Raw genomic sequence first — 57671 nt, 5'->3', positions numbered from 1 at the left:
TCGCCGGACTCCAGCACGTTCACGCGCTTGAGCATCTGGCGGACGATGACCTCGATGTGCTTGTCGTGGATGGACACACCCTGCGAGCGGTACACCTGCTGGACTTCCTCCACCAGGTGCAGCTGCACGGCGCGCGGGCCGAGGATGCGGAGCACCTCGTTGGGGTTGCGGGCACCGGCGATCAGCTGGTGGCCGACATCGATGTGCTGCCCCTCGGAGACCGCGAGCCGCGACCGCATCGAGACCGGGTAGGCGATCTCGTCCGAGCCGTCGTCCGGCGTGATCACGATCTTGCGGGTCTTGTCGGTCTCGTCGATCCGGACCCGGCCGGTGACCTCGCTGATCGGAGCCACACCCTTGGGGATGCGGGCCTCGAACAGCTCCTGCACACGCGGCAGACCGTGGGTGATGTCGGCGCCCGCCACACCACCGGTGTGGAAGGTCCGCATGGTCAGCTGGGTGCCGGGCTCGCCGATCGACTGGGCGGCGATGATGCCGACCGCCTCGCCGACGTCGACGAGCTTGCCGGTGGCCAGCGACCGCCCGTAGCAGGTGGCGCAGACCCCGATCTTGGCCTCGCAGACCAGCGTGCTGCGGGTCCGCACGGTCGCGATGCCGGCCTCGACCAGCGCCGTCACCGTCTGGTCGTTGATGTCGGTGCCCGCCGTGGCGATCAGCTTGCCGTCGACCTCCACGTCCTCGGCCAGGATCCGGCCGTGGATGTTGCTCTCCGCGTTCTCGGCCTTGACCAGGTTCCCGGCGTGGTCGCGCTCGGCGGTGTGCAGCGGGACCGCGCGGTCGGTGCCGCAGTCGATCTCGCGGACGATGACGTCCTGGGCCACGTCGACGAGTCGACGGGTCAGGTAGCCGGAGTCGGCGGTCCGCAGCGCGGTGTCCGCCAGACCCTTCCGCTGGCCGTGGGTGGAGATGAAGTATTCCAGCACCGACAGGCCCTCCCGGAAGGAGGACTTGATCGGCCGCGGGATCGTCTCACCCTTGGTGTTGGACACCAGGCCGCGGATACCGGCGATCTGCCGGACCTGCATCAGGTTTCCACGCGCGCCGGACTGCACCATCATCCAGATCGGGTTCGTCTTGGCGAACGCGTTCTGCATGTCCTCGGTGACGTCGCTGGTGGCGTGGGTCCAGATCTCGATGAGCTCCTGGCGGCGCTCCTCGTCGGTGATCAGACCGCGGTCGTACTCCCGCTGGACCTTGTCGGCCCGCTTCTCGTACGACTCCATGATCGCCGCCTTGTTCGGCGGGGCGATGACGTCGTCGATCGAGATGGTGACCCCGGCCCGGGTGGCCCAGTGGAAGCCCGCGTCCTTGAGCGCGTCCAGAGCGTTGGCGACCTCGACCTTGGGGTAGGTCTCGGCCAGCTCGTTGACGATCGCGGACAGCTGCTTCTTGCCGACCTGGTAGTTCACGAACGGGTAGTTCGCGGGCAGCGTCTGGTTGAACAGGCAGCGGCCGAGCGTCGTCTCCAGCCGCAGCGGGTCGCCGACCTCCCAGCCGTCGGGCGCCTCCCAGCCACGCGGCGGGGCGACGTCCTTCAGCCTGACCTGGATCTTGGCCTGCAGGTCCAGCTCGCGCCGGTCGTAGGCCATGAGCGCCTCGGAGACCGAGCCGAACACGCGCCCCTCACCGACGGCGTCGTCGCCCTGGGTGGTGAGCGAGTAGAGCCCGATGACCATGTCCTGGGTGGGCATCGTCACCGGCTTGCCGTCGGCCGGCTTGAGGATGTTGTTGGTCGAGAGCATCAGGATGCGCGCCTCGGCCTGGGCCTCGGCCGACAGCGGCAGGTGCACGGCCATCTGGTCGCCGTCGAAGTCCGCGTTGAACGCGGTGCAGACGAGCGGGTGGATCTGGATGGCCTTGCCCTCGACCAGCTGCGGCTCGAAGGCCTGGATGCCCAGGCGGTGCAGCGTCGGCGCCCGGTTGAGCAGCACCGGGTGCTCGGTGATGACCTCTTCCAGCACGTCCCACACGACCGGGCGGGCCCGCTCGACCATGCGCTTGGCGGACTTGATGTTCTGCGCGTGGTTGAGGTCCACCAGACGCTTCATCACGAACGGCTTGAACAGCTCCAGCGCCATCTGCTTGGGCAGGCCGCACTGGTGCAGCTTCAGCTGCGGGCCGACCACGATGACCGAACGGCCGGAGTAGTCGACACGCTTGCCCAGCAGGTTCTGCCGGAACCGGCCCTGCTTGCCCTTCAGCATGTCGCTGAGGGACTTGAGCGGGCGGTTGCCGGGCCCGGTGACCGGGCGGCCGCGGCGGCCGTTGTCGAACAGCGCGTCGACGGCCTCCTGCAGCATGCGCTTCTCGTTGTTCACGATGATCTCGGGCGCGCCGAGGTCGAGCAGCCGCTTGAGGCGGTTGTTGCGGTTGATGACCCGGCGGTACAGGTCGTTCAGGTCGGAGGTCGCGAACCGGCCACCGTCCAGCTGCACCATCGGGCGCAGGTCCGGCGGGATGACCGGGATGCAGTCCAGAACCATGCCGGCGGGCGAGTTCCTGGTGTTCAGGAACGCCGCCACGACCTTGAGCCGCTTGAGCGCGCGGGCCTTCTTCTGCCCCTTGCCGCTGCGGATCGTCTCGCGCAGGTTCTCCGCCTCCTGGTCGAGGTCGAAGCTCTGCAGCCGCTCCTGGATCGCCTGCGCGCCCATGCCGCCCTTGAAGTAGCGGCCGAACCGGTCGCGCATCTCGCGGTACAGCATCTCGTCGCCCTCAAGGTCCTGGACCTTGAGGTTCTTGAAGCGGCTCCAGACCTCGTCCAGGCGGTCCAGCTCGCGCTGGGCCCTGTCCCGGAGCTGGCGCATCTCGCGGTCGGCGCCCTCGCGCACCTTGCGGCGCGCGTCGCCCTTGGCCCCGGCGGCCTCCAGCTCGGCCAGGTCGCCTTCCAGCTTCTTCTGCCTGGCCTCGATGTCGGCGTCGCGCCGCTGCTCGACGTGCTGCCGCTCGACGGAGATCTTCGCCTCCAGCGAGGGCAGGTCGCGGTCGCGCATCTCCGCGTCCACCTGCGTGATCATGTACGCCGCGAAGTAGATGACCTTCTCCAGGTCCTTCGGGGCGAGGTCCAGCAGGTAGCCCAGACGCGACGGGACACCCTTGAAGTACCAGATGTGGGTGACCGGCGCGGCCAGCTCGATGTGGCCCATGCGCTCACGCCGCACCTTGGCCCGGGTCACCTCGACGCCGCAGCGCTCACAGATGATGCCCTTGAACCGGACACGCTTGTACTTGCCGCAGTAGCACTCCCAGTCCCGGGTCGGACCGAAGATCTTCTCGCAGAAGAGTCCGTCCTTCTCGGGCTTGAGGGTCCGGTAGTTGATGGTCTCCGGCTTCTTGACCTCGCCGTGCGACCACTGACGGATGTCGTCCGCGGTCGCCAGGCCGATCCTGAGCTCGTCGAAGAAGTTGACGTCCAGCATGTGCTATCTCCCCCTCAGACTTCTTCCACGCTGCTCGGCTCGCGCCGGGACAGATCGATACCGAGCTCCTCCGCGGCGCGGAAGACGTCCTCGTCGGTGTCGCGCATCTCGATGGACATGCCGTCGCTGGAGAGCACCTCGACGTTCAGGCACAGCGACTGCATTTCCTTGATGAGGACCTTGAAGGACTCCGGGATGCCCGGCTCGGGGATGTTCTCGCCCTTGACGATGGCCTCGTAGACCTTCACGCGGCCCAGCACGTCGTCGGACTTGATGGTCAGCAGCTCCTGCAGCGCGTAGGCGGCGCCGTAGGCCTCCAGCGCCCACACCTCCATCTCGCCGAACCGCTGCCCGCCGAACTGCGCCTTACCACCCAGCGGCTGCTGGGTGATCATCGAGTACGGACCGGTCGACCGGGCGTGGATCTTGTCGTCGACCAGGTGCAGCAGCTTCAGGATGTAGATGTAACCGACCGAGACCGGGTGCGGGAACGGCTCGCCGGAGCGGCCGTCGAACAGCCGGGCCTTGCCGTTCTCCCCGACCATGCGCGAGCCGTCCCTGTTCTTCAGGGTGTTGCTCAGCAGGCCGACGATCTCCTCCTCCTGGGCGCCGTCGAACACCGGCGTGGCGACCTTGGTGAACGGGTTGACCTCGCCGAGGCCCTTGTCGCGCAGGCGCTCGGCCCACGCGTCCTCGATCCCGGAGACGTCCCATCCTCGGGCGGCGATCCACCCCAGATGGGTCTCCAGGACCTGGCCGACGTTCATCCGGCCGGGCACGCCCAGCGGGTTGAGCACGATGTCGACCGCGGTGCCGTCCTCCAGGAACGGCATGTCCTCCACCGGCAGGATCTTGGAGATGACGCCCTTGTTGCCGTGCCGGCCCGCCAGCTTGTCACCGTCGGTGATCTTGCGCTTCTGCGCCACATACACCCGGACCAGCTCGTTCACACCCGGAGGAAGCTCATCGCCCTCCTCTCGGCTGAACACACGGACGCCGATGACCTTGCCGGACTCACCGTGCGGCACCTTCAGCGAGGTGTCGCGCACCTCACGCGCCTTCTCCCCGAAGATCGCGCGCAGCAGCCGCTCCTCCGGAGTCAGCTCGGTCTCACCCTTGGGCGTGACCTTGCCGACCAGGATGTCGCCGGTGACGACCTCGGCGCCGATGCGGATGATGCCGCGCTCGTCCAGGTCGGCCAGGACCTCCTCGGAGACGTTCGGGATGTCCCGGGTGATCTCCTCAGGCCCCAGCTTGGTGTCGCGGGCGTCGACCTCGTGCTCCTCGATGTGGATCGAGGACAGGACGTCGTCCTGGACCAGCCGCTGGGAGAGGATGATCGCGTCTTCGTAGTTGTGGCCTTCCCATGGCATGAACGCCACGAGCAGGTTCTTGCCGAGCGCCATCTCCCCGGTGTCGGTGCACGGCCCGTCGGCGATGACCTGGTTGACCTCGACCCGGTCGCCCTCGGCCACGATCGGCTTCTGGTTGAAGCAGGTGCCCTGGTTGGACCGCTTGAACTTGGCCACCCGGTAGGTGGTCCTGGTGCCGTCGTCGTTCATGACGGTCACGTAGTCGGCCGAGACCTCCTCGACCACGCCCGCCTTCTCGGCGTTGATCACGTCACCGGCGTCGGTGGCGGCGCGGTACTCCATGCCGGTGCCGACCAGCGGGGCCTCGCTCTTGAGCAGGGGCACCGACTGGCGCTGCATGTTGGAGCCCATCAGGGCGCGGTTGGCGTCGTCGTGCTCCAGGAACGGGATCATGGCGGTCGCCACCGACACCATCTGGCGCGGCGAGACGTCCATGTAGTCGACCTCGCTCGGGTGCACGGCCTCGAACTCGCCGCCCTTGCGGCGAGCCAGCACGCGCTCCTCGGCGAAGGCGCCGTCGGAGTGCAGCGTCGTGTTGGCCTGGGCCACCACGTGCCGGTCCTCCTGGTCGGCGGTGAGGTAGTCGACCTGCGCCGACACCTTGCCGTCGATCACCTTCCGGTACGGCGTCTCGACGAACCCGAAGGAGTTGATCCGGCCGAAGGAGGCCAGCGAACCGATCAGGCCGATGTTCGGGCCTTCCGGCGTCTCGATCGGGCACATCCGGCCGTAGTGGGACGGGTGCACGTCTCGGACCTCGAACCCGGCGCGCTCCCGGGACAGACCGCCGGGGCCGAGGGCCGACAGGCGCCGCTTGTGGGTCAGACCGGCCAGCGGGTTGGTCTGGTCCATGAACTGCGACAGCTGCGAGGTGCCGAAGAACTCCTTGATCGACGCCACCACGGGGCGGATGTTGATCAGGGTCTGCGGCGTGATGGCCTCGACGTCCTGGGTGGTCATGCGCTCCCGGACGACACGCTCCATCCGGGCCAGGCCCAGCCGGACCTGGTTCTGGATGAGCTCGCCCACGGTGCGCAGGCGGCGGTTGCCGAAGTGGTCGATGTCATCGGTCTCGATGATCACCGAACCGTCGGGGCCCATGGTCTCCTCGCCGGCGTGCAGCCGGACGATGTACTCGATGGTGGAGACGATGTCCTCGTCGGTGAGCGTGCCCTGAGTGATCTCAGAGTCCACTCCCAGCTTCTTATTGATCTTGTATCGGCCGACCTTGGCCAGGTCATACCGCTTGGGGTTGAAGTACAGGTTCTCCAGCAGCGTCTGCGCGGACTCCTTGGTCGGAGGCTCGCCCGGACGCAGCTTGCGGTAGATGTCCAGCAGCGCGTCGTCCTGGCCGGAGGTGTGATCCTTCTCCAGGGTGGCGCGCATCGACTCGTACTGACCGAAACGCTCAAGAATCTGGTCGGTCGTCCAGCCGAGCGCCTTGAGCAGGACCGTGACGGCCTGCTTGCGCTTGCGGTCGATACGGACGCCGACGCTGTCGCGCTTGTCGATCTCGAACTCGAGCCAGGCGCCGCGGGACGGGATCACCCGGCAGCCGTACAGGTCCTTGTCGGAGGTCTTGTCGACGCTGCGGTCGAAGTAGACACCCGGGGACCGCACCAGCTGGGAGACCACGACACGCTCGGTGCCGTTGATGATGAAGGTGCCCTTCGACGTCATGAGCGGGAAGTCGCCCATGAAGACCGTCTGGCTCTTGATCTCACCGGTGGTGTTGTTGATGAACTCCGCGGTCACGAACATCGGCGCGGAGTAGGTCATGTCCTTGTCCTTGCACTCGTCGACCGAGTACTTGGGCGGCTCGAACCGGTGGTCCCGGAACGACAGGGACATGGTTCCGGAGAAGTCCTCGATGGGACTGATCTCCTCAAAAATCTCTTCGAGGCCCGACTGGGCGGGTACGTCCTTCCGTCCGGCCAGCCTGGCCGCCTCGACCCGAGCCTTCCACTTCTCGTTACCGAGCAACCAGTCGAAGGACTCGGTCTGAAGAGCTAGAAGATCAGGAACTTCGAGTGGCTCCTGAATACGTGCGAAAGACACGGTACGGGGACCGGCGGGTACGGCGGAGGCGTTGCGCGAGGCTGCCAACAGATGTCCTTCCGAGGGCTCGCGGACTGACTACACGCACGCCAGACGACCATGCAGCAAGGTTACTGAGAGAAGCGGTCGTCAAAGGGCAGCGCAAAGGGGCAGTGTAGCCGATGGGCATACACCTGTCCACTCCGCTCTCGCTCTGCGCTCCACGTTGCTGGCAGCATCACCCGTCTGCGCCGAAACGTCAAGCCCGAGAGCCGACATTTCAGCTAACCAATGGCCAGCACGCTGGGTTTTTCCCTTCCGCGCCACATTCGAAAGCCGCAAGACCCTGTCGATACCCTCGACCGGGGGCAGCTAACGCTCTGTCACGCGGAGGACCGAACGTTGACCGACGGTCGACCTCTGCCGTGCATAGGGCATCCCCGGACAGGGGGGAGCCAAACCCAACCTTGACTAACAATTGAATAACGCGGCTCATCGGATGGGCGTGTTGCCCAAGAGGGTCGAAAGGTCCGAAACCAGCCAACGATCATCAATCCGTACCATGACCAGGCGCGCTCTGTTCTGGACCACCTGCCGGAGAGGGCTTCCGGCGCTGGTTTCGGACGAGGATGTGGTCACGTTGAGGAAGACCAGTACGCGGACCTCGTCCGGGGTCGCCGACTCCACGGCGGCGTCGGCGACTACTGCCTGTTGCACCGTTTTCTGCCGGGTCGCGGCGGGCTCGAGGGAGGCCGCGAGGCGCTCGTAGCGGGCCACGAGATCACCGGTGGCGTGCCCCTTGGCGCGGGCCAGATCTTCCTTGATCGTGCGGTAGTCGTAGGACAACATGTCGGCCGCGTAGGTGACGGCCGCGTTCGACGCCTCCTGGCCCGCCCGCCGGCTCTCCTCAAGCCGCCGCGCGTCCAGGAACACCCAGAGGGCCGCGACACCCGTCACGACCGCCAGGAGGGCCAGGAACGCGGTCAGCCGGAGTTTCATCGCGATCGGCCGGAGTTTCATCGCACCAGCTCCGCCTTGGACACCAGCCACTTGCCCGACTCCTTGACCAGGGTCATCCGCCAGCGGGTGAACCGCTCCTCCGCCGGGTCGTCCCGGTCCGCCCAGTCGATCACCGCGTCGGCCACCACCAGCGCCTGGGCGCTCGTGCCGGTGAAGGAGGTCAGCCCCGCACTGCGGAGCACGCCGGTCTGCTGGGACTTATTGGCCAGCGTGGCCCGCCGGAGCGTGGTCTCGTAGTCGGCCTTGGCCTCGCCGGTGGAAGTGGCCAGGATGCGGTTGAGGGTGGAGTCGAGCGTGCGGTGGTCCAGAGACAGCAGGTTGATCGCGTGAGTGGCGGCGATCTGGATGGCGGCCTGCCGATCGGCGGCCACGGCCAGCTCCTCGGCCCTGCTCTGCCAGGCCAGCCACCCCAGCCCCGCGAACCCAACACTGAGCAGAGCCAGGGCAACGTTCAGCCGGACCGGCGCCCGGCGCACGTCACGCACGCCAACCTCCACAGGAAGTCAGCTCTGGCGATAGACCTCTTCGCCGAACGAACGACCGCCACCGACCTCCGCTAGAAGTCAGCCGCGTTGATAGACCTCTACGTCGAACGGACGACCGGCATAGGCCTCCGCAGGAGATCAGCTCTGGCGATAGACCTCTTCGCCGAACGAACGACCGCCACCGACCTCCGCAGGAAGTCAGCCGCGTTGATAGACCTCTTCGCCGAACGAACGACCGCCACCGACCTCCGCTGGAAGTCAGCCGCGTTGATAGACCTCTGCGTCGAACGGACGACCGGCATAGGCCTCCGCAGGAGATCAGCTGCGGGGGGATCGGCGGCGGCTCGCCGGGGTCGTGGCCGGGCAGCGCCTTGGCCGCCAGCTCGGCGGCGTCCTCCGATATCCCGATTTCCACGCCCACACTGGGCACGGTATAGGAATGCGAAAGGAGCGGCCCACCGAAGTGAACCGCTCCTTCTTGACTAGCGCGACAAGCGTTACTTGACGGTGACGCCGGCGCCGGCGCCCTCCAGGGCGGCCTTGGCCTTCTCCGCCTGCTCCTTGCTGACCTTGCCGTCGAAGACAGACTTGGGAGCGCCGTCCACGAGGTCCTTGGCCTCCTTGAGGCCCAGGCTGGTGAGGGCCCGGATCTCCTTGATGACCTGGATCTTCTTGTCGCCGGCCGACTCGAGGATGACCTCGAACTCGTCCTGCTCCTCGACCTCTTCCACCGCGGCGGCGGGGCCGGCGGCGGCGGCAACGGCGACCGGGGCGGCGGCCTTGACGTCGAAGGTGTCCTCAAAGAGCTTCACGAAGTCGGACAGCTCAAGGAGGGTCATCTCCTTGAAGGTGTCGAGCAGCTCTTCGGTGCTGAGCTTCGCCATGGTGTTCCTCCAGTGATCTAGCTACGTTTTCAAAGGGACCGCGGTCTGCGCTTCCCCCCGCTTTCGCGGACCTTCCTGATTACTCGCCGGCCTCTTCGCGCTTGGCGCGCAGGGCTTCGGCCAGTCGAGCCATCTGCGTGGGCAGCGCGGCGAAGGTGGCGGCAGCCTGGGACTGCTTGGCCTTCAGGGCGCCGGCCAGCTTCGCGAGGAGCACCTCGCGGGACTCAAGGTCAGCCAGCTTGGAGATCTCGGCCGGGGTCATCGCCTTGCCGTCGACGACACCGCCCTTGATCACCAGAAGGGGGTTGGCCTTGGCGAATTCACGCAGACCCTTGGCCGCCTCCACCACGTCGCCCTTGACGAAGGCGATCGCGGTCGGGCCGGTGAGCAGCCCGTCCAGGGCGGTGATCCCGGCGTTGTTCGCCGCGATCTTGGTCAGCGTGTTCTTCGCCACGGCGAACTTCGCATTCCCACCGAGAGAGACGCGCAGCTGCTTGAGCTGGGCGACGGTGAGACCGCGGTATTCGGTCAGAACAGCGGCGCTGGAGCTGTCGAACTCGCTCGTGAGCTCGGCGACCGCGCCGGTCTTCTCCGACTTCGCCATGGGCCCTCCTTCCAGATGTGCCACCGGCGAAGGCGTGAAAACGAACAAGCCCCGGCGCAGGGCGCACGGGGCTCACAGTTAAGCGAAGCTCACATCCACACCTGCGCGGGCCGTCCACTCACGTGGATCCTTCGGTCAACGGGCTTGTAGGCACCCGAAGACGACCGGCGGTCTTTGGCATGGACCAGAGTACGTGTCAATCCCCCAATTACCAAATCAGTGAGCCCGCCGAACGTGGGTCATTCGGTGACAGGGGCGTTCTTTGGCATTTCGCCGACCTGGTCGGCCGGTGGGGCGGCGATTGAGAGTTGTTCGTTGAAGGAGGTGAAGACCAGGGCGGCGGTGAAGGTGGCGCCCTCGGCGTCGCCGTTCAGCTGGATTTTGCGGGGTAGGCCCTGGTCGTCGATCCAGGCGTCGAACTTCATGTCCTTGACCGTGGACAGCTGGCCGCTCAGCGCGTCCTGCGATTCCTTGGGCAGCAGCTTGACCGCCTCGGCCACCGGGAAGGTGCCCGCGTAGTGCGTGGTCTGCACGTTGCCGACGGTCTCGTTGCCGACCGCCTTGACGTCCTTGGAGGCGGTGAGCAGGGCCACGCTGGACTTCAGGTCGATCTGCTGGGCCTGGCTGAGGAACTGCCGCACGCTGGCGTCGTCGCCGACCTCGCTGAGGCCCACCTTGACCCACGGCTTGGTGGTGCCCGTCAGCTGCTTGAGCACGTCCAGCTTCAGGTATGCGGTCTCGTCGACCAGGATGGCGCGCACGCCGCCGGGCAGTGGCTGGCCCGCGAAGCTCACCTGGCTGAGGTTGATGTCGGAGGCGAGCGTGGGCTTCTGCTGCAGCAGCATGGTGCCGCGCACGTTGCCCGTGGAACCCTTCGGGTCACTGAAGTCGACCACGATGTCGGCGGCGTAGGACGTGACATCCTCGGCCTTCTGGGCGGTCTGCGCTAAGGCGTCGGCCGCCGAAAGCTGGACCTCCCCGAGGGGCTGAGCCGTCGTCGTGCCACACCCGGCCGCGGCGATCAGCGCGGCGGCCACCAGAAGTCGGCGCATTATGGTTCGTCCTTTCGTCGCCCAGAGCCTACGTTCGCGGGAAGATCGACGCGTCGCCGGCGCGATATCCGCACACTTTCTCAACACAAGATGGCTCCCACACAAACGAAGACCCCCACCCGGCTACCCGGATGGGGGTCGTTCAGACCTGAAACGATCAGGCGTCGAGCTCGGCGGTCATGCCCCGCGTCGCGTTCGGGTCGACCGGGATGCCGGGGCCCATGGACGTGGCGAAGGTGACCTTCTTCAGGTAGCGGCCCTTGGCGGCGGACGGCTTGAGCCGCAGCACCTCGTCCAGGGCGGCGGCGTAGTTCTCCACCAGCTGGCGCTCCTCGAAGGAGGCCTTGCCGATGATGAAGTGCAGGTTCGCGTGCCGGTCCACCCGGAACTCGATCTTGCCGCCCTTGATGTCGGTGACGGCCTTGCCGACGGCCGGGGTGACGGTGCCGGTCTTCGGGTTGGGCATCAGGCCACGCGGACCGAGCACCCGGCCCAGGCGGCCGACCTTGCCCATCAGGTCCGGCGTGGCCACGACGGCGTCGAAGTCGAGGCGGCCCTTGGCCACCTCGTCGATGAGCTCGTCGGCGCCCACGATGTCGGCGCCAGCGGCGCGGGCCTCCTCGGCACGGTCACCGGTCGCGAAGACCAGGACCCGGGCGGTCTTGCCGGTGCCGTGCGGGAGGTTGACGGTGCCGCGGACCATCTGGTCGGCCTTGCGCGGGTCGACGCCCAGCCGCAGGGCCACCTCGACGGTGGCGTCGAACTTGGTGGTGGCGGTCTTCTTGGCCACCCGGACGCCGTCCAGCGGCGACAGGACGGCCTCGCGGTCGATCTGCACCGCCGCGTTCTTCCAGTTCTTGCTGCGCTTCACTTTCTTCTCCTAATGGAGTTCGTGGTACGGGCCGCGCGAGGCCCTTCCACTGGGTTGCGAAAAGTCTTACTCGGCGACCGTGATGCCCATGGACCGGGCGGTGCCGGCGATGATGCGCTCGGCCATCTCGATGTCGTTGGCGTTCAGGTCGGGCATCTTCGTCTCGGCGATCTGCCGCAGCTGCTCCTTGGTGAGGTGACCCACCTTGGTCTTCAGCGGGTTGGCGGAGCCGCCCTTGAGGCCGAGCGCCTTCTTGATCAGTTCAGGCGCCGGGGGCGTCTTCGTGATGAAGGTGAAGCTGCGGTCTTCGAAGATGGTGATCTCGACGGGGATGATGTTGCCCCGCTGGGCTTCCGTCGCCGCGTTGTACTGCTTGACGAATTCCATGATGTTCACGCCGTGCGGACCGAGCGCGGTGCCGACGGGCGGCGCGGGCGTGGCCTGGCCAGCGGGAAGCTGGACCTTCACCAACGCCGCGATTTTCTTCTTGGGAGGCATGACTCTCTCCGGGTCCTCAATGATTTCCGTGGTGCCCCGGCGTTACCTGCCTGAGGGCAGCCTGGGGCGTCCCCGCGTGGCGGGGAGAACTAGACGAGTCTACTTGACCGAAGCAGAGACCCGGGACAGGGACAGATGCCTGGCGTCAGATCTTCGAGACCTGGTTGAACGAGAGCTCCACCGGGGTCTCCCGGCCGAAGATCGACACCAGCACCTTGAGCTTCTGCGACTCGGGGCTGATCTCGCTGACCGAGGCGGGCAGCGTGGCGAACGGGCCGTCCATGACGGTGACCGACTCGCCGATCTCGAACTCGACCGTGGAGGCCGTGGCCTTCGCGGAGGCCTTCTTGACCTCTTCGGTCGGCTCAGGCGCGAGCAGCTTGGCCACCTCGTCGAGGTTGAGCGGGCTCGGCTTGTTGGACAGGCCCACGAAGCCGGTCACGCCGGGCGTGTTCCGCACGGCGGCCCAGGACTCGTCGGTCAGGTCCATCCGGACCAGCACGTAGCCGGGGAGCACCCGCTCCTTGATCGGCGTCTTCTTGCCACCCTTGAACTCGGTGACCGTGTGGGTCGGCACCTCGACCTGGAAGATGAAATCCTCCATGTTGAGGGAGCCGGTGCGGCTCTCGATGTTCTGCTTCACCCGGTTCTCGTAGCCCGCGTACGAATGGATCACATACCACTCGCCGAACTGGCCGCGGAGCTGGCGCTTGAACTCTTCGATCGGGTCGACATCGGGAAGCACATCACCGTCTTCGTCAACAGCGGAGACAGCCTCGGCTTCAGCGTCGCCGGTGGCCTCCTCGACCTCCGACTCGACCTCTTCTGCCTCTTCCGTCGTCTCGGCTTCCCACTCGTCGTGCTCGTCGTGGGAGCCGTCGACCGGCAGCGGGGACTCGGACACGGTGACTATTCCTCTTTCCTCGATGAACTGGACATGCGCGATCAGGAACCGAAGACCGCGAGCACGCCCTTCGTCAGCAGGAAGTCGAGCAGAGACACGATTCCCACCATGATCAGACAGAACCCCAGCACCACGATGGTGTAGTTGATCAGGTCTTTCCGGGTGGGCCAAATGACCTTACGCAGCTCGCTGACGGCCTGCCGATAGAAAAGGGCGGGAGAGGTGCGTTTCTTCTTCTCGCCGCTCGGCTTGCCTGGCTGTGCCGCGGCCTCGCCGCGCGTGTCGATCGCCACAGTCCTCACCTGATCCGTCGTGTCCATCGCAACTGGCGGCTCTTACGCCCTCATAGTGCGCGGACCGCACTCCGCAGGGCACGAGGGACTCGAACCCCCAACCGCCGGTTTTGGAGACCGGTGCGCTACCAATTGCGCTAGTGCCCTAAGCCGTGCACCACCCTACCCGACTGTTTCGGCGTTGTGGCCCACTAGACGGTGAAGTGTACGTGGGAATGGCTGCTTCGTCGAACCAGTTGGCAGCCGCACCTTCACCGCAGCTCAAAGCTACCGTGCGGGGTTGTCCGGATGATGGAATTGCGGAGGAGACACGGGGCGTGTTCTGAAAACATGGAGTCATGACCCGAATCTCCGCGCGTGTCGCCGCTATCACCGAATCCGCCACCCTGGCCGTGGACGCCAAAGCCAAGGCGATGCGGGCGGCCGGCCGCCCGGTGATCGGGTTCGGCGCCGGCGAGCCCGATTTCCCGACGCCCGACTACATCATCGAGGCCGCGGTCGAGGCGTGCCGCAATCCGCGCTTCCACAAGTACACCCCGGCGGGCGGCCTGCCCGAGCTCAAGCAGGCCATCGCCGAGAAGACCAAGCGCGACTCGGGCTTCGCCGTGGACGCCGCGCACGTGCTGGTCACCAACGGCGGCAAGCAGGCCGTGTACGAAGCCTTCGCCACCCTGCTGAACCCGGGCGACGAGGTGCTCGTGGTCGCGCCGTACTGGACCACCTATCCGGAGGCGATCAAGCTGGCCGGGGGTGTGCAGGTGGACGTGCTCACCGATGAGAGCACCGGCTACCTGGCCTCGGTGGAGCAGCTGGAGGCGGGCCTGACCGAGCGCACGACGACGCTGCTGCTGGTCTCGCCGTCCAACCCGACCGGCGCGGTCTACTCCCCCGCCCAGATCGGCGAGATCGGCCGCTGGGCGCTGGAGAAGGGCCTCTGGGTGGTCACCGACGAGATCTACGAACATCTCGTGTACGGCTCCGCCAAGTTCACCAGCGTGGCGACCGCCGTGCCCGAGTTGCGGGACAAAGTCGTCGTGGTGAACGGGGTCGCGAAGACGTACGCGATGACGGGTTGGCGGGTCGGCTGGCTGATCGGCCCGGCCGACGTGGTGAAGGCGGCCACCAACCTGCAGTCGCATGCCACCTCGAACGTGTCGAACGTGGCCCAGGCGGCGGCGCTGGCGGCCGTCAGCGGGGATCTGACCGCGGTGACCGCGATGCGGGAGGCGTTCGACCGGCGGCGGCAGGCGATGGTGCGGCTGCTCAACGAGATTCCGGGCGTGGTGTGCCCTGAACCTTTCGGGGCGTTCTACGCCTACCCCTCGGTCAAGGAGCTGCTGGGCAAGGAGCTGCGGGGGCAGCGGCCCGCGACGACGGCGGAGCTGGCGGAGCTGATCCTGGAAGAGGCGGAAGTCGCCCTGGTTCCGGGTGAGGCCTTCGGGACACCTGGCTACTTCCGCCTCTCCTATGCGCTCGGTGACGAGGACCTCGCCGAGGGCATCAGCCGGTTGGCCAAACTGTTCGCCGAGGCGCGCTAGCCCGCCAGGGTGAGCCCTTCGGCGACCTTGATGAGCTCGGCCTCGAGCGTGGCCGCGTCCAGCTTCTCGGCCACGCTCGGTTCCAGGACGACGAGCACGCCGTGCGTGTCGTCGAGGACTCGGGCGATCATGTTGCCGTCGTTCAGGTAGGTGTTCTCGGCGACCTTCTTGCCGTCCAGCCTGCCGTCCTGGTCCAGGGTCGTGGCGCCGTCCTTGTACACGCCAACCCATACGCCGCACTCGCCCGGGGTGTCACAGCCCTGGGGCAGGTAGCCGACGCTGACGCCTTCGACCACGAAGGGGGTGGTGACCGGCTCGGGCGTCACAGGGGCGGGCAGGATGTCGGTGGCCTCGGGGGTGGGGGTGGCCGCCACGCTGACGGGCGGGCCGGAGGTCAGGCTCATCGTCACCGGGACGGCCACGGCGGCCGTGGCGGTGACCAGGGCGGCGCCCGCCGTCCTGAGTCTGATGGTGGCGCGGCGGCTGCGGCGGCGCACCGACCGGCCCATCATGGGGCTGGCGTGCACGTTCGCGACATGTTGTGCCATCGCTTCCTTCAGTGCGTGTTCGGTGTTCATACCGGCACTCCTTCCACAAGACGCTCTCTGATCCGGGCGAGCCCTCTGGCCGCCTGGCTTTTCACGGTTCCGATCGCGCAGCCCAGGGCGGCGGCGGTCTCGGCTTCCGACATGTCCTCCCAGTAGCGGAGGACGATCACCGCCCGCATCCGGGCGGGCAGCTTCCGCAGTTCGGCCATGAGCGCGTCGCGCAGGCCGTGGTCGACCGCGTCCACGGCGGTCTCGGGCGGGCGGGCGAAGGTGATCTCCTGGATCACCCGGTTGCGCCGGGCCCGGCTGATCGCCGCGTTGACCACCACCCGCCGGGCGTACGCCTCCGGGTTGTCGTGCCGGATGCGACCCCAGTGCCGGTAGACCCGCTCCAGCGCGCCCTGGACCAGATCTTCGGCGTCATGCGGCGACGCCCCGCAGACCAGGACGGCGGTGCGGAGCAGCGCGGTGCTGCGCGCGGCCAGGAACTCGTCGAAGGCCGCTTCGTCTTCCTCGGTCATGAGCTCCCCTTTCGACCCTCCACAACGCGTGAAGCCCGCCCGAGGTTGAGCGCTGTTACGGCAGGATAAGGAGATGTCGCGCCCGCTCCTGGCCCTCCCGAAGGCCCACCTCCATCTGCACTTCACCGGTTCCATGCGGCACAGCACGCTGATCGAGCTGGCCATCGACCACGGTGTGCACCTGCCGGACGCGCTGGTCCAGGACTGGCCGCCGCAGCTGCGCGCCACCGACGAGCGCGGCTGGTTCCGGTTCCAGCGGCTCTACGACATCGCCCGTTCGGTGCTGCGCCGCCCCGAGGACGTCTACCGGCTGCTCAGGGAGGCCGCCGAGGACGAGCGGGCGGAAGGCTCGCGCTGGCTGGAGATCCAGGTGGACCCCTCGGGTTACGCCCAGCGGTTCGGCGGGCTGACCCCGACGCTGGAGCTGATGCTGGACGCGGCGGAACGCGCCGCCAAGCAGGTCGGGGTCGGGATGGCGGTGATCGTCGCCGCCAACCGCACCCGGCACCCGCTGGACGCCAGGACGCTGGCCCGGCTGGCCACCCAGTATCAGGACCGGGGCGTGATCGGCTTCGGCCTGTCCAACGACGAGCGCCGGGGCCGGGCCAGGGATTTCGACGGCGCGTTCCGGATCGCCAAGCGGGCGGGCCTGCTGGCCGTGCCACACGGGGGCGAACTGCTGGGCGCGGTCAGCGTGGCCGAGTGCGTGGACGATCTGGACGCCGACCGGGTGGGGCACGGCGTGCGGGCCGCCGAGAACGCCCGCCTGATGGAGCGACTCGCCGACCGGCAGATCGCCTGCGAGGTGTGCCCGCTGTCCAACGTCGGACTCGGCGTGGTCGAACGGCCCGAGGACGTACCACTGCGCCGACTCTTCGACGCCGGCGTCCCGATCGCCCTGGGCGCCGACGACCCGCTCCTGTTCGGCGCCCGCCTGCTCCCCCAGTACGAACTGGCCAGAGACGTGTACGGCTTCCGCGACGCCGAACTCGCCGAACTCGCCCGACAATCGATCCGCTCCTCGGCGGCCCCGGACTCCCTGAAGAAGGAACTACTCACCGAGATCGACACCTGGCTGGCGGGCTAGCGGACTGAGTTGGCGATCTGGCGGGCTTCGACGGTGGTGGTGGGGCCTTCGAGGCGCATGCCGATTGGGCCGTGTTGCCAGATCAGGGTTGGTCCGGCTAGGCGTAGGTCCTGGGGTGGGCCCGTGGCTGGGGTGTACTGGAGGCCGTGGGGCTGTTGGATCCAGATGCCGATGACGCCGTCGACGGTTACCTCCTCCGGCCAGGGTGGGCCCAGTTCCTTGCGCCAGGTGCTTTGGAGGCGGCCGTCGTACTGGTCGAGGCGGATGCCGGGCCAGAACATCGAGACCACTCGGCCGCCGTCGGCGATTCTGACGTCGGCGGGGTCGCCTAGGGCGGTGGGGACGAGTAGGGGGAACCGTACCTGGGTGCGGGCTTCGGGCAGGGTGACGCGGCGTTCGCCGGGCAGGGGGGAGGGCGCGCCGGACGGGAGCGGGGCCGGTTCGCCGACGCGGATCTCGACTCCGGCGAAGCGGAGGATGGAAACGACGGCGGCGCGGCCCTGTGGGGTGGCCGCCACCAGCACTACGAGGAACGCGGCGACGATCGCCGCGATCCGCGAGCGGAACCGTCGGCGCGCTTCCGGTGCGGAACCTCGCGAGCGGAAGCGCGCTCCCAGCGCGGAAGGCCGCAAGCGGAACCGCTGGCGAACTCCCCGAGCGGCGGCCTCGGAAGCGTCGCGTTCCAGGGTCGCGCGGACGGCGCGGGCGACGTCGGCAGGTGGGCTCGGCTCGGGGACGGCCAGTGCGTCGCTCAGCGCGCGTAGCTCGTCCTCTAGCTCCCCGAATCCCGAAATGTCATCAGAATCGTTAGAGAAGTTCACGGCCCACCTCCTCTCGAAGTCGCCGCAGGCCGCGGAAGGTCCGGGATTTCACCGAGCCCACGGGGCAACCCAGCACTTCGGCAGTTTCGGCTTCCGACAACTGCAGGAAATACCGGCAAACCACCGCTTCACGTTCCCGATCAGGTAACCCTCGGACGGCGGCGAGCAAACGCGACGACCGGTCGGCCGCGACGACGACCTCTTCCGGATCCCCTTCCGCGGACAAGCCCTCAGGCTCCTGACCGAGGCGGACTGCGAGCTCGGCCCGCCGACCCCGCGAACGCGTCAGGTTGTGCGTCTCGTTGGCCACGATCCGCAGCAGCCACGGCTTGAACGCCGAATCCCGCCGAAATCCCGACAAATGACGGTACGCCTTGACGAAAGCCTCCTGGACCACGTCCTCGGTCTCGTGGCCCGCGCCGAGCAGGTGCGCGGTCCGGTGCGCGACAGCGCTGTACCGGGCGACCAGCACCTCGTAGGCGCCCAGATCGCCGGACAACGCGCGGGCTATCGCCTCGTCGTCCTGCATGCGCGGGGGATCATCTTCCAGGGGGACGGGATCATTCGGGAGCGGGAAGATTCCACCGTACAACTCGCGAATTGGGAAGCCCGCCCAGAGCGTGTCCGACCGCGCCTTCCGGCGACTGCTCGCCTTCGCGATATCCGCGCTCGAACTCCGCGTCGCCCAGCGCGGCCCTGACCTGGCGTTCGGTCTCCAGGCGAGGGCCGCCGAAGTCGGGCGAGCCGAACTGGCTCAGGCCGAAGCTATCCCAGATGCGCTGGCCCGCGCCGAGCAGCCGGGCCGCGCGCGGATGATCGCCCACAGCGCAGGCCGTCATCGCCAGCTGATCGACCGCGACCGCGCTGCTCAGCAGATCGCCGAACCGCCACACCGCCCGCAGCCCGGCGCGCGCCAGCCGATCGGCCGCCACCGGGTCGCCCCGGCCCAGCTCCACCCGGGACCTGATGTAATCGCCGCCCGACCTCGCCCAGACCTCCCCGGCGCTCTCGCACTCGGCCCGCTGCTCGGCCATCAGGGCGGCGGCCCGCTCGTGCTCATCGCGCATCAGCAGGCACAGGCCGAGCACGGTCGCGGCCACCAGCTTGCCGACATGCCGCCCACCCGCCCGCTCGAAGTAGCCGATCGCCTGCTCCACCGTCACGCCGCCGCGCTCGGGATCGCCCTTGACGATGGTCAGCGCGCCCAGGCTGAGGTGGGCGTAGCCGGCGCCGACCCAGTCCCGCTGCTCCAGGGCGGCCTCGCAGGCCTCGGCGGTGCGATGCGCGACCAGATCCAGGTCGCCCTGGGCGAACGACACCCAGGCCGCCGCCCACAGCGCCTTCGTCCTGGCCGGTCCCGGCTTGCCGTTGCGTTCCAGCGCCCGGTCCAGGTAGTAACGCCCTTCCCGGATCTCGCCGAGACAGAACCAGACGAACCACAGCGCGCCGACCAGCTCCAGGCCGACCGCGCTGGCGATGCTGTGGTCCAGGGCCAGCCGCAGGTTGGGCAACTCGCAGCGGACCCACAGCGCCCAGGTGAACTGGTTGGGGCCGAACCAGTCGGCGTCGGCCTCCCGGGCCAGGGTCAGGTAATAGTCCCGGTGCCGCCGGAGCTGGAGTTCCTCCTCGCCGAGCTCGCGCAGCCAGTCCCGGCCGTACTCGCGGATGGTGTCGAGCATGCGGTAGCGGTCGTCGTCGGCCCGCACGATGGACTTGTCGGCCAGCCGGGCCAGCACCCCGGGCACGTTGCCGAGCCGCTCGTCGGCGCAGACCTGCCCGGCCGCCTCCACGTCGAAGGACCCGGCGAAGACCGACAGCCGGGCCCAGAGCAGCCGCTCGTCGGGCGTGCACAGCTCGTGGCTCCACCCCACCGCCGACCGCAGCCCGTCATGCCGCCCGGTACGGCTCCCGCCGCCCAACAGCGCGAACCGATCATCCAGCCGGTCGGCCAGCTCCTGCGGGGAGAGCGCGCGCAGCCGCCGGGCGGCCAGTTCGAGCGCCAGCGGGATGCCCTCCAGGCGGGTGCAGAGCCGTACCACCGCGTCGGTGGGGGTGAACTGGGGAAGGACCGCGACGGCGCGGTCGCAGAACAGGCGCTGGGCGTCGGCGTCGGCGAGCGGTTCGACCCGGTAGACGCATTCGGACGGCAGGCCGAGCGGCTGGCGGCTGGTCGCCAGCACGCGCACGCCGGGGGCGGCGACCAGGATGCGGGTGACCAGGTCGCGGGTGGCCGCGATGAGGTGCTCGCAGGTGTCCAGGATGAGCAGCAAGCGCTTGTCGGCCAGGTGTTCCGCCACCACCTCGGCCTGCGGCCGTACCGACTGCTCGCGCAGACCGAGCGCGGCGGCGACCGCGTGCGCGAGCAGGTCGCCGTTCTGCTCGGCGGCGAGTTCGGCGAAGTAAACGTGCTCCACCGCGGTGGCGGCGGCGCGGATGGCGAGCCTGGTCTTGCCGACCCCGCCTGGGCCGGTCAGCGTCACCAGTCGTGAATCGCCCATTAATCGGCTGACCTCGGATAATTCCAGGTCGCGGCCGACAAAGGTGCTCGTCTCGGCGGGCAGATTCACGCCCGCAGCAAATCACGCTCAGGGCCGGTATTGGACCACACCTGTGGAGAAAACCACTCCTTGGGAAGATATTTCTAACGCATAGTCCAGGCCGGCCTGGCGGCCCCTGGCCAGCGCGGCCTCGTACCCGGCGTCCCCCAGGGCACTTCTGGCCCGCGTCTCACCGGCGGCGTGCGAGGCGTGGAAATGCCGCGAGCCGAACAGCGGCGGGCCGACCGAACGCCACAGCCTGGCCGCGGCGCCCCGCAGCAGCGCCGCCCGCTCGTGCTCGTCCGCGTCGCCCAGCACCAGGGCCAGCAGCTGCACGTCCAGCACGGCGGCGACCGGGTCGTTGAAGGCCCGGCTGAGCCGCAGCGACTCGCGAGCCAGCCGGTCCGCGGCGGCCAGCTCTCCGTTCGCCCAGTGCGCGTACGCCTGGACGTAGTGCGCGTACGACAGCACCCAGCTCTCGCCGTGGGCCTCGCATTCGGCCGTGACCTCCTGGCAGAGCTCGGCGCTGTCGTCGAACCGGCCGGCGACGGCCAGCGACATGGCCAGTTCGACCTTGCCGAGCAGGACCTGGCTGTCCAGGATGCCGAGCCAGGCATACTGGTCCAGGGCGTCCTCCAGGAGCGGGACGGCGGCGGCGTGGTCGTCGGTGAACAGGGCGGCGCAGCCGAGCCGGTGGGCGGCCCTCACCCTGGTCCTGTTGTCGGCTTGGTTGCCGCCACCCTCGCGGCACTCCTCCAGCAGGGCGATGGCGTGGTCGATGTCACCGAGCAGCAGGGCCACGTAGCCGCCCGCCCACAGCGCCTTGGCCCGCTCGGGGGTCGGCGCGGAGTCGAGCGCCAGGCCCTGCTCCAGCCAGTGGCGGCCCTCGCCGAGATAGCCGCAGCCGACCCAGAAGAACCAGAGGCTGGCGGCCAGGTCGAGGCCGTCGCGGACCTCGCCGGGGACGCTCAGGCAGAACTCCAGCGCGCTGCGCAGGTTGCCGTGCTCGGCGCGGGTCCTGGCGAAGACCTCCTCCTGGCCGGGGCCGAACCACTCGGTCTCGCCCCGGCGGGCCAGCCGCAGGTAGTAGTTCTTGTGGCGGCGGCGGAGCCGGAAGGTCTCCTCCTCGCCGAGGCGGTGCAGCCACTCCTCGCCGTACTCCCGGACGGTGGCCAGCATGCGGTAGCGGGAACCCTGCTCGCGGACCAGGATCGAACGTTCCACCAGGCCGCTGATCAGGTCCAGCACCTCGTGCGACGGGATGACGCGGTCGGCGCAGACCTCCTCGGCGGCGGCCAGGTCGAAGCGGCCGGCGAAGACCGCCAGCCGGGCCCAGAGCAGGCGCTCCCCCGGGGAGCACAGCTCGTGGCTCCAGCCGATCACGGCCCGCAGGCCGTCCAGCAGGTGGAAGCGGTCCTCGAGGCCGCGGATGATCTCGGCCACCGACTGGTCGGCGAGGCGGACGGCGGCCAGTTCGATGGCGAGCGGGATGCCGTCGAGCCGCTCGCACAGCCCCCCGTCCTCGACCAGCGACCGCTGGGCACGCTCGTTGAGCAGGGCGATCGCGTCGGGTCTGGCCATCGGGCCGACCACGAACAGGTGCTCACCCGCCACGTCCAGCGCCTGCCGGCTGGTGACCATGATCCGCAGGTCGGGAGCGGCCTTGAGCAGGGTCTCGGCCAGCTGCGCGCAGCCGTCCACCACCGAGTCGGCACCGTCGAAGATCAGCAGCTGCCGGCGATCGGCCAGGTAGGCGGCGAGCGCCTCCTCCTGCCGGGCCGTCTGGTCGGCGAGCGGGAGCGCGTCCGCCACCGCGTGGCTGAGCAGGTCGGGTTGGCGAACCTTGGCGAGATCCACCAGAGTGACGCCGTCGGGGAAGCTCGCCCGCACGCTCTCGGCCACCGCCAGAGCCAGCCGGGACTTCCCGATTCCGCCGACCCCGGTCAGCGTGACCAGGCGGGACAGCTCCAGAAGACGCGCGACTTGGGTGATCTCCGACCTGCGGCCGACGAAGCTGGCCAGTTCGGCGGGCATTCACAAATCGTATCCCTCGATGCCGGGACTGCGGGTTCTGAATCATCCGTCCGGGTTGGGGCACTAGACTCGGCACACCGCCACCTGCCGTAAACGAGGGACGCATGTCTGGGTATGACCGAGTAGTTCAGCCGGCGGCTGGAGACGAGGCCCTGGAGAACCATCTGGGCGGGGACGAAGCCCGGAATTACCGGCAGTATGAGTTCGACATGGTCGCGCCGCATGTGGGGCGGTCGATGTTGGAGATCGGGTCCGGGCTCGGGCACTTCGCCGAGCAGTTCCTGCCCCGGCTGGATCGGCTGGTGGTGAGCGACTTCGATCCGTACTGCGTGGAGCAGTTGGAGAAGCGGTTCGTCGAGCGGGATGACATCGAGGTGCTGCAGTTCGGGCTGCCGACCGCGATTCCGCTGGAGAACAAGGTCGACACCGTGGTGATGATGAACGTCCTGGAGCACATCGAGGAGGACGTGGCGGCGCTGCGCTCGCTGGCGGAGGTCACCCAGCCGGGCGGCAGGATCATCATTTGGGTGCCCGGATATATGCAGCTTTATGGGGACTTCGATAAGAAGGTCGGGCATGTCACGCGGTATACGCCGGCGACGCTGGGGCGGACCGTCGCCGCGGCGGGGCTGGACGTGGACGTGCTGAAGCCGATCAACTTCATCGGCGGCATCGCCTGGTGGCTGGCCGTGCGGCGGGGCGGGGTCGGGTATCCGAATCCCCGGCTGGTCAAGATCTATGACCGTACGGTGGTGCCGACCACGCGCTTCATCGAGCGGTTCATCCGGCCGCCGTTCGGGCAGACGGTGTTCTGCGTGGCCCGGGTTCCGTTCTGATCAGAAAGTCGTGATCTAGACAGCCGTTTTCCCACGGATTTCCCACCTTTCTCCGGTCGTCGGCCCAGGCTGCGGCGCTTTGCTGGGTGCTATGAGAACGAAGCTGGCGCTTGGCGCCGCCATCGTCGCCACGGTGTTCCTGACCTCGGCCACCGCCGCCGCGGACCCCGCCGCTCCGTCCGCCCCGGCCGCGCCCGCGGTCGCCACCGGTGCCGCGTACATCCCGGCGGGGGCGTACACGATCGCCGACTCGCTGGTGACGGCGGACTCGACGCTGCGCGGGCCGCGCCTGCGCGGCAAGTTCAACCGGTGGGTGGTCGGCATCCACGGCTCGGCGACCGTGCGGGAGAAGAAGAACACCTTCGTCACCTACACCTGGCAGCGGGGCGCGATCACCGCGAAGGGCGCCGCCACGCTCACCGTGAAGAGCCGTGACGGGGTGACCTGGACCTGGAACACGGCCACCGACACCCGGTTCCGGCGGGCCGGCGCGAAAGCCGACTTCACCAAGCTCGTGGTGGGCGACTGGGTGTTCACCATCGGCGTCCCCGGGACCCCGAACCCGACGGCCACCGCGGTCCTCGTCCCGAAGAATAAAGCCGTGGTGAGCTAAATACGGACATATAGGGCTTCCGGCTAGTACGGAGGCCCCATACTTATCCCGTCATGAGTGAGACCAGAATCCTCGTCGTCGAGGACGAACCGAACATCCGGGACATCGTCGATGTCGCGCTGCGGTTTCACGGCTTCAGCGTGACCGCCGTGGCCACCGGGCGCGACGCGCTGCGCGAGTTCGCGGCCAGGCGGCCGGATCTCATCGTCCTCGACGTGATGCTGCCCGACATCGATGGGTTCGAGGTGTGCCGCCGGATCCGGTTCGAAGGCGTGCAGACTCCGGTGATCTTCCTGACCGCGCGGGACGCCGTGTCGGACACCGTGCGCGGGCTGACCATGGGCGCCGACGACTACGTGACGAAACCCTTCTCAGTGGAGGCGCTGGTCGCCAGGATCCGGGCGGTGCTGCGCCGTACGAGCGTGCCTGACGCCGAGGAGCGGCCCAGCGGGGACGTGCTCCGGGTGGCCGACCTGGAGCTGGACGAGGCGCGCTGGGAGGTGCGGCGGGGCGGTGTCCGGGTGGATCTGTCCCCGACCGAGTTCCGGTTGCTGGCGTTCATGATGGAACATCCGGGGTTGGTGCTGACCAAGCGGCAGCTGCTCGATCAGGTCTGGGGGTATGGGGGGTCCTCCCAGGTGCTGGAGACCTACATCTCCTACCTGCGCCGCAAGCTCGACCCGCTCGGGCCGCCGCTGATCCACACCCAGCGGGGTGTGGGGTACGCCCTGCGGCCGTAGATGTCGCTGCGCACCCGACTCCTGGCCGGACTGCTCGCCATCAGCGCCCTGCTGCTGGTGGTGTTGTCGGTGGTCAGCGCGGTCGTGTTGCGGGGGCACCTGTACGACCGGCTGGAAGGACAACTGCTGGCGGCCACCGCCACCGCCTCCCGCCGGGTCGAGGCCACCGACACGCTCACCCAGGCGCTGACCGGGTCCACCTTCGCGGTGGTCACCTTCAACCTCAACAGCCAGCGGACCCGGCTGGTCAGCGGGGACGCGCCGCAGGCGGGGTCGGTGCCGGGCCTGGTGGAGCAGCTCGGGCAGGAGCGGCTCACCGCGCACGCCTCGGCCGGGCGTACGTTCGAGCTCGGCGGCGATCTGATGGCCGCGGCGGCGCGGACCCGGATCGGGGCCCGGCTGGTGATCGTCGCGGTCCCGCTGGACGGCGTCAACGATCCGGTCCGCGAGATCTTGCTCGCCGAGCTCGTCACCGGCGGGCTGCTGATCGTGCTGCTCGCCCTGGTCGGCAGGTTGCTCATCGTGACCGGGCTGGCGCCGCTGGGGCGGATGGCGCGCATGGCCGTGGGCATCGCGCGGGGCGGCGATCTGTCCGCCCGGATGCCGGAGGGCACCTCCGAGGTGGGCAAGCTGGGCAGCGCCATCAATCTCATGCTGGACCGGATCAGCGCCTCGTTCCGGGATCGGTGGGCTTCCGAGGATCGGGTTCGCCGTTTCGCCGCCGACGCCTCCCACGAGCTCCGGACTCCGCTCGCGGCCATCCGCGGCTACGCGGAGCTCCACCGCGCTGGGGCCATCCCCGAGGAGGAGCTCCCGAAGGTGATGGGCCGCATCGAGGACGAAGCCACCCGGATGGGCAAGCTCGTCTCCGAGTTGCTGGAACTGGCCCGTTTGGACCGCAGCGCCGCCCTCACCCTCTCCGAAACCAACTTGTCGGAAATAGCGCGAGAAGCTGCGGCGGATGCCACCGCACTGGACCCCGAATCCCCCATCATCGTCGACGCGCCTCCCACGCTCGTGGCCGTCGTCGACGAAGCCCGCATCCGCCAGGTCGTCGTCAACCTCCTCGCCAACGTCCGCGCCCACACTCCCCCAAGGACTCCCGCCTTCGTCCGCATCTCCCGTACCGGCACCAAATTCCTCCTCGAGATCGCCGACGACGGTCCCGGCATGGCCCCCGAACAGGCCGCCCGCGCCTTCGACCGCTTCCACCGAGGCGAAGAACGCCTCTCCGACGGCGCCGGCCTGGGCCTGTCCATCGTCAAGGCGATCACCGACGCCCACGGCGGCCGCTGCTGGATCACCTCAGCTCTCGGCTCCGGCACGATCGTCCACATCGAGCTCCCCGCCCTCCGCGTGGGCGAACTGGTGGGGGAATGAGAAGACCGCCCCGGATGCCCCAGGGCGGTCCTCGCCACGGATTAGAGGTCCATGCACCAGTACCACTTGCCGTCGACCTTGCAGGGGTACCACTCGTTGGGGCGGGCCTGGGCCGGGCCGGTGAGGACGGCGAAGGTGGTGATGGCCACGGCGGTGGTGGCGAGGGCGGCGGCGGCGCGCTTCAGAGTGCGCATTTCAGTCTCCTGTTCAGGTTGTCGTTCTGGTGACAGGAGTTAGCTTGCAAGATCGCCCTTGGACTGGAGTTGGGGTCGGCTTGGGGATGGCCTGAGCGCCACATAGCAGCGAAGGGGCACCCCTTGAGCGGGATGCCCCTTCGTTCCAAGCGGTTGATCAGAGCGGTGAGCTTAGGCGTTCGATGATGGTGACGTTGGCCTGGCCGCCGCCCTCGCACATCGTCTGGAGCCCGTAGCGACCGCCGGTGCGCTCCAGCTCGTGCAGGAGCTTGGTCATCAGGATCGCGCCGGTGCCGCCGAGCGGGTGGCCGAGCGCGATCGCGCCGCCGTTCGGGTTCGTACGGGCGGGGTCGGCGTCCAGCTCCTGAATCCAGGCGAGCGGAACCGGGGCGAACGCCTCGTTGATCTCGATGACGTCGATGTCGGAAATGCTCAGACCGGCCTTCTTCAGGGCCTTGTGCGTGGCCGGGATCGGCGCGGTGAGCATGTAGACAGGGTCGTCTCCGGTCAGGGCCAGCGTCACGATCCGCGCCCTGGGCGTCAGGTTGTGGTCGCGCACGGCCTGCTCTGAGGCGATCAGGAGCGCGCCCGCGCCGTCGGAGATCTGGGACGAGGTGGCGGCGGTGATGCGACCGTCCTCCCGCAGCGTCCGCAGTTCGGCCATCTTCTCCAGGGTCGTGTCAGGCCGCGGCCCTTCGTCGTCCTCGACCCCGTTGAGCGGCGCGATCTGCTCGCGGAAGTACCCGTTGGCGACCGCCTTCGCCGCCCGCTGGTGGCTCTCGTACGCGTAGCGCTCCAGGTCCTCCCGGGACAGGTTCCACTTCTCGGCCATCAACTCCGCGCCGCGGAACTGCGAGATCTCCTGCTTGTCGTACCTTTCGACCCACTTTTCGCCGAACGGGAAGGGCATGCCCTTCTCCAGGGCGGCGGTGATGCTCGATCCCATCGGAACGATGGACATGGATTCGACGCCGGAGGCGACGACCAGGTCCTGGGTGCCGGACAGCACGCCCTGCGCGGCGAAGTGGATCGCCTGCTGGGAGGAGCCGCACTGGCGGTCGATGGTGACGCCCGCCACGGTCTCCGGGAGGCCCGCGCTCAGCCACGCGTTGCGGGCGATGTCCATCGATTGCGGGCCGAACTGCATGACGCAGCCCATGATGACGTCCTCGACGGCCGCCGGGTCGACGCCGGTGCGCTCGATGAGCGCGCTGAGCGTGTGCGCGGCCAGGTCGGTGGGGTGGACTGTGGACAGGCCGCCCTTCTTCTTACCGACCGGGGACCGGACCGCTCCCACGATGTACGCCTCTGCCACAGTGCCCTCCCACAAAGAAACCGAGCATTGTTCGGGTAACAGCGTAACCCAGAACGTTATTCCGTCGACGGGTCACCTGGTGATCGTGACCACGGTGCCGAGCGGGACCCGGCGCATCACGGGCAGGGCGGACTGGGGCACCCGGACGCAGCCGTTGCTGACGCTGTGCCCGAACACGCCGGAACCATGGGGCCAGCCGTGCAGGCCGATCGTGGCGGGGCCGCCGCCGAAGTGGCTCATGGTGGGCGAATGCGTGCCCAAAGGTAGGACCGGCACCCCGTAGCCGTGGCCGGTGTCGACCGAGGCCATGACGAACGTCCGCCCGACGGGAGTGGGGGTGTTCGCCGCGCCGGTGGCGACGGGCCAGGTGCCGATCCGGCGTCCGCCTTTGTGGATCGACATTCGGTGCAGTCGCAGGGAAACGTAGATTTTGTAGTTGGTCTGGCCCCAATCCACGCCTGAACCGGTGTGGATCCAGCCTGTTGAACGATTAGGGCGGCTGGGGAGCAGGACGCGTACCCAATCGCCGTACGAATCCACCACGGGCACCCATGTCGGATTTCCCAGCAAATGGGTGGGCAGGACCGCGACGGGCATGCCGCCTGGGCGGTTATATACGACTTTTTGCTTACTTGGATGGATTGTGCGGCCTTCGGTGCGGTCGAAGGTGTACTCATCCAGCGGAACTCTCCGCAATGTCGCCCATGTCGTGACACGCGGCAATCGTTGCTTTAGTCCGTGCGGGAGCTGCCTCGGCATTATCTCCTGCGGGCGCTCTTCGTGAGATCGGCTGAATTCACGTGGGCGATCGTCGTAAGAGCGGTGGAGCTGCTGTCGCACTACTTGAGACCGGTTGAGCTCGTGCCGGCGGTCATCGTGGGACTGGCTGATCTGACGCGGTGGCTCCTCATGGGATCGCCGGATCACGTGCGCTCGCCTGACCTCGTGCGCTCGTCCCGCATGGAACCGCCTGCCCGCATGCGAACGCCCCACATGCGAACGCCCCACATGCGAACGCTCTGAACGCTCTGAACGCTCTGTATGCGACCGGCTGACCTCACGCGATTGCCGTTGCTGCGATCGCGTGCCCTCACGTGGTCGCCGCTCTTGGGATCGCTTGGCGTGCCGGGACTTCCGCTCATGAGAGCGCTTGACCTCGCCTGGCGGATTCGCCTGCGAAGCAGTCCTGTCGGCGTGCTGCGCGTGGACGGTCCTGGCGTGGACGGTCGCGGCATAGGCGGTCGCGCCCATGACCTCGCCGACAGCAGGAACCGCGACGCAGAGCGCGCCACCCGTGGCTATTGAGAGCAGAAAAGGTACTCGCATCGGACACCTCCGAAAGAAACCAACGAACGAACTATGGCATGCGAAGACCTGAAATCAGTGGAAGCGACACGAGCGTTCCCTGTAACCCAGCTCGGTCCCTACCATCATGTTCCGGCCAATCAATCGCGCCACGCCGTACTAAATGGCAAAGAAACGGCTTGTGTGAAAATCAAGCGTCCTTTACGCATTAGTGTGTCTGGTTCTTTCGAGAATCGGGGAGATCGACAATTAGCAAGCGATTCGAGTAAGAAGATCACTTAGATACGAGATCGACGAATCTCGCATCGTTTCTTTCAAAATAAGAAGGGATCGTCTAATGAAGAGCCAACTCAAGCTCGCAGTGGCGACCGGCATCGCCGTTGTCCCGGCGATGGCTGCCATGTTCGCCATGGCCCCCAGCGCCCAGGCGGCTGCTGTCGCTCTCGGCACCAAGGTCACGAAGGTCCAGCCGGTTCAGCCGCAGCCGGCCCAGCCGGTCGAGGAGGAGGCCAACCTCCTGCCCTACGACCCGGACAACGACAATGACAACGACAACGACAACGACGTCGAGAACCGGAACAAGAACCGGGACGACATCGACATCGACATCGACAACCGTCAGCGTCAGGACAACGACCAGCGCCAGAACGTCGAGCAGCGCGTCAACGATCACCGTGAGCACCGCTTCTTCAACGAGCACCGCGGCCACCACCGCCTGTTCGGGCACCACCGTCTGTTCCACCAGGAGTTCGGACAGCACCGGCACTGGGCCCACCACCACGGTGAGCACCGTCACTGGGGCCACCACCGTCACCACCACCACGGCCACGGCCACTTCCACCACCGTCACCACCACCACGGCGTCATCCACCACCGGCACCACCACTGCGGCCGGTTCGCGGTTGCTGGTTGAAGGCGATAGCCGAGGTCTTGCCGGGGTGACCTAGCGAGAATAGGAAAAAACAGAAACGGATCCCTTCGTGCCTGGCACGGAGGGATCCGTCTGTTTGTCCCGTCTAATCAGACGCGCCGCGCGGGCAGCAGATCCTCCACCTCGAGAATCTGGAACCCCCAGGCGTCCACGACCGGCCCGTCCAGCGCGTTCCCCAGGGCCAGGGCCACCTTCCCGGGTTCGAGCACGAGGTCGTCCCCGTCCAGCTCGCCGTCCTCAAGGGCCCGCACCGCGATCCTGACCACTTCCGTCGCGTACGGCATAAGCCCCGCGACCACAGCCGGAAATCGGGTTTCATAGCTGGCGGTGACCTGAATGTCGGCGCCGGTGTAGACGATGGTCTGCCCCGACTGAATCTGCACGAGCCCACTCTTGTCGGACTCGTCCTCGTCGTCTTGCTCGGATTCCGCGGACGCGGCCTCGTCAGAGGGCCCTTCCTCGGACGCATCCTCCGCTTCGTCGGACGCATCCTCCGCCGAACCATCCGCGGACGCGGATTCGCCTGACGCGGATTCCCCAGACGCTTCGGCTTCGGGAGCGGCTACGTCAGCCGTGGTGGCTGCGGGCGGGGCGCCCTCAGGTGCCGATTCCTCCGAGGCCGTCTTCTCGGCTGCGGTTTCGTCAGACGCGTCCGCGCTTGCCGCGACTTCGTCCGAGGACTCCCCAGCGAGCTCGGCCACCTCGGCGTCGGTTCCGGCTTCGGCGTCGATCCCGGCCTCAGCATCGGCGTCGGTTTCGGCGTCGGTTTCGGCGTCGGTTTCGGTGGTGGGTTCTGGGAGGCGGAGCAGGCCGCGGAGGAGGGTGGCGAGTTCCTCCTGGTCGGGCATTTCCGGCACGTAGACAGCGGCAAGGCGGGATTCGTCCTCGGCCGGGTCGTCGGCCGAGCCCTCGCACAGGGACCAGCCGCCATACCGGTAGGCGATTCCAGCCGCGAGGAACTTGTCGTAGTAGTCCATCGGCAGCGGTCGCTCGGCCACCACCCGGTAGGCCCAGAGCCGGTCCTCGTCCTGGATGCTCAGCTTGCGCAGCAGGTCGGCGGTGAGTTCCAGGGGTGCGTGGATCCGGGTTCCGGCCGCCAGCAGTTCCTCGCCGTCCTGCGCGGCGGTCGGGTCAGCGAGCTGAACGGCCTCCAGCAACGCGTCCGGCTTCACCTTCGCGGGCAGCAAAACCGTCGGACCCGTCCTCAGCCGCCCGGGCAACAGAAGATTCGATAGCAGGCCCACGAGTCCTCCTCCTCTTTTTGAGGAGCACGATAGTCGTATTTGATGGTCTTTGTGATCAGGAGTTGGCGAGCCGCGTGCTGGTCATCCTCGCGTACACGATGACGTTGTCCACATAGTGCCCCGTGCTTCGGTTATACGTGCCGCCGCAGGTGATCAGGCGCAGTTCGGCGTCGTCGGCGTTGCCGTACACCCGATTGGTGGGGAAGGTTTCCTTGTTGGCCTGTTCGACGCCGCCGACGGTGAAGATGGCGATGGTGCCGTCGCCCCGGATGACCTCGATCGTGTCGCCGTACCGGAGTTCGTGCAGGCGGCTGAAGACGGCGCTGCGGGTTTGGGTGTCCTTGTGCCCCAGCATGATGGCGGGGCCCGCCTCGCCCGCTGTGGGTCCGCCCCGGTACCAGCCGACCAGGTTGGGGTTGCCGATCGGCGGGGTTTCGATCGCGCCCTTCTTGTCCACGCCCACGGATTTGATCGGCGCGTTGATGCCCAGCTTGGCGATGATCAGCCGTTTCGGCGAGGAGGGCAGCAGGGGTTCGGCCGCAGGCAGGGGCGGGGCCGGGGGCGGCGCCGTCGGATCCGCCTGGGTCAGCGGCTGGCCCGGACCGCCGGGCCCGACGCTCGGCGCCAGCGCGCCCGTCTGCGCCCGGAGCGTGGTCCGCTCGGGCGCCGCATACTCCTCCGGAGAGCCCAGCCAGAACATCAGCCCGGCCCCGACCGTGAGCATCCCGGCCAACGCCGCCAGAATCAGCACCGCCCGCACGATCCGCGTGCCGTTCAGCCGCGGCCGTTCTTCCTGAACGTACGACTGATAGACAGGCTGCCCGTAGACCGGCTGCTGCTGGTAACCCGGATGTCCGGGTGGAAAGTGTCCCGACGGCGTCGTCATACGCGTCCTAGTCGCGTACGGAGCTGCGACGCGAACGCAACATCAGCCCGCCGGTGATGGCGGCGAGGATGAGCGCGGTCCCGGTGAGGACGAGGATCCGGCCGTCGGGGCCCATCTCCCCGCCGCCGCCGGTCGCGATGCCGCCGTCAGGCGTGTTGTCCACCTGATTGGGCTGGGAGGCCGTGACGGTCTGCGTGAAAGTGCGGGTCTGCCTGGGCGTGGGGCTCGTGGCCGAGGGGGTGGGCGTCGGCGTGGAGCTCGGGCTCGGGGTCGTGCTGGCCGAACCCACCACAACCGCGAGCGCTGCCGCGTCCGCCTCCGTCAGCGTCTCGACAGTGCAAGTGAACCAGGTCGCCTGGGTGCCGGACGAAGAAACGGCTTTGAGAATGAACTGACCAGGTTTGACGGTAAATGTCCCGGCCGCAGTGGGGGTAACGGTCGTTAAGATCGTGGGAAGGGGCACCGGTGCCTGCGCCGTCAGCGACGCCACCGGAACGTGCGTTGCCGTGGCCGTTCTGGTCACGGCCGCAGCCCCAACCGGTACTCCGGTCAATATGAGTTGCCCGTCGATCACCACCCGATCCGTTAGCGCGATCGGCGACGGCGCGAGAAGACTCGGGGCGGCGGCAGGTTGATTGATCCGCCAGGTGATGACCGCACCCGCATTGACAGCGGGGTTGGTGGCCGGACCGACGAGCTCGATATTGAATCTGAGCTCGGAGGACGTACCCGTGCATGTATAGGTAACTGGCACCGGTGCGAGGAGGTTCGCCGCAGCGGGGATCGCACCGAAGAGAATGCCTGCGCTGACAACTCCGGCTGCGGCGGCCTTGGTGGCGATGCGACGCCGTGCCCTCAACTTCAGCACTGACTTCTCTCCCATTTCAGACAGTATGCCCGGTTTACGGTCGGGCCAGCTTTCCAGGCCATGGTCACGGTTCGGTATCCCGATCCTATGGAGTTGGCACGGGATCTGTGGTGGATACGGCCCATCCGTCATCGACTACCCACATCGACCCAAGGTAACAGTCAAGTCCGAAAACTGTCGCATCACACGTCTCATACGCCACTGCTGCGGCTGAGCCGATGACGAAGCAGCAGGCCACCGAAGGCAGCGGCAGCGATGAACGCGGTTCCGGCCAGCATGATCAATCGTCCATCTGGGCCCATGTCGCCTCCGCCTCCGGTTTGCGCCCCGCCGACGGGTGTCATCCTGACTTGCGCCGTATTGGTGACCGAAACCGTCGACGTATTGGTGACATCGACCGAGTTGGTAACCGTCGCGGTGTCCGTGACCGAGACGGTCTCGGTCTCCGTCTCGAAGACGGTGGAGGTCGTGGTCGGATCGTCGGTGTCGGAGGTAGACGCGGAAACGACCGTGAGTAGCAGCGAAGCCGCAGCTGCGGTGGCGACCTTGCTGCAGGTGTACAGCGCGCTAGTGGACTGTGCTCCCGACGGAACCAGGTTCAACTTGAATGAATCGGCGACAACCCCAATCGTCCCCGTCGCCGACGGGGTGAGACGGAGAACCAGATCAGGGATCGGCGACATGGCCGTGGTCGTTGCCACCGACGTCTGCGCAACCACGGATGCGTCGAGAGTCGTGGCACCGGGATTGGCGGTCACTGGAGTACCTGATATGGAGAGCTGGCCTTCGATCAGGACAGTGTCTCCCGACTGGATGGGCGTCGGCGGAATCATGAGAGATTCGCTTGCCTGACCTTGTTCCGGATCTGCGGGAACCAGCTTCCACGTCACCACCACCTCGTCATCCTCGACCGGGTTGGCCGGGGACCCATCCAAGGTGATCGACATAGGGAAAGTCGGACCGTCGGCCACACAGGAATACAGCACCTTTGTCGTCGCGCCGAAGGCCCACGTGGGTATCGCGATCAAGGCTGCTAACAGCGCGATGCCGGCGATGGCCGCTCTGACGGCGATCCGGTGCCATCCGTTGGTTGTCACTTCCGCTCCCGTAGATGGTGGCCCGATCGCGCAACAGCATTTCAGGAAATATCTGGAGTTATGCGGCGTGGATCCTGAGAATCCGGTGTGAATTCTGGTTGGAATCCATCGCCGCCGAGCGGGTCTACGCGGTCTTGGTGGCGCTCAGGGTGGCGTAGACGATGATGTTGTCGGTGTAGTGGCCGGTTCTGCGGTTGTAGACGCCGCCGCAGGTGATGAGACGAAGCCCGGCTGTATCCAGCCTGCCGTACACACGTTTGGTCGGGAAGGTGTTCTTGCTGACTTGTTCGACGCCGTCCACGGTGAATTCGGCGACCGTGCCGTCGGTTCGGACAACCTGGATCTTGTGGCCGCGTTTCACCTCGCGGAGGCGGGAGAAGACGGCCGGTCCCCGGCGGGTGCTCACGTGGCCGAGGATCACCGCGGGTCCTGGCTGGCCGGGCACCGGGCCGAGCTTGTACCACCCGGCCACCTTCGGCTGGGACAGCGGAGGCACCTGAACTTCGCCATTACGTTGTACGCCGACCGTGCGCAATGCGGCGTTCAGTCCGACCTGCGGGATCACGATCTTGGCAGGGGCGACCGAGCCGGTGCTGACGATCGGGGCGACCGGGACCACGGCCGGGATCGGCGGAGGCGCGGTCGGAGCCGCCGCCGTCAGCGGAACATCGGCCCCTCCCGGTCCCACGGTCGGCGGTAACGCGCCCGGCATCTGCTGGGCCATCGGCGTGATCCCCGGACCCGGCATGCCCTCGACCAAGGGCTCCTCCGGTGCCAGCACCGCCAGCAACCCCGCCATGATCAGCGCGATGCCGCCAAAGGACCCGACGATCAGGATCGCGGGCAGCGCCTTGTTCCACCGCTGCCGCCGCTGCTCCTCAGCCGACGGCACCGGCATCTGCCCAGGCTCCAGCTCGTTCATGACACCCCGAAAAGCTCAGCGCCCGGAATCCGCCTTGACGCGCCGCCGCCAAACCAGCCCCGCGCCAACGCTCCCCACCACCAACACGATCCCGAACCACAGATAAACCCGCCCCGAAGTCCCGCCAACCGCCATCTCCCCGGTCTGCGCCCCACCCACAGGAGTCACAGCCACCTGTGGCGACTGACTGGTAGAAGCGGAAGACGTCACCGTCACCGTGGTAGTGGGCTTAGGCGTCGGCGTCACCGTCGCCGTCCGGGTAGTAGTAGGCGTCGGAGTCGTAGAGGCCTTCACAACCTTTACCGTGGCGACCGTGACGTTCGTAGGCGGTTTGCAGACCGTGTCGAAGTACTCAGGCGGAGTCGTTGACTCCTTAGTGATCACGTTGAAGCTGTCGAGCACTGCCCATTCATTGGCGGCCAGCTTCGACGTGATCTTCGCATGATACTTCCCGTAGGGGAGATCGGTCTTGGACCAGAGGACCTCGTGACCGTGACGCTGGTTGGCCGGTACCTTCGGCGCGGCCGGGTCGGATGTCGTTCTCGACGGATCGATGGTCACGCGCGAATTGGCGACTTCGACAATCTCCACGTCCAGTTTGCCCATCGCAGCATGACGCTCACCGATGTACTCGATGCCCGTTCCCTCGAACGCGATGGTGGCCGTCGCGCTCTCGTCCTGGGTGGCGTGAACATCATCGCGGAACGGCCGCTTACTGCCGACCCAGTCGGTCAATCCCGCCGCGCGACCCGTGTCGTATTCCCAAGTACCGGTGTAGGTGATCGGAGGATCACTAGCGGGAGGCGTGGGCGTGTCCGCAGTCAAGAGGTTGGTGTCGTTGACCTCACCAGTCGACTTGGGGCTGAATCCGATCTCTATAGGAAACGGCTTGACCTTGATCTCGCCTTCACGACCTGTCACATGCGAGCCAGGCGTCAGCGTTGGCAACTTGATGGGATCACCGGTCTTGAGATCAACATCGGTCGTCAGCGTCCCAGCTGAGACGAGCTCTCCAACGCCATCCCAATACCCCGTCATCGCCGCCCTGGCGCTGACACTCAGCTTTGCGCCCTTGACGTAGTTCCCGGGTGAGATCAGCGGCGATTCGCCAAGCGTCCAGCCGACCTGGAACGCCTGGCCAAGAACGACGGTCTTGGGAATCGAGACCTCAACGTTGAGGGGCTTGTCGTCCGTGCCCACCAACGACCCCAGCGGTTTGGTGAGGCACGTGTAGGTGTAGTTCCAGTGATCTGTGTCAACTGCCTCGGCCGATGAGGTCAGCATGACGGTGGCACCCAAAACGCCTAAGGCGGATGCGACAGCTGCTTGTCGGAGTACTGATCGCCGCCTGAACACCGCACGCTCCAAGTGGTCGAAGATCGGCCCAGATCGGACCACTCAACACGAATCAGGCGTGAGCCTAGGGGGTTCGAGGATGCCCCAGCAGCCACTTCAGCATCAGTTCGACGAGATGTGGCCCACTTGTAACAGAAGGGGCGTTTGGGGAGGCCGTCGGCGGCCGGAGGGCGGGTACGAATCCCTCAGAACGGTGTACCCACACGAAACCGAATCGTATTCTGTTCACGGCGGAAGCGGCCCGAACCCGGAAGGCGTACCCGATGCAGCGTGACCTCTTCGACGAAGAGCATGAGCTCTTCCGTGAGACCGTGCGCGAGTTTCTGGCCCGCGAGGTCGTCCCGCACCACCCCCAGTGGGAGAAGGACGGCATCATCCCCCGCGAAATCTGGAAATCGGCCGGAAAGCTGGGCATGTTCGGCTTCGGCGTGCCCGAGGAGTTCGGCGGCGCCGGCATCACCGACTTCCGCTACAACGCGGTCATCGTCGAGGAGATCATGCGGGCCGGCACCTCCGGCATCGGTTTCTCGCTGCACAACGACGTGATGGCGCCGTACTTCGTGGATCTCACCAACGACGAGCAGAAGCAGCGCTGGCTGCCCGGTTTCGCCTCCGGTGAGCTGATCACGGCGATCGCGATGACCGAGCCGGGCGCGGGCAGCGACCTGCAGGGCATCCGCACCACCGCCATCCGCGAGGGCGACGACTACATCGTCAACGGCCAGAAGACGTTCATCACCAACGGCATCAACTCCGACCTGGTCGTCGTGGTCACCAAAACCGACCCCACCGCCGGCGCGCGCGGCACCACGCTGTTCGTGGTCGAGCGCGGGATGGAGGGCTTCGTCCGGGGCCGCAACCTGGACAAGGTCGGCATGCACGCCCAGGACACCGCCGAGCTGTTCTTCGAGAACGTCCGGGTTCCGGCCGCCAACCGGCTCGGCGACGAGGACGGTCATGGTTTCTTCCACCTGATGAAGAACCTCCCGCAGGAGCGCCTGTCGATCGCGGTGGCCGCGGTCGCGGCGGCGGAGGCGGTGCTGGCGATGACCATCGACTACTGCAAGACCCGGCAGGCGTTCGGCCGCAACCTGGGCTCGTTCCAGAACACCCGGTTCGTCCTGGCCGAGCTGGCGACCGAGGTGGACATCGCCCGGCTCTACATCGACAAGTGCATCCTCGCGCTGAACGCCGGTGAGTTCACGGCGGTGGACGCCGCCAAGGCCAAGTGGTGGACTACGGAGCTCCAGACCAAGCTCATCGACCGCTGCGTGCAGCTGCACGGCGGCTACGGCTACATGACCGAATACCCGGTCGCCCGGGCCTGGCTGGACAGCCGTGTCCAGACGATCTACGGCGGCACCACCGAGATCATGAAGGAAATCATCGGCCGCTCTTTCGGCTTCTGACTGATCCCCGCCACTGGCCCGGATATCCGCTCATAATGAGCCCATGGACACCACCGGGCTGATTCTCCTGATCTTCCTGGCGTTCCTGTTCGTCTGGTTGCTGAACAAGGTGCGCAGGTTCTTCCGGTTGGGCAATGTCGCGTACGCCGGAATCATGATCGTGTTCGTCATCACCATGCTCCTGATCTGGGGTCAGACCGTCGGATGAACCCGATCCTGGACCCGGAGCTCCCGGTGTCGGACCGTGCCACGATGGCGGCCCATCCCGAGTTCCTGAACGCCCCGCAAGCCCGCCCCCGCTGGGGTGGCCGCATGCCCGCCGACGCTTGGGCCAGCCTGCTTTCGGCCTCCTTGTGGGGATTCCTCCCCGCCCTCGTCGCTCCCCTCTACGGCCGCCTCGCCCTCATCGGCGGCCTGCTCCTGCAGGCCGGCCTGCTCACCGTCTGGATCGGGTACGGCTTCGCCGCCATGTTCCTGACCGGGCTCGCGATCGAGCTCGTCGTCTTCCTGCTCCTGCTCGCGCTGTCCGGCGAGTCCCCGGTGAGCCGCCTGGCCCGCCGCCACCGTGGCCGCTTCCGGCTGGCCGCGGACTTCGACGAGGAGGACGCCACCCTGATGGAGCGCGCCCAGGCCGCCGTCGCCGCCGTGCTGGAGTCCAAGGTCAACGAGGCGGGACTGCTGGACGACATCGCCAACCGGGTCACCCTTCCCCGCCAGGAATGGGAGATCGCGGAGACTCTGGCCGAGATGACCCGGCTCCGCCGCGAGCAACGCTCCGTACGGCAAGGGAAGGTCACCGACCGGATCTCCACCATGCTCGACTCGCATCGGGACGCGTTGCGGCTGGCCACCGAGTCGCTGGCGGAGCGGGTGGACGCGCTGGAGGATTACGCGTTGCGAACGATGGCGGCGGATGAGGCGTATGTCGAGTGGCGTACGCTCCAGGACCTGGCTGAGGACAGTGACGCGTACCGGGAGCTGCTGGCCAGGACGGTGCGGGATCGCCTGGCCGCCGGGGAGATCGACGCGATGACCGAACGTGCCCGCCTGGTCGAGGCCGCGCTCCGCGAGAGCGTCAAGGACGCCCGGCGGGCCGGGCTCGTGCTGCTGCCCGAGGCCAGCTGATGCCCAAGGTCTCCCCCCGGGCCGAGAAGATCTTCGGCCGCGTTCCCACCGCCGTGAACCTCGTCGGCTCGGCTCTGCTGATCACCCAGGTTGTGGTGGGTATTTCGCTGGCCGTCGGCTCGGACGAACCGGATCCGGTTGCCTTGATTCCACCGCCCCCGACGATGAACGTGGTTCCGACGCCTGAGGTGGTGGCGGCCACACCGGTCGAACCGCCGAGCCCCAGCCCTACTCCGACAATGGAGGTCAAGCGCATCCCCGAAGGCGAGATCGTCCGGCTGAAACGATTCGCCGGGGCGGGGTCGCCCGTGATCGGGCAGGTCAAGGACAAGAAGGCGCGGCTCACGTTCGTCGAGTTGGGCGCGCCCTGGGGGCGGAGCCAGTCACTCGGAACCGGGCCGATCGTGGACGGCACGTACAGCAAGCGGCAGACGTTCGTCACCGAGGAGTACGGTCCCGCCCTGGATCGCCAATGGTGGGCCGACATCGACAGCCAGCGCCACACGGCTGAGCTGGCTCCCGGGGAGAGTCTGTACGACATAGCCGCCGCGACTCTCGACTACAAGCAGAGCCGTAGTTTCCCCAGCGGCACAGTCGGGGTCGACCTGGCCTCGCAGCCGATCAAGAACGGCTGGGTGATCGTCCGGCAGATGCGCATGCCCGAGAGCGACGCCGGACGCAAGTCCCGTATCGAACTGTCAGCGGTGGCCGCCCTGAACACCGGCACAGCCCGCCCCGGCATCCTGTGGATCACCATCCCCGACACCCACAAACGCCTCTGGCCGGACATCAACCGCGTGATCGCCTCGGTTCGCGCACTCCGTCCGTGATCACTTGGCGGCTGGGCTGAGTTCGCGTGTCCCGTCCGTGATCACCCGGGCGACCAGTTCTGGATCGTCGCTCATCGGCAGGTGGCCGCACCCCTTGAGCAGCAGGACGCGCTGCTGTGCCCACCGCCCCGCCCGGACGGCCTGGCGGCGCGGCAACAGCCGATCATGCTCGCCCCAGGCGACCGTGATCGGCACCTTGGGCGGCGCGGGCGGCGCCAGCCACAGAAACGAGTCGAGCGTGTCGTCGAACCCGACCGACTCCCGCAACGCCCCGGCCGCCGACACCAGCTCTCGATCCGACACCCGCGACGGCTTCGAGACCAGGAGCCGCCCCGTGACCGCTCGCCCGACAGCCGACCCCACCAGCTCCGGCGCCGTCGCCATCGCCCCCGCACGCAGCAGCCGCAGCACCGAACGCCCGTAGAACAGCTCAGAACGCGACCAGAACCCCGCCGGCGACAGCGCGGTAGCCGACAGCACAACCCCCCGCGAAGCCATGTCCAGCGCCAGATACCCGCCCAGCGAACTCCCGGCGACATGCGGCTCGGAAACCCCCAACCGCCCCCAGAACGCCTCCACCGCATACGCCAACGTCTCCGCGTTGTACGGCAACCCAGGCGGCAACGGCGGCGAAGCCCCAAACCCAGGCAGATCCACGGCGATCACATCAAACCGCTCAGCCAGCAGATCAAGAACCGGCGTCCACACCTGCCAGTGATGCCCAATCCCATGCATCAACACCAACGGCGGCCCAGACCCCCGACGCTCATAAACCAGCTCCATAACTCCGAGTCAAGCACCGAACCCCACTCCACGCCAGCATGGAACGCCCGTCCCCAGTCGAGAGGGGAAGTTGAGAGGGGACGGGGCGTCGGCATGTGAGCCCGGTCGGGTCAGCGCCACCAAGGGCGGTGGCAGGTCCGCCAGCAGCGTGTGTGTCCGTGCCTACGGCAGCACTTGCGGCAGGGCCTTGGCCTCCAGCAGCGGCGGGCGGACATGCAAGGATCGTTTTGCGCGGACGACGCCGCCACTGCCTGCTTAGGGCTGGAGACCGTTGATGCCAGGGCGACCTCCGCTGGCCAGAGGGTGAGCGTGGCGAGGAACGTCACGCCGAGTATGGCCAGTCGTCTGCTGTGCATAGCGACTCCTTCCCGGTGGGTGCCCTGTCGCTACTGTGAAAGGCCACCCGATCCCCCGAATCGGATATATCGGCCTATTCCCGGCACTCATGTCGCCACGCCGACACCGTCACAGAAGTTGGGGCGCCAATACGGCAACGGGCGCTTCGCACCCGCGCCGGGAAACAGAGTCAGCGGCCGCCGAGCGGAATCTCGAACCACACGGCTTTGCCCTCCTTGGTGGGTCGGGAACCCCAACGGCGAGCCAATTGATCCACCAGATAGAGCCCGCGTCCGCCCTCGTCGTTCTCGCCGGCGCTGCGGATGCGTGGGAGGCGCAGGTCTTGGTCGAAGACTTCGACCCAGATCGACTCGTCGCCGCGCCGCAGGCGCAGGGTGAACTCCTTGTCGTTGGCGACATCCTCGTCCAGGCCGGGCACGTCCCAGGATTCGTCGAAGGGGAGGGGCGGGCCGTCGAGGGCGAGTTCGCGCCGGGGCGCGCTGGCCGCGGCCGCGTGGAGGACCACGTTCGTGACCACCTCGGACACCAGCAGGCAGGCGAGGTCGCCGCGTTCTTCGGGGACGTTCCAGCTGGCGAAGGCTTCGGAGGCCATGCGGCGGGCCTCGCCGACCATGATGGGCTGGGCGGGGAAGGTGCGTTCCTCGAATTCGAGTTCGGTGCCGACTGACCGTACGACGAGGATGGCCATGTCGTCGTCGATCTCGCCGGGGACGGCGACGGTGGCGGTGTCGGCTATTCGTTCGACCGACTCGCTGGCGATCTTCGCGACCTTGTCGCAGAGGATCTGCAGGGTTTCGTCGTCCGAGAGGGAAGGTTCGTCGGTGCCTCGGGCAGGCCGGCGGTCGACCAGGCCGTCGGTGTAGAGGAGCAGGGTGGCACCGGGGGGCAGGACCCGGGTTTCCTCCTTGTAGACCAGGTCGGCGTGCATGCCGGAGGCCCGGACCCCCAGCGGCTGGCCGACCTCGGTGATGTCCAGCTCGGTGACGCTGCCGTCCACGATCAGCAGGGGCGGGGAGTGGCCGGCGTTGGCGAAGGACAGCTGACGGGACCAGGCGTCGTACACCAGGTACTGGCAGGTGACGATCGGCGGGCTGGTGACGTCGGCGCCGAAGTCGTCGTGTTCCGGGGCGGCGACGACCCTGGTCCACTCGTCGAGGCGGGCCAGGATGTCGGCGGGCGGCTTGTCGTCCTGGGCGAAGGCGCGGAGGGCGGCGCGGAGCTGGCCCATGACGGCGGCGGCTTTGGCGCCGCGGCCTTCGACGTCGCCGATGACGATGCCGACACGCCCGGCGGAGAGCGGGATCACGTCATACCAGTCGCCGCCGACCTGGGTCTGGATGCCCTGGCCGTGGCTGGCCAGGGGGGCGGCGGGATAGTAGCGGACGGCGATCTCCAGGCCGTCCAGCATGGGCAGTTCGCGGGGAAGCAGGTGTTTCTGGAAGGACTCGGCGGTGTGCCGTTCCTCCTCGAACAGCAGCGCGTTGTCGACGGCGAGCGCGACCCGGGTGGCGATGGCGCCGACGAAGTCGCGGTCGAAGGCGTCGTAGTGCGGGGAGCGGCGGTCGGTGAGGTTGGACATCGCCAGGTACATCAGCCCGAGGGTCTCGCCCCGGGCGCACAGCGGCGCGACGATGGCGGAGGTCATGCCGATCTCGCCGCACAGCCGGGCCGCGCCCTCGCTCGGCGAGGGGTAGCTGACCTGGGAGAAGTCCTCCACCAGGATGGTCTCCTGGCGGCGCAGGGCGGCGTCGCCGTAGTGGCCCTGCGGGTAGCGGATCTCGGAGCCGACCGGCTTCCAGGTGTCCGGCGGCGGGCTCCAGGTGCCCACGTGCGTGGACACCTTGCGGATCAGCCTGTCTCCCTCCATCAGTTCGATGAAGCAGTGGTCGGCGAACTGCGGGACCAGCATCTCGGCGACCCGGTTGAGGGTCTCCTCCACGTACAACGAACCGGCCAGGCGTTCGCCGATACGTTCCAGCAGCCCGAACCGGTCCTTCTCGCGCTCGTTGCTGCGCATCGCCTCCCGGGCGGTGATCACGATGCCGGTCACCGAACCCGACGGATGCCGCATCGGCACCGCCTGCGCGCGCACGTAGATCATCGTGCCGTCGACACGTACGACATCGAACGTGCCTTCCCAAACATTGCCCTTCAGGACATGTTTGGCCAGATCCACGGCGAGTGGATGATCCTTCTCCATGAGCCCGAGCGACAGCACGTCGTCCATGCCATGCTGGCCGGGCCGCCCGAACAGGCGCTCCGCGAACGGATTCCAGTAGAGGACGTTACTGAAACGGTCGGTGACGACGACCGCCATCTCCGCGTGGTCAAGGACTGACCCGGCGGAAAGATGGTCGGCGGTGTCCTGCGACAGATCCCCCCAACGCTTCATCCAACGACCACCCCTCGGGGCATGCGGACCACGAATGCTCCTACCTGAACAGAGCCTGCGCTGTCGTGGGAGAGGAGGGGCTCCCGAAAAGCATCACTGAGATCAACGTCTGGTGACGAAAACGTGCGTGGCGACATCACGCGGTAGCTCCGCGAGAGTGTTGTCCGCTTCGTCGTCACCTGTCACCCGCACACCGTCGTCGCTCGCCGCGAGCGTCACCTCGCGTCCGGGTTGTATCCCAACTTGCTTGAGTTTAAGCATCACAGCGGGATCGCTTTGCACTTGTTCGCTAATTCGGCGAACCACAACGGGTATATCTCGGGGTCCGGCCAGATCCGCCATAGCGGAGACCGCCTCATATTCCTCCAAACCGGACGCTCCGAGCTCGTCCAGGCCGGGGATGGGGTTCCCGTGCGGGCAGACGGTGGGGTTGTCCAGCAGCTTCACCAGCCGGGCTTCCACCGAGTCGGACATGACGTGCTCCCACCGGCACGCCTCGATGTGCACTTCCTCCCACGGCATGCCGATCACCTGGATCAGCAGGCACTCGGCCAGGCGGTGCTTGCGCATCACCCGGATCGCGAGCGTGCGCCCGAGATCGGTCATGGTGAGATGCCGGTCGCCCTCCACTTTGACCAGGCCGTCGCGCTCCATCCGCGCCACCGTCTGGCTGACCGTGGGGCCGCTCTGCTGCAGTCGTTCGGCGATGCGCGCGCGCAACGCGACGATGCCTTCCTCTTCCAGCTCGAAGATCGTCCGGAGATACATCTCCGTCGTGTCGATCAGGCCGTGTGCGGTCACAACGTCTTCCTCCCGGTCTGCCCTCGATGCTACGACCTACCAGCGGGTTCAGCCGAACTCGGCGATGAACCGGTGCACGATTGGCAACGTGCGAGGGATCTGAATCCTTCCATGTCCGGGAGCCACCTCAAGACCGAACGTGATATCGGCGGAACGAGGACACCGCCAGCCCCACGATCACCACCGTCACCGCGCACAACACCCCGCCGCCGACCCAGGCCGGGACCAGCCCGAACGCCGAGGCAGTGGCGCCCGCCCGGAGATCGCCCAGGCGCGGCCCGCCCGCCACGACCACGAAGAAGACCCCCTGCAACCGGCCGCGCATCTCGTCGGGTGCGTACGTCTGGAGGATGGTCTGCCGCCACACCGCGGAGACGAGGTCCGCGAAGCCGCCGAAGGCCAGCAGCAGCACCATCAGCCAGAGCGCCTGGGCTAGCCCGGCCGCGGCCACGGTGAGCCCCCACACCACGATCACGAACGTCAGCGCAAGACCCTGCCGCCGCACCCGGCCCACCCATCCGGAGAACACCCCGCCGGCCACCGCCCCTAACGCGATCGCCGCCGACAGCCAGCCGTAGGCGATGCCGGAGTCGCCGAACCTGATCGCGGTCATCTCCGGATACAGGGCCCGGGGCATCGCGAACGCCATCGCGATGATGTCCACCACGAACGACATGAGCACGATCGGCGTGGCCATGATGTAGCGCAGCCCGCCGACCACCGCGCGAAAACCCGGCGCGGTCACCTCGCCGAGCGGCTCCAGCGCCGGCAGCCGCAGCGCCGCGTACAGGACGGCGGTGAACAGCACCGCGTCGATGAGGTACGCGAAGCCGTACCCGCCGCCCGCGAGGATGAAGCCGCCGAGCAGCGGGCCGAGCACCGAGGCGATGCTGCTGAACAGGAAGTTGAGCGTGTTGGCCGCGGGCACCAGCGGGGTGGGCACCAGCCGGGGAATGATCGCGTTGCGGGTCGGCGAGGCGACGGCGAACCCCGTGGACTGTACGGCCACCGCCGCCATGATCACCCAAACGTTCTTCAGGGTGAAGGCGTTGACCAGCAGGACGAGCGTGGCCGACCAGCTGATCAGGGAGGCGGCCAGCAGGAGCTTGCGGCGGTCCATGGCGTCGGCGATGGCTCCGCCCCACAGGCCGAAGACGATCAGGGGAACCAGGGCGACCGGGCCGAGCATGCCGACCCAGAACGAGGAGCGGGTCAGCGCGTACACCTCGGCGCTGACCGCGACGGCGGTGAGCTGGAATCCGACGAAGGCCACCGCCTGCCCGGTCAGGAGACGGCGGTAGTCGGGGATCTGGATCGGCCTGGTGTCGACGAAGTGCCGCCTCAGGAGACCCTTAGCAAAGCTCACGATCCCCAAGCCTCCCACGTCACGAAATGTCCCGCACGATCAGGGACCTAGGGAGCCAAGCGTTCCAGGATCCAGCGGCCGGCGGAGCGGCGATAGCGGAGGCGGTCGTGCATGCGGTCGGATTGGCCCTGCCAGAACTCGATCTCGCTCGGCACCACCCGGATGCCACCCCAGAAGTCCGGCACCGGCGGATCCTCCGGCCACCGCTCGGCCAGCTCGGCATACCGCTGGTCGAGCTCCTCCCGGGACCGCACCACGGCCGACTGCCGGGAGGCCCACGCCCCGATGCGCGAGCCGTACGGCCGGGACCGGAAGTATGCCTCGGTCTCCTCGCGCGCGACCCGCGCGGCCGACCCCTCCACCCGCACCTGGCGGCGCATCGCATGCCACGGGAAGACCAGCGACGCGCGCGGGTTCTCGGCGAGGTCGCGTCCCTTCCGCGACTCGTAGTTGGTGAAGAACGTGAAACCTTGCTCGTCGAAGCCTTTCAGCAGAACTGTCCGCGCCGAGGGTCTTCCCCCGGCCGAGCTGGTTGCCAGGATCATGGCATTGGGTTCCGGGAGCCCGGCGTCGACCGCGTCGGCGAACCACCTGGTGAACTGCGCCACCGGGTCGTCGGCCACGTCGAGCAGCGGCTCGCCGTTGTAGCTGCGGCGGAGCCCCGCCATGTGCGTCTCGCTGTCCACGAAAAGGTATTCTTGCGCGCTTGGTAGATGTCTGACGCACGACCCCCTACCTGGGACGACGGCGTTCGGGAGGGACCGGGGGCGACTCGCAGGAACGCGAGAGGTTAAATTGACCCGCCGGTATCTCGACATCAAGGCTTTTTGACTTCACAAGAGAGGGAGGCGGCCGAGAGTGTCCGACTTTAAACCCGGGCTCGAAGGCGTGGTAGCTTTCGAGACCGAGATCGCGGAACCGGACAAAGAAGGGGGCGCCCTGCGATACCGGGGCGTCGACATCGAGGAACTGGTCGGCCGGGTCTCCTACGGGAACGTCTGGGGTCTGCTGGTCGACAACGAGTTCGAGCCGGGCCTCCCCCCGGCGGAGCCGTATCCCGTTCCTGTCCATTCCGGTGACATCCGGGTCGACGTGCAGAGCGCGCTGGCCATGCTGGCGCCCGCGTACGGCTTCCGGCCCCTGCTCGACATCGACGACGCCCAGGCCCGCGACGATCTCGCCCGCGCCTCGGTGACGGCGCTGTCGTTCGTCGCCCAGTCCGCCCGCGGCCTCGGCCTGCCGATGGTGCCGCAGCGTCGGGTGGACGAGGCGGAGACCATCGTCGAGCGTTTCATGATCCGCTGGCGGGGTGATCCGGATCCGCGGCATGTCAAGGCCATCGACGCGTACTGGACCTCGGCCGCCGAGCACGGCATGAACGCCTCCACGTTCACCGCGCGGGTGATCGCCTCGACCGGCGCGGACGTGGCCGCGGCCCTGTCCGGCGCGGTAGGGGCCATGTCGGGTCCGCTGCACGGCGGCGCCCCGGCCCGGGTGCTGCACATGATCGAGGGCGTCGAGCAGATGGGCGACGCCAGGAAGTGGGTGCAGAGCGAGCTGGACAAGGGCCAGCGGCTGATGGGCTTCGGGCACCGGGTGTACCGGGCCGAGGACCCGCGGGCCCGGGTGCTGCGGCGGACCGCGAAGGAGCTGGACGCGCCTCGGTACGAGGTGGCGGCGGCGCTGGAGACGGCCGCTCTTGAGGAGCTGCACGCGCGCAAGCCGGACCGGGTGCTCGCCACCAACGTGGAGTACTGGGCCGCGGTCATCCTGGACTTCGCCGACGTCCCCTCGCACATGTTCACCTCGATGTTCACCTGCGCCCGCACGGCCGGCTGGGCCGCCCACATCCTGGAGCAGAAGCGCACGGGCAGGCTCGTCCGCCCCAGCGCGACCTATGTGGGCCCGCCGCTGCGCTCGGTCTCCGACGTTCCCGGCGTCGCCGTCAGGCAGTAGCCGCCGATCAGCCCGCGGCTCATGGAGTCGCGGGCTCTGTCGTACAGCTGACGTCGAGCTCGGCGGGGCTGGCCGTGTTCGAATCCACGGTGCATTTGCCGCGCAGCACCGGGACGGCCTGGCCCCGCTCGCTGGAGAACAGCCACAGTTCCCTGGGCAGCGCGGTGTGGAAGTCGGCGTCGGTGGAGAAGTAGAAGCTCCCGGTCGCGCCCTGGATGTGCCCGTCCACGCCAAGACCGCGCAGGTTGTACGCGACGCTCTGCGCGATGTTCACCGCCGGATCCACGTTGGTGGCCTTGATCTGGTCGATGGCGCTGGTGATCGCCAGGAGCGCGTCGTAGCCCATCCGGGCGTGCACCCGCGACACCGACCGGCCGCGCTCGGGCAGCACGTCCCGGATCCACGCCTCGATCTCCCGCTGGGTGTCGTTGATCGCGCCGGAGCCGTCCTGCTCGGCGCGCGCGTCGTTCAGCGCGATGAAGGAGATCTCGGGGTTGTTGACCGATGATCCGTCGGCCAGGATCTGCGACAGCCGTCCGGTCACCTCGTCCCCGGCGAGCACCCGCACCGCGCCGTCGCACTGGTGTTCCTTGGTGTCCATCAGGGTGCCCAGATAGCTGGAGCGCCCGGTGTAGAAGAGCACCGCCGCGCCGTCCTGGCAGGCCTGGTCGACCTGGGCGGCCAGCTGGTCGCCGTCCCGGAAGACGTACTGCCTGGCCTTGGCGTAGAGCGCCCCTTGCCGCTTGGTGAGGCCGTCGGCGAGGTCCTGGCTGTAGAGCTCGCGCTTGAGCTCGTCGGCTTCCAGCAGGATGGCGACCTTGTCGGCGGGCACCTTGGCGCCGCCGGGCAGCCCCTGTTGCAGCCAGTATTCGGCGGCCTTGGCCTGGGCCGAGTTGGGGGCGGCCATCCGGAAGAAGGACGGGGAGGGCTTCCTGCCGTACACCAGGGGCGTGGTGTCGGCGGTGTTGGTGGTGCTCAGCATCGGCATGTGCGCGTCGCTGAGCAGCCGGATCGCGTCCTGCGTCTCGGTGCGACTCCAGGCGAATCCGATCGCCCCCGCGATGTCGGGATCCCCGGCCGCCCGATCTTTGATCATCTGGGCGGCGTACGCGGCGCTGACGAAGTCCTGACCCGCGTTGGCGAACTCGACCCTGATCTGCCAGCTGTGCAGCCGGTTGTAGGCCAGCTGCCGGGCGGCGATCCCGGCCAGCTCCCCCATCGAGCCGCTGATCTGGTCACCGCCGCTCCGGTTGGTGGTCAGCGGGCCGAGGTAGAAGACCGTGATCACCCGCTGGCCGTCCTCGACGTCGCGGTTCTGCCGCTGGATCCGCTCCAGGATGGGAGCCAGCAGCGGGTCGGGGTCGATCTCGTTCAGGTCGTCGCTGAGGCCGACGCACTGTTCGGCGACCTCGCGGAGCCCGCCGCCGCAGCCGATCCAGGTCCGGCCCACCACCGCGAGCGGTCCGAAGGCCAGCAGCGCGACCACCGCCCAGTAGCCGAAGGCCCGCAGCGGCGTGGGGCGAAATGCCCCTATGTCGGAGAGCTCAGATTCATTCACGGTGACCGGGATGAAGAGGTCGGGCACCTGGGCTCGCCAGTCGTCGATCGCTTCGGGGAGGCGTTCCAGCGGCCGTACCGGCGGGGTGGCCGGGAGCGGCGCGTCTCCGGCGGCGAGTACGAGCATCGGCGGATATATGCCGGTATCAGCGATGACATCGCGCATCACGCTCAGGAAGCGTGTTCCCCCGGTGCCCGGTTCCGCCAGGACCAGCAGGCAGTACCAGCCGCGGCCCCAGCTCGGCCAGGGGATGAACCACTTCTGGTACGCCTGCCGCAGATCCTGGAACATCGCGTACACCAGCAGTTTGTCCAGATCGGGGACGGCGGCCAGGCGGAGCGCGTACTTGTGACGGCTCTCGAAGCGTTTACGGCGAAGATTCTCGTAACGGTGGCGGCGGAACCACCCGGAGAAGAAGGTGCCCCTGATCGACAACGCGGCCTGCACGGCGGTGCCCGCGGCGGCCACGATCAGACCGACCACCCAGGGGATGAGCGAGAGCAGATCGACGACATCCCACCCGGCCAGCAGCGCCACGGCCATGCCGAGCGGCACCCAGGTGGTGGCGGCCCTGACTACGAAGTCGGCGGCGGTCCGCCTGACCCGGCGCTCGCCGTAGCGTTCCCAGCGCCATTTCCGGTAACGGGCGCGGAACTCGTCCTGACCCTTGCGCGACTCGGGCGCGGGCGGCCAGACCCCGGTCCAATCCTCCGGCCGCAGAGCGCGCTGCTCCCGCGCCCACAGGACGAACTGCGCCAGCGGGAACCGCGGCGCCGGCAGGAACGACCCGCCGACCGACGCCCCCAGATCCCCGTTCTCCCCCGCCAGCGCGTTGACCAGCGCCGCGACGTCCTTCAGCTCCTCCCCGGCCGGGGCCGCGTACGGCAGGCTCCCCTTGAACGGCTCCGCCAGCGCGAGCGCGGCGGCCGGGGATTGCTCGCCGACCAGCAGGAGCACCGGCAACGCGGGATCCCGCCGCCAGAACGAGGGCCGGCGCAGGAGCCCTTCCAGCACTCCGTGCAGTCGCCGCTGGTCCGCCGCGATCATCCGTGTCCTTCCGCTCAATCCTTATGGCAATTTACCCCCAATTCCGATTAGGGGTAAATTGCCAGAAAACTCCCCTTAAGGGTTTATTGTCAACCGATGTCCCTTGAGTCGCGAAAGTTACGGATTACATAATTTCCGGACAAATGCCGCTAAGTCACGGGAGCCTCGATGGCCGTACACGGACCGGACCGGGGGGTGAGCCGGCGGGGATTTCTCGCCGGCCTGGGCGCGGGAGCTGGGGCGTTGACCCTGGCCCCAGCCGAAGCGATAGCCAGGACAGTCACCACACAGGCAGGCGGAATGGCGGTCTCGCCTGACCGTTTCGGGCGTATCTTCAACCTGCCGCCGTTCGCCGATTTCAACCCGCCCAGCCTGCGCAACGCCCTGGTCGAAATGGGCCGTCCCGGCGGGATCGTGGACGCCAAGGACCCGCTGGCGGAAGGCCCGATCCGGCTGATCACGAATCCCGAACTCAGCCCTAACAATCTCGACAATGCCACCCACACGGCGGGGGTCACCTTCCTCGGCCAGTTCCTCGACCACGACATGACGTTCGACCGGTCCTCCCCGCTCGGCACGGTGACCGCGCCGGAGGCGACCCCCAACACCCGCACGCCCGGCCTCGACCTGGACTCGGTCTACGGCCGGGGCCCGGTCGCCGACCCGCAGCTCTACAACCCCGCCGACACCGCCAAGCTCAAGGTCGAGAGCGGCGGCCTGTTCGAGGACCTGCCCCGGATGGCCAACGGCCAGGCCATCATCGGCGACCCCCGCAACGACGAGAACCTGATCATCTCCGGCCTGCACTGCGCGTTCCTGCTGTTCCACAACCGGGTGGTCGACCACCTGCGCGCCCAGGGCCAGGGCGGGAACGTCTTCGCCGCCGCCCAGCAGCTGGTGCGCTGGCACTACCAGTGGATCATCCTGCACGAGTTCCTGCCCCTGGTCATCGGCCAGGACGTGGTCAACGCGATCCTCACCGGCGGACGCCGGTTCTACCGGCCCGCGCCGGGCCAGCAGTTCATCCCGGTGGAGTTCCAGGGGGCCTGCTACCGGTTCGGGCACAGCATGGTGCGGCCGTCCTACCGGGCCAACCTGGCCGGCAACAGCGACGGCTCGGCGTTCTTCGGCTTCATCTTCGACCCGGCCGGGCAGGGCCAGGCCGACCCGGTGGACCTGCGCGGCGGGGCCAGGGCGGCGCGGCGCTTCATCGGCTGGCAGACCTTCTTCGACTTCGGCGACGGCAATGTCCGGCCCAACAAGCGCATCGACACCAAGATCTCGACCCCGCTGTTCAACCTGCCGCTGGCCGCGATCTCGTCCGGCGACCCGCCCACCTCGCTGGTCCAGCGCAACCTGCTGCGCCACGTGACCTGGTCGATCCCGTCCGGGCAGAACATCGCGCGGGCGATCGGCATCCCCGCCCTGGAGTCCCAGCATTTCCCGGAGCTCCAGGCGATCGGGCACGGCCTGCCCGCCAGCACCCCGCTCTGGTACTACATCCTCAAGGAGGCCGAGGTCGCGGGCGGCCTGAAGCTGGCCGGCGTAGGCGCCCGCATCGTCGGCGAGGTCTTCATCGGCCTGCTCCAGCTCGACAACGCCTCCTACCTGCGCACCAACCCGTCCTGGGTGCCGACCCTGCCCCGGCGCTCGGGCGGCGCCGGCGACTTCCGCATGGTCGACCTGCTCACCTTCGCCCGGGTCGATCCCACCAGCCGCGGCCAGTAGCTCAGCCCGGCACCAGGCCCTGGCGGTAGGCGTTCGTCAGGGCCTCCGGCCGGTTGCGGGCGCCCAGCTTGCGGAACAGGCGGCCCTGGGTGTTCTCCACGGTCTTGACCGAGATGCCGAGGGAGCGGGCGGTCTGCTGGAGGGTGTGGCCGGTGGCGATCGAGTCGAGGATGTCGCGTTCCCTGGCGCTCAGCTCCGGCGAGGGACCGGCCGGGAGGTGGGTGCCCGCCATGATCACGTAGCCGTGGGCGACCATGGCCAGGGTCGTGCACAGCAGGTCGGGCACGTCCTCCAGCCAGACCAGGGCGCGGGCGCCGTACCGCATCGCCTCCCGGACGAGATCGTCGCCTGGCCGTACCGACGGGATCACCACCACCGGGGCGCGGAACCGGGCGGTGGCCTGCCAGTCTGGCGGGGCCGGATCCATCAGGACGGTGATGAACCGGCCCCGCCAGCGCCACAGCGCGGGGTCCAGCTCGGGCGTCAGCACGAACGGGCGGCCGTGGCCGAGCAGGGCCTGGGTGACCCGGTCCACCGGCGCGCCCGGCCGGGCGTGCACTACCACCATCTCGGCCTCGTCCCGGTCCTTGGGCGGGGTGTCGAACAGGCCCAGCGCGATGGCCTGCGAGACCGCCTGGCTCTGGTGGGTGACGCCGAGCTTGGCGTAGATGCGGCGTTTGTGGCTCTCCACCGTGGACGCGCTGATCCCGAGTTGCGCGGCGATGTGCTTCGCGCTGCTGCCCGCGCCGATCAACGAGAGCACGGTGAGTTCGCGCTCGGAGAGGGTGCCACCGGAATCGGCCATATGCGTGTTCTCACACTTCGCTAGGGCGGAGTGGGAGCGACTCCTCATGCCGAACAATGGGAGCTGCGGTCCGTTACGTCAAGGGGGAGCTCCATCTCAGGATGCGGACCCGGGTCCGGACCATCGCACCCGCTCAGTAGGCTTGGTTGAGTGGCTGACATCGTGATTCCCGCTGACCTCAAGCCCGCCGACGGCCGCTTCGGCTGCGGGCCCTCCAAGGTGCGTCCCGAGCAGCTGGCGGCCCTCGCCGGGCCGGGCGCGAGCCTGATGGGCACCTCGCACCGCCAGCAGCCGGTCAAGAACCTCGTGGCCCGGATCCGCTCCGGCCTCGCCGACCTGTTCTCGCTGCCCGAGGGCTACCAGGTCGTGCTCGGCAACGGCGGCACCACCGCGTTCTGGGACATCGCGGCGCACGGTCTGATCCGGGAGAAGTCCCAGCACCTGCACTTCGGCGAGTTCTCGTCCAAGTTCGGCGCGGTCGCCAAGAAGGCCCCCTGGCTGGCCGCCCCGTCCATCATCTCCGCTGAGGTCGGCAGCCACCCGCTGCCGGTCGAGGAGGCCGGCGTGGACGTCTACGCGCTGACCCACAACGAGACCTCCACCGGCGTGGCCATGCCGATCTCCCGGGTCGGCTCCGGCGACGCGCTGGTCCTGGTGGACGCCACCAGCGGCGCGGGCGGCCTGCCGGTCACCGCCGAGGACTTCGACGTGTACTACTTCGCGCCGCAGAAGAGCTTCGCCTCCGACGGCGGCCTCTGGCTGGGCCTGTTCTCCCCGGCCGCGCTGGCCCGGGTCGAGGAGATCGCCGCGTCCGGGCGATACATCCCCGAGTTCTTCAGCCTGCCGATCGCGATCGACAACTCGGCCAAGGACCAGACCTACAACACGCCCGCCGTGGCGACGCTGTTCCTGCTGGCCGAGCAGATCGAGTGGATGAACGGCAACGGAGGCCTGGCCTGGACCACCGCCAGGACCACCGACTCGGCCTCCCGGCTCTACACCTGGGCCGACAAGACCACCTACACCGCGCCGTTCGTGACCGACCCGGCGCAGCGCTCCAACGTGGTCGGCACGATCGACTTCGACGACTCGGTGGACGCGTCCGCGGTGGCCAAGGCGCTGCGCGCCAACGGCATCGTGGACACCGAGCCCTACCGCAAGCTGGGCCGCAACCAGCTGCGGGTGGCCATGTTCCCGGCCATCGACCCGGCCGACGTCGAAGCGCTCACGGTCTGCATCGACTACGTCGTCGAGCGGCTCTAGTCGCCCTGACCGGGCGGGGGCACCCAGCCGGGCGGTTGCTCGGCCGGGCCCCGCCCGGCACGGCGGGCCAGCTCGTCCAGCAGGCGCAGGGCGTCGTCCAGATCGACGCTCTGCGCGAACCTGCTCAGCACCGGCGACCGGTCCGGGCTCTCGGCCAGCGCGTCCAGCATCAGCTCGGTGAGATGCTCGGCGCGCGAGCGGGCCGCGCCGTAGCGGAAGGCCTTACGCTCCGGGGCCCTGCTCAGCAGGCCCTTGCGGACCAGCCGCTCGGCCACCGTCTGGATCGTGGTGTACGCCAGCGGCTTCTCGGCGCCGTCGTTGAGCCGCTCCTGGATCTCACGAATGAGCAGGGACTTCTGTGCGTCCCAGATCACGTCCATGATCGCGCGCTCCAGGGGGCCCAAATTCACAAGAACAATTGTGTCAGTACTCCCGCCTGCGGCGCAGCAGCCAGGCCGCCAGGACTCCGCCGATCAGGCCGAACAGGTGGCCCTGCCAGGAGATTCCCTCCTCGCCGGGCAGAATCCCGAAAATAATCGAGTAGTACATGACCGCGACGACAACGGCCAGCACGATGTCGAGAATCCGGCGGTCGAATAGCCCGCGCCCCACGACATAACCGAAATATCCGAATACCAGCCCGCTGGCGCCGATCGTCACCGTGTTCGGCGGGGCGACCAGCCAGACGCCCAGCCCGCTCACCACGATGATGATCATGCTCACGCCCAGGAACCGGCCCACCCCGCGGATCGCGGCCAGGAACCCCAGGATCAGCAGCGGCAGCGAGTTCGCGATCAGGTGCGGGAAGCCCGCGTGCAGGAACGGCGCGGCGAAGATGCCGACCAGGCCGTCCGGGTCCCGGGCCACGATGCCATACCGGTCCAGGGCGCCGTCCTGGAGGTAGTCGACGATTTCCAGCGCCCACATGCCGCCGACCAGGAACAGCATGACGATGACGCTGCCGAGGGCCCCGGACAGCAAGCTGGCCGTGCGCTCCCGGGGGGTCGGGTTGAGGGGGAGTCCGTCGCTCATGCCTTTACCGTACGCAGTTCCCGCCATGAGCGCGGACCACCCACTGATTGCGATGCTTCGCATCGCGGTTCGGGTGCTCAACCCCGGTGTCTTCCCTCGTCGCTCCGCTCCTCAGTCCAGACACCGGCGCACCCTCACGGCTACTCGCCCCGCCAGTTGGGCGCGCGTTTCTCGGCGAAAGCCGCCGCGCCCTCCATCGCGTCCTTCGACCCGAACACCGGGTTGACGATCTCGCTCTGCTTGGCGAACATCTCCTCCTGCGACCAATCCTGGGACTCCAGGACGATCCGCTTGGTCGCCGTCAACGCCAGCGGCGCGTTCGCCGCGATCTTCTTGGCCAGCTCCAGCGCGCCCGCCAGCGCTCCCCCGGCCGGCGTGACCTGATTCACCAGGCCCAGCTCGTACAGGCGCACCGCCGGATAGTGAGCGCCGGTGAGCGCGATCTCCATCGCCGCGTGGTACGGAATGCGCCGCGGCAGCCGCATGATCCCCCCGGCGGCGGCGACCAGACCCCGCGTGGGCTCCGGCAGCCCGAACTTGGCCTCTTCCGACGCCACGATCAGGTCGCAGGCCAGGGCCAGTTCGAAGCCGCCCGCGAGCGCGTACCCCTCCACAGCCGCGATCAGCGGCTTCTTCGGCGGCGACTCGACCAGACCGCCGAACCCGCGGCCCTCCAGCGCCGGGAAGTCCCCGGTCAGGAAGCCCTTCAGGTCCATCCCGGAACAGAACGTGCCGCCCGCGCCGGTGAGGACCAAGGCGGAGACGTCCGCCCGGGCGTCCAGCTCGTCCACGGCCGCGGCGATGCCGCGCGCCACCGCGCCGTTGACCGCGTTTCTCGCCTTCGGCCGGTTGATCGTGATGACGGCCACGCCGTCGTCGGTTTCTACCAGAACCTCGTCAGACACGAGACCTCTCCAGGGCTTGGGTTACTTCGGCTGGAATCGGATTCCGCCATCGAAACGGATGACTTCGCCGTTCATGTAGTCGTTCTCTACCAGGGCCCGGACCAGGTGGCCGAACTCCGACGCGCGGCCCATGCGCTTGGGGAACGGCACCGGCGCGGACAGCTGCGCCTTGAACGCGTCCGACTCGGGCCCGGAGCCGTAGATCGGGGTGTCGATGATGCCCGGGCAGATCGTCAGCACCCGGACGCCGATGGCGGCCAGGTCGCGGGCGGCGGGCAACGTCATGCCGATGATGCCGCCCTTGGACGCCGAGTAGGCCACCTGCCCCGTCTGCCCCTCGATCCCCGCCACCGACGCCGTGTTGATGACGACGCCGCGGGCCTTGTCCTCCCCCACCGGCTCGGTCCTGGCTATGGCGGCGGCGCCGATCCGCATCAGGTTGAAGGTCCCGATCAGGTTGACGTCGATCACTTTGCGATATGCGGCGAGGTCGTGCGGCGAGCCGTCCCGGTTCACCGTCCGGGAGGCCCAGCCGATCCCGGCGCTGTTGATCACCGCGCGCAACGGCTTGCCGGTCGCCACCGCGGCGTCCACCGCGGCCTGTACGGAGGCCTCGTCCGAAACGTCCGTGCGGACGAACACGCCCCCGAGCTCGTCGGCCAGCGCCTTGCCGCGCTCCTCGTTCAGGTCGGCGATGACCACGGTCGCGCCGATGCCCGCCAGTTCCCTGGCTGTGGCCTCGCCGAGACCGCTCGCACCGCCCGAGATGATTGCTGCTGCATCCTTCAGGTCCATAGCCGGACCCTAACCCGCCAACCGAATGAAGTTCTACTCGGGGTGCCCCAAAATGGCCGTGTCGACATCCGGGTAGACCTTGATCCGCCGATCCAGCCCCGTGGTCCGCAGGATCCGGGCCACCGGCGCCTGGGGCGCGGCGAGGGTCACCCCGCCGCCCTCGCTCGTGGCCAGCCGCCACGCCTCGATCAGCACGCTCAGCCCGCTCGAATCCATGAACGACAGCGAGGTGAGGTCGAGCACCAGGATGGCGCCATCCTGCTTGATGGCGTCGCGGACCTCATCGCGCAGGAAGGGTGCGGTGAACAGATCGAGTTCGCCCTCGACAGCCACCACGACAGCGCCGGAGAGCGACCTCCGCGCGAGCCGCAGCTTCATAGGAACCTCCTCCGCGAGCCCCACTTTACTTCCGCATCACCCTGAGTCATGTCCCCGTGGAAGGGATCGCGAATCCGAAGGGGAGCTCGAGGCGGTGGGCGGTCAGGAGGGGCTCGTCGGCGAGGATGTCGCGGGTGGGGCCGTCGGCGGCGATGACGCCGTCGCTGAGGATGAGGGCGCGTTCGCACAGTTCGAGGGCGTAGGGGAGGTCGTGGGTGACCATCAGCACGGTCACGTCCAGATTTTTCAGGATCTGGGCTAGCTCGCGGCGGGAGGCGGGGTCGAGGTTGGAGGACGGTTCGTCGAGGACCAGGATTTCGGGGTCCATGGCGAGGACGGTGGCCACGGCGACGCGCCTGCGCTGGCCGAAGGAGAGGTGGTGCGGCGGGCGGTCGATGGCGTCGAGCATGCCGACGCGGGTGAGGGCGTCGGTGACCTTGTGGTCGAGTTCGGCGCCGCGGACGCCCATGTTGGCCGGGCCGAAGGCCACATCCTCGCGGACGGTCGGCATGAAGAGCTGGTCGTCGGGGTCCTGGAAGACCAGGCCGACCCGGCGCCTGATCTCCTGGAGGTTCTCCTTGCCGACCTGGAGGCCCGCCACCCGGACGGTCCCGTGCCCGGCCGTGAGGATGCCGTTCAGGTGCATGACCAGGGTGGTCTTGCCCGCGCCGTTCGGGCCGAGCAGGGCCACCCGCTCGCCGCGGGTAATCCGCAGGTCCACCCCGAACAGGGCCTGGGTCCCGTCGGGGTAGGCGTAGGCGAGATCCCGTACTTCGAGCGTCATGAAATGAACAGTAAGGCCGCCGCCGCGATAGGGAGCGCGCCTGCGGACAACCACTGGCGAACGTCCGCCGAAATATCGCGATAAATGGGCATTGTGCCGGTGTAGCCCCTGCTCAGCATGGCCAAG

At 68.0% G+C, this 57671-nt stretch carries 54 protein-coding genes and 1 tRNA gene (2 of these 55 cut by a window edge); 13 read left to right on the top strand and 42 right to left on the bottom strand.

Annotation, left to right across the window (positions count from 1 at the left end; all coding sequences use genetic code 11):
* The 12 genes from Aple_RS05870 to Aple_RS05815 all read right to left on the bottom strand — a co-directional run.
* Positions 1 to 3437, bottom strand: partial view of a DNA-directed RNA polymerase subunit beta' gene (locus Aple_RS05870; RefSeq protein ID WP_155343425.1) — the 5' portion only. The gene continues 439 nt to the left of window position 1, outside the view; only the first 3437 of its 3876 coding nucleotides appear in the window; the start codon lies at positions 3435 to 3437; the stop codon falls past the left edge of the window.
* Between the two features lie 14 nt (positions 3438 to 3451).
* Entirely contained in the window at positions 3452 to 6916 is a 3465-nt protein-coding gene (rpoB, locus tag Aple_RS05865; protein WP_155343424.1) for a DNA-directed RNA polymerase subunit beta, read from the bottom strand.
* 423 nt (positions 6917 to 7339) lie between these two features.
* The gene (locus Aple_RS05860; RefSeq protein ID WP_246264153.1) at positions 7340 to 7867 is read right to left on the bottom strand and encodes an Rv1363c family protein; all 528 of its coding nucleotides are present in this window, start codon (positions 7865 to 7867) and stop codon (positions 7340 to 7342) included.
* Entirely contained in the window at positions 7864 to 8352 is a 489-nt protein-coding gene (locus tag Aple_RS05855) for an Rv1363c family protein (protein WP_155343423.1), read from the bottom strand. Before Aple_RS05855 ends, Aple_RS05860 begins: the two co-directional genes overlap by 4 nt.
* 497 nt (positions 8353 to 8849) lie before the next feature.
* Positions 8850 to 9236, bottom strand: coding sequence for a 50S ribosomal protein L7/L12 (rplL, locus tag Aple_RS05850; protein WP_155343422.1), 387 nt, complete (start codon positions 9234 to 9236; stop codon positions 8850 to 8852).
* A 79-nt stretch (positions 9237 to 9315) separates the two neighbouring features.
* Positions 9316 to 9840 carry a 50S ribosomal protein L10 gene (gene rplJ, locus Aple_RS05845; protein WP_155343421.1) on the bottom strand — a complete coding sequence of 175 codons (525 nt, stop codon included), beginning with the start codon at positions 9838 to 9840 and terminating at the stop codon, positions 9316 to 9318.
* Between the two features lie 239 nt (positions 9841 to 10079).
* On the bottom strand, positions 10080 to 10892 hold the full coding sequence (locus Aple_RS05840) for an SCO4651 family lipoprotein (protein WP_155343420.1): 813 nt from the start codon (positions 10890 to 10892) through the stop codon (positions 10080 to 10082).
* 157 nt (positions 10893 to 11049) lie between these two features.
* Positions 11050 to 11763 carry a 50S ribosomal protein L1 gene (rplA, locus tag Aple_RS05835; RefSeq protein WP_155343419.1) on the bottom strand — a complete coding sequence of 238 codons (714 nt, stop codon included), beginning with the start codon at positions 11761 to 11763 and terminating at the stop codon, positions 11050 to 11052.
* Positions 11764 to 11829: 66 nt separating this feature from the next.
* Positions 11830 to 12261 carry a 50S ribosomal protein L11 gene (rplK, locus tag Aple_RS05830; protein ID WP_155343418.1) on the bottom strand — a complete coding sequence of 144 codons (432 nt, stop codon included), beginning with the start codon at positions 12259 to 12261 and terminating at the stop codon, positions 11830 to 11832.
* Between the two features lie 145 nt (positions 12262 to 12406).
* Positions 12407 to 13165: a transcription termination/antitermination protein NusG gene (nusG, locus tag Aple_RS05825; protein ID WP_155343417.1), complete on the bottom strand. Its 759-nt coding sequence runs from the start codon at positions 13163 to 13165 to the stop codon at positions 12407 to 12409.
* Positions 13166 to 13206: 41 nt separating this feature from the next.
* Entirely contained in the window at positions 13207 to 13458 is a 252-nt protein-coding gene (gene secE / locus Aple_RS05820; protein ID WP_155343416.1) for a preprotein translocase subunit SecE, read from the bottom strand.
* Between the two features lie 74 nt (positions 13459 to 13532).
* A tRNA-Trp gene (locus Aple_RS05815) sits at positions 13533 to 13605 on the bottom strand.
* Positions 13606 to 13796: 191 nt separating this feature from the next.
* Here Aple_RS05815 and Aple_RS05810 point away from each other — a divergent pair.
* Positions 13797 to 14996, top strand: coding sequence for a pyridoxal phosphate-dependent aminotransferase (locus Aple_RS05810; protein ID WP_155343415.1), 1200 nt, complete (start codon positions 13797 to 13799; stop codon positions 14994 to 14996).
* Here Aple_RS05810 and Aple_RS05805 read toward each other — a convergent pair.
* A complete protein-coding gene (locus Aple_RS05805) occupies positions 14993 to 15574 on the bottom strand; it encodes a hypothetical protein (protein ID WP_155343414.1) in 582 nt (193 codons plus the stop codon). The genes Aple_RS05810 and Aple_RS05805 overlap by 4 nt on opposite strands.
* Entirely contained in the window at positions 15571 to 16065 is a 495-nt protein-coding gene (locus Aple_RS05800) for a SigE family RNA polymerase sigma factor (protein ID WP_155343413.1), read from the bottom strand. The genes Aple_RS05805 and Aple_RS05800 overlap by 4 nt, the downstream gene beginning before the upstream one ends.
* Positions 16066 to 16138: 73 nt before the next feature.
* Between Aple_RS05800 and Aple_RS05795 the strand changes: the two genes are divergently transcribed.
* On the top strand, positions 16139 to 17152 hold the full coding sequence (locus Aple_RS05795) for an adenosine deaminase (protein WP_155343412.1): 1014 nt from the start codon (positions 16139 to 16141) through the stop codon (positions 17150 to 17152).
* Here the strand turns inward: Aple_RS05795 and Aple_RS05790 are convergent.
* From Aple_RS05790 to Aple_RS05775, 4 genes are read right to left on the bottom strand one after another with little or no spacing between them, the layout of a single operon-like run.
* Entirely contained in the window at positions 17149 to 17973 is an 825-nt protein-coding gene (locus tag Aple_RS05790; protein WP_155343411.1) for a hypothetical protein, read from the bottom strand. The two genes, Aple_RS05795 and Aple_RS05790, sit on opposite strands and share 4 nt — an antisense overlap.
* Positions 17960 to 18502, bottom strand: a complete 543-nt coding sequence (locus tag Aple_RS05785) for an RNA polymerase sigma factor (protein WP_155343410.1) — start codon at positions 18500 to 18502, stop codon at positions 17960 to 17962. Before Aple_RS05785 ends, Aple_RS05790 begins: the two co-directional genes overlap by 14 nt.
* Before the next feature lie 31 nt (positions 18503 to 18533).
* On the bottom strand, positions 18534 to 20540 hold the full coding sequence (locus tag Aple_RS05780) for an ATP-binding protein (protein WP_155343409.1): 2007 nt from the start codon (positions 20538 to 20540) through the stop codon (positions 18534 to 18536).
* Positions 20541 to 20558: 18 nt separating this feature from the next.
* Positions 20559 to 22544 carry an ATP-binding protein gene (locus Aple_RS05775; RefSeq protein WP_155343408.1) on the bottom strand — a complete coding sequence of 662 codons (1986 nt, stop codon included), beginning with the start codon at positions 22542 to 22544 and terminating at the stop codon, positions 20559 to 20561.
* Between the two features lie 104 nt (positions 22545 to 22648).
* Here Aple_RS05775 and Aple_RS05770 point away from each other — a divergent pair, with 104 nt between their 5' ends.
* The 4 genes from Aple_RS05770 (at position 22649) to Aple_RS05755 (ending at position 26113) form a co-directional block, all read left to right on the top strand.
* Positions 22649 to 23380 (top strand): class I SAM-dependent methyltransferase, encoded by a 732-nt coding sequence (locus Aple_RS05770; protein WP_155343407.1) that lies wholly within the window; start codon positions 22649 to 22651, stop codon positions 23378 to 23380.
* 91 nt (positions 23381 to 23471) lie between these two features.
* A complete protein-coding gene (locus Aple_RS05765) occupies positions 23472 to 23993 on the top strand; it encodes a hypothetical protein (protein ID WP_155343406.1) in 522 nt (173 codons plus the stop codon).
* 53 nt (positions 23994 to 24046) lie between these two features.
* Positions 24047 to 24733, top strand: a complete 687-nt coding sequence (locus Aple_RS05760; RefSeq protein ID WP_155343405.1) for a response regulator transcription factor — start codon at positions 24047 to 24049, stop codon at positions 24731 to 24733.
* Positions 24734 to 26113: a sensor histidine kinase gene (locus Aple_RS05755; protein WP_155343404.1), complete on the top strand. Its 1380-nt coding sequence runs from the start codon at positions 24734 to 24736 to the stop codon at positions 26111 to 26113.
* Positions 26114 to 26154: 41 nt separating this feature from the next.
* Here Aple_RS05755 and Aple_RS05750 read toward each other — a convergent pair whose 3' ends face one another.
* From Aple_RS05750 to Aple_RS05705, 10 genes are all read right to left on the bottom strand, one after another.
* Positions 26155 to 26307 carry a hypothetical protein gene (locus Aple_RS05750; protein ID WP_155343403.1) on the bottom strand — a complete coding sequence of 51 codons (153 nt, stop codon included), beginning with the start codon at positions 26305 to 26307 and terminating at the stop codon, positions 26155 to 26157.
* Between the two features lie 157 nt (positions 26308 to 26464).
* A complete protein-coding gene (locus Aple_RS05745) occupies positions 26465 to 27622 on the bottom strand; it encodes an acetyl-CoA C-acetyltransferase (protein WP_155343402.1) in 1158 nt (385 codons plus the stop codon).
* Positions 27623 to 27694: 72 nt separating this feature from the next.
* Positions 27695 to 28219 (bottom strand): L,D-transpeptidase, encoded by a 525-nt coding sequence (locus tag Aple_RS56190; protein ID WP_344317106.1) that lies wholly within the window; start codon positions 28217 to 28219, stop codon positions 27695 to 27697.
* A gap of 1042 nt (positions 28220 to 29261) precedes the next feature.
* Positions 29262 to 29798, bottom strand: a complete 537-nt coding sequence (locus Aple_RS05735; RefSeq protein WP_155343400.1) for a hypothetical protein — start codon at positions 29796 to 29798, stop codon at positions 29262 to 29264.
* 149 nt (positions 29799 to 29947) lie between these two features.
* On the bottom strand, positions 29948 to 31102 hold the full coding sequence (locus Aple_RS05730; RefSeq protein WP_155343399.1) for a prolipoprotein diacylglyceryl transferase: 1155 nt from the start codon (positions 31100 to 31102) through the stop codon (positions 29948 to 29950).
* A 55-nt stretch (positions 31103 to 31157) separates the two neighbouring features.
* A complete protein-coding gene (locus tag Aple_RS05725; RefSeq protein WP_155343398.1) occupies positions 31158 to 31988 on the bottom strand; it encodes a class F sortase in 831 nt (276 codons plus the stop codon).
* A gap of 7 nt (positions 31989 to 31995) precedes the next feature.
* Positions 31996 to 32871: a hypothetical protein gene (locus Aple_RS05720; protein WP_155343397.1), complete on the bottom strand. Its 876-nt coding sequence runs from the start codon at positions 32869 to 32871 to the stop codon at positions 31996 to 31998.
* A gap of 176 nt (positions 32872 to 33047) precedes the next feature.
* Positions 33048 to 33953, bottom strand: a complete 906-nt coding sequence (locus tag Aple_RS05715; protein ID WP_155343396.1) for a hypothetical protein — start codon at positions 33951 to 33953, stop codon at positions 33048 to 33050.
* Between the two features lie 124 nt (positions 33954 to 34077).
* Positions 34078 to 34875: a class F sortase gene (locus Aple_RS05710; RefSeq protein ID WP_155343395.1), complete on the bottom strand. Its 798-nt coding sequence runs from the start codon at positions 34873 to 34875 to the stop codon at positions 34078 to 34080.
* A gap of 15 nt (positions 34876 to 34890) precedes the next feature.
* On the bottom strand, positions 34891 to 36159 hold the full coding sequence (locus tag Aple_RS05705) for a hypothetical protein (RefSeq protein WP_155343394.1): 1269 nt from the start codon (positions 36157 to 36159) through the stop codon (positions 34891 to 34893).
* A gap of 335 nt (positions 36160 to 36494) precedes the next feature.
* Here Aple_RS05705 and Aple_RS05700 point away from each other — a divergent pair, with 335 nt between their 5' ends.
* From Aple_RS05700 to Aple_RS05690, 4 genes are read left to right on the top strand one after another with little or no spacing between them, the layout of a single operon-like run.
* The gene (locus tag Aple_RS05700; RefSeq protein ID WP_155343393.1) at positions 36495 to 37640 is read left to right on the top strand and encodes an acyl-CoA dehydrogenase family protein; all 1146 of its coding nucleotides are present in this window, start codon (positions 36495 to 36497) and stop codon (positions 37638 to 37640) included.
* A 43-nt stretch (positions 37641 to 37683) separates the two neighbouring features.
* Positions 37684 to 37848 (top strand): hypothetical protein, encoded by a 165-nt coding sequence (locus Aple_RS51860; protein WP_170321299.1) that lies wholly within the window; start codon positions 37684 to 37686, stop codon positions 37846 to 37848.
* Positions 37845 to 38765, top strand: coding sequence for a hypothetical protein (locus Aple_RS05695; protein WP_155343392.1), 921 nt, complete (start codon positions 37845 to 37847; stop codon positions 38763 to 38765). The genes Aple_RS51860 and Aple_RS05695 overlap by 4 nt, the downstream gene beginning before the upstream one ends.
* Positions 38765 to 39595, top strand: a complete 831-nt coding sequence (locus Aple_RS05690; protein ID WP_155343391.1) for a hypothetical protein — start codon at positions 38765 to 38767, stop codon at positions 39593 to 39595. The genes Aple_RS05695 and Aple_RS05690 overlap by 1 nt, the downstream gene beginning before the upstream one ends.
* Here the strand turns inward: Aple_RS05690 and Aple_RS05685 are convergent, their stop codons facing one another.
* The 5 genes from Aple_RS05685 to pdxH form a co-directional block, all read right to left on the bottom strand.
* Positions 39596 to 40378, bottom strand: a complete 783-nt coding sequence (locus tag Aple_RS05685) for an alpha/beta fold hydrolase (RefSeq protein WP_155343390.1) — start codon at positions 40376 to 40378, stop codon at positions 39596 to 39598.
* Positions 40379 to 40904: 526 nt separating this feature from the next.
* Entirely contained in the window at positions 40905 to 43127 is a 2223-nt protein-coding gene (locus Aple_RS05680) for an ATP-binding SpoIIE family protein phosphatase (RefSeq protein WP_155343389.1), read from the bottom strand.
* A 102-nt stretch (positions 43128 to 43229) separates the two neighbouring features.
* Entirely contained in the window at positions 43230 to 43928 is a 699-nt protein-coding gene (locus Aple_RS05675; RefSeq protein ID WP_155343388.1) for an iron-dependent transcriptional repressor DtxR, read from the bottom strand.
* 127 nt (positions 43929 to 44055) lie between these two features.
* Positions 44056 to 45294, bottom strand: coding sequence for an MFS transporter (locus tag Aple_RS05670; protein WP_155343387.1), 1239 nt, complete (start codon positions 45292 to 45294; stop codon positions 44056 to 44058).
* A 47-nt stretch (positions 45295 to 45341) separates the two neighbouring features.
* Complete coding sequence (gene pdxH / locus Aple_RS05665) at positions 45342 to 45962, bottom strand: pyridoxamine 5'-phosphate oxidase (RefSeq protein WP_155343447.1); 621 nt, start codon at positions 45960 to 45962, stop codon at positions 45342 to 45344.
* A 190-nt stretch (positions 45963 to 46152) separates the two neighbouring features.
* Between pdxH and Aple_RS05660 the strand changes: the two genes are divergently transcribed.
* Positions 46153 to 47250 (top strand): citrate synthase 2, encoded by a 1098-nt coding sequence (locus tag Aple_RS05660; protein WP_155343386.1) that lies wholly within the window; start codon positions 46153 to 46155, stop codon positions 47248 to 47250.
* A gap of 19 nt (positions 47251 to 47269) precedes the next feature.
* On the opposite strand, the gene Aple_RS05655 is transcribed toward Aple_RS05660, so the two are convergent.
* Entirely contained in the window at positions 47270 to 49855 is a 2586-nt protein-coding gene (locus Aple_RS05655) for an ABC transporter substrate-binding protein (RefSeq protein ID WP_155343385.1), read from the bottom strand.
* Positions 49856 to 50023: 168 nt separating this feature from the next.
* Here Aple_RS05655 and Aple_RS05650 point away from each other — a divergent pair, with 168 nt between their 5' ends.
* Positions 50024 to 51583 carry a peroxidase family protein gene (locus tag Aple_RS05650; RefSeq protein ID WP_218038127.1) on the top strand — a complete coding sequence of 520 codons (1560 nt, stop codon included), beginning with the start codon at positions 50024 to 50026 and terminating at the stop codon, positions 51581 to 51583.
* 1 nt (position 51584) lies between these two features.
* Here Aple_RS05650 and Aple_RS05645 read toward each other — a convergent pair whose 3' ends face one another.
* The gene (locus Aple_RS05645) at positions 51585 to 52388 is read right to left on the bottom strand and encodes a response regulator transcription factor (RefSeq protein ID WP_218038126.1); all 804 of its coding nucleotides are present in this window, start codon (positions 52386 to 52388) and stop codon (positions 51585 to 51587) included.
* A 150-nt stretch (positions 52389 to 52538) separates the two neighbouring features.
* On the opposite strand from Aple_RS05645, the gene serC reads away from it, so the two are divergent.
* A complete protein-coding gene (gene serC, locus Aple_RS05640) occupies positions 52539 to 53651 on the top strand; it encodes a phosphoserine transaminase (RefSeq protein WP_155343383.1) in 1113 nt (370 codons plus the stop codon).
* Here serC and Aple_RS05635 read toward each other — a convergent pair.
* The 7 genes from Aple_RS05635 to cbiQ all read right to left on the bottom strand — a co-directional run.
* Positions 53648 to 54061: a BlaI/MecI/CopY family transcriptional regulator gene (locus tag Aple_RS05635; RefSeq protein WP_155343382.1), complete on the bottom strand. Its 414-nt coding sequence runs from the start codon at positions 54059 to 54061 to the stop codon at positions 53648 to 53650. The two genes, serC and Aple_RS05635, sit on opposite strands and share 4 nt — an antisense overlap.
* A 13-nt stretch (positions 54062 to 54074) precedes the next feature.
* Positions 54075 to 54683 (bottom strand): rhomboid family intramembrane serine protease, encoded by a 609-nt coding sequence (locus Aple_RS05630; protein WP_155343381.1) that lies wholly within the window; start codon positions 54681 to 54683, stop codon positions 54075 to 54077.
* 140 nt (positions 54684 to 54823) lie between these two features.
* Entirely contained in the window at positions 54824 to 55588 is a 765-nt protein-coding gene (locus Aple_RS05625) for a crotonase/enoyl-CoA hydratase family protein (protein ID WP_155343380.1), read from the bottom strand.
* A gap of 21 nt (positions 55589 to 55609) precedes the next feature.
* Positions 55610 to 56383, bottom strand: coding sequence for an SDR family NAD(P)-dependent oxidoreductase (locus Aple_RS05620; RefSeq protein WP_155343379.1), 774 nt, complete (start codon positions 56381 to 56383; stop codon positions 55610 to 55612).
* Positions 56384 to 56416: 33 nt separating this feature from the next.
* Entirely contained in the window at positions 56417 to 56761 is a 345-nt protein-coding gene (locus Aple_RS05615; protein ID WP_155343378.1) for an STAS domain-containing protein, read from the bottom strand.
* 46 nt (positions 56762 to 56807) lie between these two features.
* The gene (locus Aple_RS05610; RefSeq protein WP_155343377.1) at positions 56808 to 57545 is read right to left on the bottom strand and encodes an energy-coupling factor ABC transporter ATP-binding protein; all 738 of its coding nucleotides are present in this window, start codon (positions 57543 to 57545) and stop codon (positions 56808 to 56810) included.
* Positions 57542 to 57671, bottom strand: the 3' end of a protein-coding gene (cbiQ, locus tag Aple_RS05605) for a cobalt ECF transporter T component CbiQ (RefSeq protein ID WP_155343376.1). It continues 623 nt past the right edge of the window; the window shows 130 of its 753 coding nt (coding positions 624–753); the start codon falls outside the window, past its right edge; its stop codon occupies positions 57542 to 57544. Before cbiQ ends, Aple_RS05610 begins: the two co-directional genes overlap by 4 nt.

Origin of the sequence: Acrocarpospora pleiomorpha (assembly GCF_009687885.1) — a bacterium.
Classification (GTDB): domain Bacteria; phylum Actinomycetota; class Actinomycetes; order Streptosporangiales; family Streptosporangiaceae; genus Acrocarpospora; species Acrocarpospora pleiomorpha.
Note: the sequence above shows the minus strand (reverse complement) of the source record. Positions and strands in the feature narration are given on the sequence as shown.

Bases quoted from the DNA above. Each gene is read 5' to 3' on its own strand.
- Aple_RS05860 (WP_246264153.1), bottom strand. From the start codon at position 7,867: ATGAAACTCCGGCCGATCGCGATGAAACTCCGGCTGACCGCGTTCCTG.
- rplL (WP_155343422.1), bottom strand. From the start codon at position 9,236: ATGGCGAAGCTCAGCACCGAAGAGCTGCTCGACACCTTCAAGGAGATG.
- rplJ (WP_155343421.1), bottom strand. From the start codon at position 9,840: ATGGCGAAGTCGGAGAAGACCGGCGCGGTCGCCGAGCTCACGAGCGAG.
- Aple_RS05840 (WP_155343420.1), bottom strand. From the start codon at position 10,892: ATGCGCCGACTTCTGGTGGCCGCCGCGCTGATCGCCGCGGCCGGGTGT.
- rplK (WP_155343418.1), bottom strand. From the start codon at position 12,261: ATGCCTCCCAAGAAGAAAATCGCGGCGTTGGTGAAGGTCCAGCTTCCC.
- Aple_RS05810 (WP_155343415.1), top strand. From the start codon at position 13,797: ATGACCCGAATCTCCGCGCGTGTCGCCGCTATCACCGAATCCGCCACC.
- Aple_RS05805 (WP_155343414.1), bottom strand. From the start codon at position 15,574: ATGAACACCGAACACGCACTGAAGGAAGCGATGGCACAACATGTCGCG.
- Aple_RS05800 (WP_155343413.1), bottom strand. From the start codon at position 16,065: ATGACCGAGGAAGACGAAGCGGCCTTCGACGAGTTCCTGGCCGCGCGC.
- Aple_RS05795 (WP_155343412.1), top strand. From the start codon at position 16,139: ATGTCGCGCCCGCTCCTGGCCCTCCCGAAGGCCCACCTCCATCTGCAC.
- Aple_RS05785 (WP_155343410.1), bottom strand. From the start codon at position 18,502: ATGCAGGACGACGAGGCGATAGCCCGCGCGTTGTCCGGCGATCTGGGC.
- Aple_RS05775 (WP_155343408.1), bottom strand. From the start codon at position 22,544: ATGCCCGCCGAACTGGCCAGCTTCGTCGGCCGCAGGTCGGAGATCACC.
- Aple_RS05770 (WP_155343407.1), top strand. From the start codon at position 22,649: ATGTCTGGGTATGACCGAGTAGTTCAGCCGGCGGCTGGAGACGAGGCC.
- Aple_RS05765 (WP_155343406.1), top strand. From the start codon at position 23,472: ATGAGAACGAAGCTGGCGCTTGGCGCCGCCATCGTCGCCACGGTGTTC.
- Aple_RS05760 (WP_155343405.1), top strand. From the start codon at position 24,047: ATGAGTGAGACCAGAATCCTCGTCGTCGAGGACGAACCGAACATCCGG.
- Aple_RS05755 (WP_155343404.1), top strand. From the start codon at position 24,734: ATGTCGCTGCGCACCCGACTCCTGGCCGGACTGCTCGCCATCAGCGCC.
- Aple_RS05750 (WP_155343403.1), bottom strand. From the start codon at position 26,307: ATGCGCACTCTGAAGCGCGCCGCCGCCGCCCTCGCCACCACCGCCGTG.
- Aple_RS56190 (WP_344317106.1), bottom strand. From the start codon at position 28,219: ATGCCCGTCGCGGTCCTGCCCACCCATTTGCTGGGAAATCCGACATGG.
- Aple_RS05725 (WP_155343398.1), bottom strand. From the start codon at position 31,988: ATGACGACGCCGTCGGGACACTTTCCACCCGGACATCCGGGTTACCAG.
- Aple_RS05720 (WP_155343397.1), bottom strand. From the start codon at position 32,871: ATGGGAGAGAAGTCAGTGCTGAAGTTGAGGGCACGGCGTCGCATCGCC.
- Aple_RS05710 (WP_155343395.1), bottom strand. From the start codon at position 34,875: ATGAACGAGCTGGAGCCTGGGCAGATGCCGGTGCCGTCGGCTGAGGAG.
- Aple_RS05705 (WP_155343394.1), bottom strand. From the start codon at position 36,159: ATGCTGACCTCATCGGCCGAGGCAGTTGACACAGATCACTGGAACTAC.
- Aple_RS05700 (WP_155343393.1), top strand. From the start codon at position 36,495: ATGCAGCGTGACCTCTTCGACGAAGAGCATGAGCTCTTCCGTGAGACC.
- Aple_RS51860 (WP_170321299.1), top strand. From the start codon at position 37,684: ATGGACACCACCGGGCTGATTCTCCTGATCTTCCTGGCGTTCCTGTTC.
- Aple_RS05695 (WP_155343392.1), top strand. From the start codon at position 37,845: ATGAACCCGATCCTGGACCCGGAGCTCCCGGTGTCGGACCGTGCCACG.
- Aple_RS05690 (WP_155343391.1), top strand. From the start codon at position 38,765: ATGCCCAAGGTCTCCCCCCGGGCCGAGAAGATCTTCGGCCGCGTTCCC.
- Aple_RS05685 (WP_155343390.1), bottom strand. From the start codon at position 40,378: ATGGAGCTGGTTTATGAGCGTCGGGGGTCTGGGCCGCCGTTGGTGTTG.
- Aple_RS05680 (WP_155343389.1), bottom strand. From the start codon at position 43,127: ATGAAGCGTTGGGGGGATCTGTCGCAGGACACCGCCGACCATCTTTCC.
- pdxH (WP_155343447.1), bottom strand. From the start codon at position 45,962: ATGGCGGGGCTCCGCCGCAGCTACAACGGCGAGCCGCTGCTCGACGTG.
- Aple_RS05655 (WP_155343385.1), bottom strand. From the start codon at position 49,855: ATGATCGCGGCGGACCAGCGGCGACTGCACGGAGTGCTGGAAGGGCTC.
- Aple_RS05650 (WP_218038127.1), top strand. From the start codon at position 50,024: ATGGCCGTACACGGACCGGACCGGGGGGTGAGCCGGCGGGGATTTCTC.
- Aple_RS05645 (WP_218038126.1), bottom strand. From the start codon at position 52,388: ATGGCCGATTCCGGTGGCACCCTCTCCGAGCGCGAACTCACCGTGCTC.
- Aple_RS05630 (WP_155343381.1), bottom strand. From the start codon at position 54,683: ATGAGCGACGGACTCCCCCTCAACCCGACCCCCCGGGAGCGCACGGCC.
- Aple_RS05620 (WP_155343379.1), bottom strand. From the start codon at position 56,383: ATGGACCTGAAGGATGCAGCAGCAATCATCTCGGGCGGTGCGAGCGGT.
- Aple_RS05615 (WP_155343378.1), bottom strand. From the start codon at position 56,761: ATGAAGCTGCGGCTCGCGCGGAGGTCGCTCTCCGGCGCTGTCGTGGTG.
- Aple_RS05610 (WP_155343377.1), bottom strand. From the start codon at position 57,545: ATGACGCTCGAAGTACGGGATCTCGCCTACGCCTACCCCGACGGGACC.